The sequence below is a fragment of the Amycolatopsis regifaucium genome, assembly GCF_001613935.1.
GTDB lineage: Bacteria > Actinomycetota > Actinomycetes > Mycobacteriales > Pseudonocardiaceae > Amycolatopsis > Amycolatopsis regifaucium.
Genome location: NZ_LQCI01000034.1, coordinates 1,024,252 through 1,078,667, shown reverse-complemented (window position 1 = coordinate 1,078,667; position 54,416 = coordinate 1,024,252). Strand labels below are relative to the sequence as shown.

Here is a 54,416-nt window from a genome sequence, read left to right as displayed (position 1 = left end):
GTCGTCGCCCTGTGACTGCACCCAAGCGAGCGCCAGCTGACCCGCCGTCACGCCCTTCTCCGCCGCCAGCGCGCGCAGCGCCTCGACGATCGCCATGTTCCGCTCGAAGTTGCCTTCGGCGAACCGCGGCAGATTGCGGCGCATGTCGTCTTCCGGCAGATCCTTCACCGACTTCACACTTCCGGTGAGGAATCCGCGACCGAGCGGCGAGAACGGCACGATGCCGATCCCCAGCTCGCGAGCGGTCGAAAGGATCTCGCCTTCGATGCCGCGAGTCCACAGTGACCATTCACTCTGCAGGGCCGTGACCGGGTGGACGGCGTGCGCGCGCCGGATCGTCTCGGCGCTCGCCTCGGAGATACCGGCGAACCGGATCTTTCCCTCGTCCACCAGTCCCGCGAGCGCGCCCCAGGTCTCCTCGACCGGCGTGTTCGGGTCGACCCGGTGCTGGTAGTACAGATCGATGTGGTCGACGTTGAGCCTGCGAAGGGATTCTTCGCAGCTCTTCTTGACGTAAGCGGCGTCCCCGCGGGCGGACATCCCGCCGTCCTTGTCCCAGATGATGCCGAACTTGGTCGCCAGCACCACCTGGTCCCGCTTGCCCTCGATCGCCCGGCCGACCAGTTCTTCGTTCGCGCCCGCCCCATAGACATCGGCGGTGTCGAGCAGGGTGACGCCCAGGTCGAGCGCGCGGTGGACGGTGGCGATCGACTCCGTGTCGTCGTCCCGGACGCCGTAGGCCTGGCTCATCCCCATGCAGCCGAGTCCTTGCGCCCCGACTTCCAGACCGCCGAGCCTCCTGGTGCTGATCACGCTGAAATTCCCTCCATGGTGGCTCCGGTGCCGAGCACCTTGCGCTCCACCTGGTCGTAGTGGTCGATCTTGTAGTCGAGGATGGCGAGGCAGGTCTGCAGCTCGGCGATCCGGTCGGCGACCGATTTGCGCTGGTCGACGAGGATCGCCTTGCGCCGTCCCGCGCTCGCCGCGCCGTGGTGGCGCAGTGAGGCGTACTCCCGCATGCGTTTGATGGGCATGCCCGTCAACCGCAGCTTGGTCAGGAACCCCAGCCACCCGAGATCCTCATCGGTGTAGGCGCGGCGCCCCGCGGCGTCCCGTGCCGGGGGCTCGACGAGTTTGATGCGCTCGTAGTACCTGAGGGTGTCGATGGACAACCCGCTACGTCGCGCGGCTTCCGCTATCGAGTAGCTCATGTCGTCGACAGTACGACCTGGAGTGCGCTCCAGGTCAACTCCGAATCCGAGCGATTGATAACAGCGTTGCGATACGCTCGGAGCATGCCACGCCCCAGGACGCACGACGAGAACCTCCGGCTGAAGCTACTGGACCGCGCCGGTGAGCTCATCTCGGCCGACGGCCCGAAGGCGCTCAGCCTCCGCAAGCTGGCCGCCGACGTCGGCACGTCCACCACCGCCGTCTATTCCCTCTTCGGCGGGAAGACCGATCTGGTCAGCGCCCTCTTTTCCGAGGGCTTCCGGCGCTTCGGCCTCCGGATGTCCGGCGTTTCGCGCACCGGCGACCCGGTCGAGGACCTCGTGCGGCTCGGCGTCGCCTATCGCGAAAGCGCACTGGCCGACCCGCATCTCTACGCGATCATGTTCACGAGGTCGGTCCCGGGTTTCGAGCCGGCGGAGGAGATGTCCGAGCAGGCGCGCGCCACGCTGGCGCCCCTGGAGGAGACGATCCGCGAGGCCGTCGCCGACGGCGTCTTCGCCGAAGTCCCGCCCGAGGTCGTCATCGTGAGCTGCTGGGGGCTCGTGCACGGCCTGGTGTCGCTGGAGCTGAACGGGAACCTGCCGGAGGAGTTCACCGTGAGCGAGGCCTACGAGACCGCGCTGCGGGCGAACGCCTCCGGCTGGCTGCGCCGCTGACGACTCGCGCTCAGCGGGCTAAACGCGACCCGGGGCGTCGAGCTGGGCCGCGTTCGCTCGGTTGACAGTCCGTGAAGGCCTCCTTGCTTACCTTCAGCGTAGGGAAGGAGGCCTTCACTACCGCGCGAACCGGCCGGATCGCGTTTAGCGGGCTAAACGCGATCCGGGGCGGTCAGACGGCGCCGTACTGCCGGTCACCAGCATCCCCGAGGCCGGGCACGATGAAGCCGGAGTCGTTGAGCCGCTCGTCGATGCTCGCGGTCACCACCCGCAGCGGCAGCCCGGTCTTCTCCAGGTGCTCGATGCCCTCGGGCGCCGCGAGCGCGCAGATCGCGGTGACGTCGGTGGCGCCCCGGTCGATGAGCAACCGGATCGTGTACTCCATCGAGCCGCCGGTCGCCAGCATCGGGTCGAGGACCATCACCGGCCGCTCGGCGAGCGATTCGGGCAGTGACTCCAGATACGGCGTCGGCTTGAGCGTCTCTTCGTCGCGGGCGAGGCCGACGAAACCCATCTGGGCGTCGGGGATCAGCTTGTGCGCCTGATCCGCCATCCCGAGCCCCGCCCGGAGCACCGGCACCAGCAGTGGCGGACTCGCCAGCGCGTAGCCGTCGGTGCGTGCCACCGGCGTATGGATGCGCTCGATCCGCACGGGCATGTCGCGCGTGGCTTCGTAGACCAGCATGACGGTCAGTTCGTGCAGCGCCGCGCGGAAGGCGGCGCTGTCGGTGCGCGCGTCGCGCATGGTGGAGAGCCTGGCCTTGGCCAGCGGGTGATCAACGACGTGCACATCCATGCCGGTCAATTTAGTCCGTCAGGTCTGCCGCGCGAACCAGCCGACCCAGCGGCGCTGCCACGGCATCTCCACCGAACGTTCGTGGTGGTTCGCCCGCGCCCACGCGACGGCCTCCTCGGCGGACAGCCCGGAAAGCGTGGCCAAGCAGGAGAGCACCGTCCCGGTCCGCCCCACCCCGCCGTAACAGGCGACCTCGACGTTCTCGCCCGCCGCGGCCCGGCCGTGCAGGGCCACGATCTGCCGCCGCGCCTCCGCCCGGTCCATCGGCAGCAGGAAGTCGGGCCAGCGGATCCACTCGTGGTCCCAGTCCAGCTTGTGGTCGTGTTTCCGGCGCAGCTTCGCGCCGCCCAAGTAAAGGCCGAAATCCGGCGTCGGCCCCTCCGGCCAGTGACGGCCCAGGCCCCGTCCGCGTACTTTGACGCCGTCCGGCAGTTCGATCGCACCGAGTAGTGAGTTCCCCATCACGGCAGAATCCCACTGTCGGCCAAAAGATGGACGCCCGGCCCTCTCGGCAGCGCTAGGCTCCTGCGCGTGAGCGAAGAGCCCTCCCTACCCGGACCCGATCAGATGCGCATTTCCGACGCCGACCGTGAGCAGGTCGCGCAGGTGCTGCACACGGCGATGTCCGAGGGGCGCATCACCATCAACGAACTGGAAGAACGGCTCACCACCGTCTACGCGGCCAAAACCGTCGGCGACCTCAAGCCGGTCACCGCGGATCTGCCTCGGCAGTCCAGGTCCGCGATCGAACCGTCGACCTCGCGCGCGCTCGGCCTGCCCGACGACCGCATCGGCGGGCACCCCGGCTCCGGCGCGTCGATCGCCGTCCTGTCCGGCGCGTCGCGCAAGGGCAGCTGGGTGGTCCCGCCGCAGCACAACAGCTTCGCGTTCTGGGGTGGCACCGAACTCGACCTGCGGCACGCGCGGTTCGCCGAGAAACATTCGACGATCACCGCGGTCGCGATCATGGGCGGGATCGACATCATCGTGCCCGACGACATCAACGTGGACGTCACCGGAATCGGCTTCATGGGCGCCTTCGAGCTGGAGGACCGCGCCGGGACGCCCGCGGCGCCGCCGACAGCGCCGACGGTGAAGATCACCGGCCTGGCGTTCTGGGGCGGCGTCGTCGTGAAGCGGAAACCGCGTAAGAAGGACACACCCGAACTGGAAGCCTGATCTGGACTGGGGGTTCACCGCATGCGCCGAAGTTTCGTCGCGATCGCTTGTGCCGCACTGCTTTCCGTCACCGCCATCCCGGCGGCCGCCGCCGAAAAGGCCGACCCGCGCCAGCGGGCGATGGACGCGGCCGTCGCCGCGGGTATCCCCGGCATGGTCGCCGTCGCCGACGATTTCCGCGGCGTCAGCGGCGTCGCGAACATCGACCGACCGGGCAAACCGAACGCCGCAGGCCGCTGGCGGGTCGCGAGTGTGTCCAAGGTGTTCGTCGCGACGCTGGTCCTTCAGCTCGTGGCCGAAAACCGCGTGGGACTGGACGAACCCGTCCAGCGCTACCTGCCGGGGCTCTTGCCGTACCCGGAGCCGGTCACCGTCCGCCAGCTGCTGCAGCACACCAGCGGACTCCCGCGTGACCTGCACCCCGAGGACACCTGGACGACGTGGCCGGAAGTCGACACCGAACGCTTCGAGCACTTCGGCAGTGAAGACCAGATCCGGCTGAGCACGTCGAAGCAGCCGCTGCAGTTCAAGCCCGGCACCAGCTGGGCGTACTCCAACACCGGCTACAACGTCCTCGGCCTGCTCGTCGAAAAGACCACCCGGAAACCGCTCGAACGGGTGCTGGCCGAGCGCGTCACCCGGCCGCTTCACCTGCTCGACACCTCGCTCCCCCGCGACTTCCCGTTCCTGCTCCGCCCGGCCGCCCACGGCTACGAGCAGCTGTACGACGCGCCGCGCGGCCTCACCGACGTCACCACCTACAACTACTCGCGCTACTTCGGCGCGGGCGGCATCGTGTCCTCGGGCAAGGACCTCAACCGCTTCTTCGAGGCGCTGTTCGGCGGCCGTCTGCTTCCCGCCGACCTGATGACGCAGATGAAGAAGACGGTCCCGGTCGGCGGCGGCATGGAGTACGGCCTCGGCTTGATGAAGCTGAACCTCAAGACCGCGGGCGCCTGCGCCGAGGACATCTCCATCTGGGGCCACGGCGGCGACCTGCCGGGCTTCCACACCCTCAGCTTCCACGACGACTCCGGCAAGAACATCTCCACGCTGGCCACGGTGGACCTCACCGCGTCACCGGACGCCGCGCTCAAGCGCCAGCTCCCGATGATCAGCGAGTTCTGCGCGCCGGTGGTGTCCGCCCGCGCCGCCGCCCAGGCCCCGGTGCCCAGCCTGTAGGCCGCCTACACTCACCTGTATGACAGCTACGACCAGCTCGTCAGCGGCGACGGCCACCCCGTCGCCGCTGGCGGACGCGACTCGCGACGAGGCGAGCCTGCGCCGGTTTCTGCACGGGCTGCCTGGTGTCGACCAGGTCGGCGTCGAGCAGCGGGCGGCGGGCCTCGGCACGCGCAGCATCAAGAAGGCCGCCAAGCTCTGGGCGATCGACACCGCCATCTCGATGGTCGACTTGACGACCCTCGAAGGCGCCGACACCCGCGGCAAGGTCCGCGCGCTCGCCGCGAAGGCCATGCGGCCGGACCCGGACCGGCCGGACACGCCGAAGGTCGCGGCCGTCTGCGTGTACCCGGACATGGTCGAGACGGCTGTCGAGGCACTGCGCGGCACCGGCATCCACGTCGCGAGTGTCGCCACCGGTTTCCCGGCGGGCCGCACGAGCCGCGAGATCAAGCTGGCCGATACCAAGATCGCCGTCGACGCCGGTGCCGCGGAGATCGACATGGTGATCGACCGCGGCGCCTTCCTGGAGGGCCGCTTCATGGCGGTCTTCGAGGAGATCCAGGCCATCAAGGCCGCCTGTGGCGACGCGCATCTGAAGGTCATCCTCGAGACCGGTGAGCTGGCCACCTACGACAACGTCCGCCGCGCGTCCTGGCTCGCGCTGCTGGCCGGTGGCGACTTCATCAAGACCTCCACCGGCAAGGTCTCGCCCGCCGCGACGCTGCCGGTCACGCACGTGATGCTGCAGGCTGTACGCGACTGGTTCGTCCAGACCGGTGAACTGCGCGGCGTCAAACCCGCCGGCGGCATCCGGACGACCAAGGACGCGATCAAGTACCTGGTCGCGGTGCACGAGGTCGCCGGCGAGCAGTGGCTGACCCCGGACCTGTTCCGGTTCGGCGCGTCCAGCCTGCTCAACGACCTCCTGCTGCAGCGCCGCACCCAGGCCGACGGCCACTACAGCGGTCCCGACTACGTGACGGTGGACTGATCCATGGGCATCTTCGAGTACGCGCCCGCGCCCGAATCGCGCGACCTCGCGAACCTCAAACCGCATTACCGGCCGTTCGTCGACGGCGAGTTCGTCGACGGCTCGGGTGAGCCGCTCAAGACGATCAACCCGGCCACCGAAGAGGTGCTCGCCGAGGTCGGCACCGCGTCGGTGTCCGATGTGGACACCGCGGTGAAGGCCGCGCGCAAGGCCTACAACGGCGTCTGGGCCAAGATGCCGGGCTCCGAACGCGCCAAGTACCTCTTCCGCATCGCCCGGCTGATCCAGGAACGGTCGCGGGAACTGGCCGTGCTGGAAAGCCTCGACAACGGCAAGCCGATCAAGGAATCGCGCGATTCCGACGTGCCGACGGCCGCCGCGCACTTCTTCTACCACGCGGGCTGGGCCGACAAGCTCGACTACGCGGGCTACGGCCCGAACCCGCGGCCGCTGGGGGTCGCCGGTCAGGTCATCCCGTGGAACTTCCCGCTGCTCATGCTCGCGTGGAAGATCGCGCCCGCGCTGGCCACCGGCAACACCGTGGTGCTCAAGCCGGCGGAGACCACGCCGCTGACCGCGCTCGTGTTCGCGGAGATCTGCCAGCAGGCCGACCTCCCGCCCGGCGTGGTCAACATCCTGCCCGGCGCCGGGGACATCGGCGCCGCGCTGGTGGGCCACGGCGACGTCGACAAGGTCGCGTTCACCGGATCGACCGAGGTCGGCAAGGCCATCCAGCGGCAGATCGCGGGCAGCGCGAAGAAGCTGACGCTCGAACTGGGCGGCAAGGCGGCGAACGTCGTCTTCGATGACGCCCCGCTGGACCAGGCCGTCGAGGGGATCGTCAACGGGATCTTCTTCAACCAGGGCCACGTCTGCTGCGCGGGCTCGCGGCTGCTGGTGCAGGAGTCCATCGCCGAGGAGGTGCTCGAAAAGCTCCGCTACCGCGTTTCGACGCTGCGGCTGGGCGACCCGCTGGACAAGAACACCGACATCGGCGCGATCAACTCCGCCGAGCAGCTCGCGAAGATCAAGGGCCTCGTGGAATCCGGCGACGCCGAAGGCGCGGAGCGCTGGACCAGCCCGTGCCCGGTTCCCGAACGCGGATTCTTCTTCGCTCCCACGGTGTTCTCGGACGTGCAGCAGTCGATGCGCATCGCCCGCGAGGAGATCTTCGGGCCGGTCCTGTCGGTGCTGACCTTCCGCACGCCGGAGGAGGCCGTCACCAAGGCGAACAACACGCCGTACGGGCTCTCCGCCGGAATCTGGACCGAGAAGGGCTCGCGCATCTTGTGGATGGCGAACCAGCTCCGCGCCGGCGTCGTCTGGGCCAACACGTTCAACCGCTTCGATCCCGCCGCGCCGTTCGGCGGCTACCAGGAGTCGGGTTTCGGCCGCGAAGGCGGACGCACCGGACTGGAGGCCTACCTCGATGTCTGACCGTATTTCGGTGGCGAAGACCTACAAGCTCTACCTCGGCGGCAAGTTCCCCCGCTCGGAGTCGGGCCGCGTGTACCCGGTCACCGACAGCAAGGGCAAGTTCCTCGCCAACGCCTCGCACGCTTCCCGCAAGGACGTCCGTGACGCGGTTTCCGCCGCGCGCAAGGCTTTCGGCGGCTGGTCGGCGGCGACCGCCTACAACCGCGGCCAGGTACTCTACCGGGTCGCGGAGATGCTGGAAGGTCGCCGCGAGCAGTTCATCGCGGAGGTCGCCGCGTCCGAAGGCATCGCGGCGAAGAAGGCACAGTCCCTTGTGGACGCTTCGATCGACCGCTGGGTCTGGTACGCGGGCTGGACGGACAAGATCGCGACCGTGCTCGGCGGGGCCAACCCGGTCGCGGGTCCGTACTTCTCCTTCACCGTGCCCGAGCCGACCGGTGTCGTCGGTGTGCTGGCGCCGCAGCAGTCGTCGTTGCTGGGTCTGGTGAGCGTGCTCGCCCCGGTGCTGGCGACGGGCTCGACGACGGTGGTCGTCTCCAGCGCGGAGCGGCCGCTGCCCGCGATCACCCTGTCGGAGGTCCTGGCGACGTCCGACCTGCCGGGCGGGGTGGCGAACATCCTGACGGGCCGGGCTTCGGAGCTGGGTCCGTGGCTGGCCTCGCACGGAGACGTCAACGCTCTCGACCCGACAGGCGCGGAGCCGTCCGCCCGGGCGGACCTGGCGCGTGACGCCGCGGGCACCGTGAAGCGTGTCCTGACCGTGCCGGACGCCGAGCCGGACTGGACGGCCGACGCCGACATCGCGCGACTGCGCCGGTACCTGGAGGCGAAGACCGTCTGGCACCCGCTGGGCGTCTAGCCACTTCCCGCATTTAGTCCTCTAAATGCGGTCTTGCCGTGAAGGCCTCCTTCCCTACTTTGAGGGTAGGGAAGGAGGCCTTCACGGACTTTCAGCCACTCGGGTCCAGGTCGGCGCTGGTCAGCGCCCGGCCCGGCAAGGCCTCGTTCCGCCCGGCCCGCAAGCCGTCGATCATGATCCCGATGCAGCGCCGGGTCGCCATCCGCGCGACTTCTTTGCCCTTACTGGGCATCTGCCGCAGCAACATCGCGAACAACATCGCGACATCGCCGGTGGCGACGTCCGTCCGCAGCTTGCCCTCCGCCTGCGCGCCCTGGACGAAGTCGCCCAGCACCACCAGCAGGTCGTCCCGCAAGGCCTTGATCGCGGGATCGCTCTTCAGGATCGCCAGCGCCCGCTGCGACACCATCGCGAGCTGGACGCTCAGCTGAAGTTCCATCGATTGGTGCAGCAGCCGGATCAGCGCGTCCCAATTCGAGGACTCCTGGTCTTTCGCCGCCTTCGCGTCCTTGAGGACCTTGTCGAAGTTGTCGACGGCGACCGCCCGGATCAGCGCGTCCCGATCGGGGAATCGCCGGTAAAGCGTGCCGACGCCGACGCCTGCCGCGCGCGCGATCTCTTCCATCGGGACCTCGGCGCCTTGGGCTGCGAAGATCTCCCTCGCGGCGGCCAGGATCTGATCCCGGTTCCGGCGCGCGTCGGCGCGCAAGCGGGTCTCGGGGTCGGCTGCCATGTCCTCCCCCTTTCAAGGGTGCTTCGGCGCCGTGATTCTCGCACGGACGAACGCGCGCTTCACGCTTCCCGACGGACCACCCCTTCGCGAGTGGACGACCCGCCTCCACTTGAGTACCTTGGGTGACATAAGCGGAATAAAACCATCCGCATATGTTTTGGGGCCCTCTGTCCGAAATAGCACCCGACTCACCCGACACCCGGGGAAGGACAAACCCGATGACCGACGTCGAGGAAACCACCGCAACTCTGCCGCTGGCGCGGAAGTGTCCGTTTTCGCCGCCTCCGGAGTATGAAAAGCTTCGCGAGGAAAGTCCGGTTTCGCGGGTCAGCCTGCCTTCCGGGCAGACGGCGTGGGCACTGACCAGGCTCGAAGACATCCGCGAAATGCTGAGCAGCCCGCATTTCAGCTCCGACCGGCAGAATCCGTCGTTCCCGTTGCTGGTGGCGCGGCAGATCCGGCGCGAGGACAAGCCTTTCCGGCCGTCCCTCATCGCGATGGACCCACCGGAACACGGCCGGGCCAGGCGGGACGTCGTCGGCGAATTCACCGTCAAGCGGATGAAGGCATTGCAGCCGCGCATCCAGCAGATCGTCGACGAACACATCGACGCCCTGCTCGCCGGTCCCAAACCCGCCGATCTCGTCACGGCGCTTTCGCTGCCGGTGCCGTCACTGGTCATCTGCGAACTGCTCGGCGTCCCCTATTCGGACCACGAGTTCTTCCAATCCTGCAGTTCCAGGATGCTCAGCCGGGAGGTCACCGCCGAAGAACGGATGACCGCGTTCGAGCAGCTCGAGAGCTATCTCGACGAACTCGTCACCAAGAAGGAAGCGAACGCCACCGAGGACGACCTCCTCGGCCGTCAGATCCTGAAGCAGCGGGAAACGGGCGAAGCCGACCACGTCGAACTCGTCGGATTGGCGTTCCTGCTGCTCATCGCCGGGCACGAGACGACGGCGAACATGATCTCGCTCGGCACGGTGACGTTGCTGGAGAACCCCGATCAGCTCGCCAAGATCAAGGCCGACCCCGGCAAGACGCTCCCCGCGATCGAGGAGCTCCTTCGCGTCTTCACGATCGCGGAGACGGCCACCTCGCGCTTCGCCACGGCCGACGTCGAGATCGGCGGCACGCTCATCCGCGCCGGTGAGGGCGTGGTCGGGCTGAGCAACGCCGGCAACCACGACCCGGCGGGTTTCGAGAACCCCGACGCCTTCGACATCGAACGCGGCGCACGGCACCATGTGGCGTTCGGCTTCGGGGCGCACCAGTGTCTCGGCCAGAATCTGGCGCGGATGGAACTTCAGATCGTGTTCGATACGTTGTTCCGGCGTATCCCGGACATCCGGGTCGCCGTTCCGGTCGACGATCTGCCGTTCAAGCACGATTCGTCGATCTACGGCCTCCACGCGCTTCCGGTCACCTGGTAGGAGGAGCCATGAAGATCATCGCGGACGCCGGTAGGTGTGTGGGCGCGGGCCAGTGCGTACTCACCGATCCCGATCTGTTCGATCAGAGCGAGGACGACGGGACGGTCATCGTGCTGGTCCCGGAACCTCAGGGGGGCGACGCGGAGCAGAACGCGCGCACCGCCGCGCACATCTGCCCGAGCCAGGCGATCTCGCTCGCCGAGTAGGCACGGAAAGGGCCGGTCCTGCGCGGACCGGCCCTTTCCGTTGTCCCGGGCTACTTGACCGCGCCCATGGACAGGCCGCGGACGAGGTGGTTCTGCGCGATCCACCCGACGATCATCACCGGCAGCGACGCGAGCAGGGCGGCGGCGGACAGCTGCGCCCAGTACAGCCCTTCGCTGGTGATGAACCCGACCAGGAACACCGGAACGGTCCCCGCCCTCGCGGCGGTGAGGTTGACCGAGTAGAAGAATTCGGTCCACGAGAAGATCACGCAGATCAGCGCGGTCGCGGCCACCCCCGGCGCGACGACCGGCATGATGATCTTCCGCAGCAGCACCGGCAGGGTCGCGCCGTCGATCCGGGCGGCTTCGATCATCTCGTGCGGCACTTCGAGGAAGAACGACCGCATCATCCAGATGGCCAGCGGCAGGTTCATCGAGGTGTACAGGATGATCAGCGCCCAGACGTTGTCGAGCAGCCGCGTGTTCTGCGAGATCACGTAGAGCGGGATGATCGCCGCCACGATCGGCAGCATCTTCGTCGACAGGAAGAAGCCGAGCGCGTTGCTCGTCCCCTTCACCGGCGCCAGCGAGAGCGCGTACGCCGCCGGGATGCCCAGCAGCAGCACGAACACCGTCGACACGATGGTCACGAACGCGGAGTTCGAGAGGTACGGCAGAAATCCGCGTTCGAGGACGCCGGCGAACTGGTCGAGCGTCGGGGTGAAGAACAGGCGTGGCGGATCGGTGTAGGCGTCGGCCTCCTGTTTGAAGGCCGTGAGGATCATCCACAGCAGCGGGAACACGAACAGGATCGCGATCACCCACGTCGTGACCGTCAGCGCGCCCGGGCCGAAGCGGCTTTTCATTTCACGCCTCCCTGGACCGAGAACGTGCGGAACATCAGCCGCAGCGCGAAGGTCGCGACGATCATCGTCAGGATCACGACGATGACGCCCATCGCGGACGACTGCCCGATGTCGAAACCTTGGAACGCGCGCTGATAGATGTAGAAGGGCAGGTTCGTGCTCGCCGTGCCCGGACCGCCCTGTGTCATCAGGAAGATCGCGTCGAAGCTGTTCACGATGTAGATCGCCCCCAGCAGGGTCGCCAGCTGCAGGAACCGGCTCAGATGCGGCAACGTGATCGAGGTGAACGTCCGCCAGCGGCCCGCCCCGTCGACGGCCGCGGCCTCCAGCACGTCCTTGGGCTGGCTCTGCAGCCCGGCCAGGATCAGCAGCATCATGAACGGCGTCCACTGCCAGACCACCTGTGCCATCACCGCCGCGAGCGGGAACTCCGAAAGCCAGTCGACGTCCGTGCCGAACACGAAATGCAGCAGGCCGTACGTCGGGTCGAACATGGTCGTCTTCCACAGCAGCGCGCCCGCCGCGGGCAGGATGAGGAACGGCGTGATCAGCAACGTCCGGACCACCCCTCGGCCGAGGAACTTGCGGTCCAGCAGGATCGCCAGCCCCAGACCGAGCAGCAGCGAGAAGAAGACACAGACGACCGTGAGCACGACGGTGTTCAGCAACGCCCCGAGGAACGTCGAATCGGCGAAGACGTCGATGTAGTTCCGCAATCCGACGAAATGCCGTGAGCCGGGCCGCACCAGGTTCCACGACTGGAACGAGTAGAACACCGTCAGCAGGAACGGCAACTGAGTCACCGCGACGACGAACAGCAAGGCGGGCAACAGCGGCAGCCGTCGTTTGAACGGCGTATCGGTACCGCGCTTCGGAGCCGCCGTCTTGGCGTGGGCGGGCTCGGTGCGGGCAGGAGCGGAGAGCGTGGCCATCACCGCACCTCCTGATACGACTTGCCGACGGTCTGCGCGTACTCCTGCGCCTGCTTCAAGGCTTCGTCCACGGTGATCTGTCCCGCGATCGCCGCCGAAAGCTGCTGGCTCACGCGAGTACCGAGATCCTGGAACTCCGGGATGCCGACGAACTGGATTCCGGGGTAGGGCACCGGATTCGCCATCGCCTTCCGCTGGTCGGCGTCCGCGATCCCGTCCAGCGTCGGCTGCGCGTACGCCTTGGCGGCTTCGCGGTACTGCGGGATGTCGTAGGTCGACTTCCGCACACCCGGCGGGACGCGGTTCCAGTCGCCGAACTCCTGGGCGACCCGCCGCACGTAGGCCTTGTCCGTCATCCAGGACATGAACTTGAAGGCGGCGTCCTTGTCTTTGGCGACCTTGGGGATCGCCAGCGCCCAGGTGTAGAGCCAGCCGCTCGCCTGCGTCTTCTCCACCGGGGCCGGGGCGTAACCGGACTTCCCGACGACCTTGCTGGCCGACGGGTCCTCGTTCGTACCCGCCATGACCGTCGCGTCGTACCACATCGCGGCCTGGCCCTGGGTGTACCGCGTGCCGCATTCGGAGAAGCCCGCGCTGGACGCGCCGACCTCACCGTGCTGCCGTACCAGGTTCACGTAGAACTCCGCGGCGGCCTTGAACTCCGGACTGTCCAGCTTCGCGTTCCAGTCCTCGTCGAACCATTGAGCGCCGAAGGTGTTGGCGACCGTGGTGAACGGCGCGAGGCTCTCGCCCCAACCCGGCTTGCCGCGCAGGCAGATCCCCGCGACCCCCTTCGCCTTGTCGTCGAGTTTCGCCGCGAACTCCGCGATCTGCGACCACGTCGGCCTGGCGGGCATCGTGAGGCCGGCCTGTTCGAACAGATCCTTGCGGTAGGCCAGGAACGACGATTCGCCGTAGAACGGCAGCGCGTAAAGGGAACCGTTGTGCGACAGGGATTCCTTGATACTGGGGATGAAGTCGGCCGAGTCGTACGAGGGATTCGCCGCGATATGCGGTTCGAGATTTTCGAGCCAGCCGTTCGCGGCCCACTGCGGCGCCTCGTAGTTGCTGATCATGACGACGTCGAACTCGCCGCCTTCGGTGGCCGTCGACGCGGTGATCTTCGCGCGGGCCTGGTTTTCCGGCAGTGACACGAATTTGAGGGTGATGCCGGGATTCGCCTTCTCGAACTCCCCGGAGAGGGCGATGGCGTCCTTCATCTGCGGGTTCGCGACGATCGCGACGACGAGCGTCCGGTCACCGTTCCCGAGCGCGCCCGCCCCGGCGCATGCGGTCAGGGTCAGCAAAAGAACCGCGAGCAGAGCGGCTGCTTTACGCACTTTCGCCTCCCGGTAGCACCTGGACCTTCAGTCCGGCACCGCTGCGCATGAGGGCGAGCGCGTCGGGGTACCGCTCCAGCGGCAGGGTGTCGGTCAGGAGCGCGCCGGTGTCGATGGCGCCGTCGGCGACGAGGTCGAGCGCGGCGCCGTAGCTGTTCATGACGGCCATCGAGCCGACGACGGTGATCTCGTCGTTGTAGATTCTGAACGGCGAAAGCGCGACGCGTGCTTCGGCGGGCGCGACCCCGAAGACCAGTAGACGGCCTCCGCGCTGAAGCGAGTCGAAAGCGGCTTCGATGGCGGGCGCGGCGCCGGTGCAGTCCGCCGCGGCGTCGAACTTCTCGTCGTCCAGGTCCTTCACGTCACCCGCGACGGCGACCGCGCCGAGGTCCATGGCCCGGCCGAGCCGTGAGGTGTTGCGATCGACCACCGTGACGTGGGCACCCGCCCGCTGCAGCAATTGCTGCATGATCAGCCCCATCGTGCCCGCGCCGACGACGAGGAACCGCTCCCCCGCCTCCACACCGATCCGGCGCACCCCGTGGACGGCGCAGGAAACCGGTTCGACCAACGCGCCCTGTTCCCAGGTCATCGTGTCCGGCATCCGGTAGCAGTTGGCGGAGGGAACGGCGACGTATTCGGCGAAAGCGCCGTTCACGGTGTCCCCGGTCGCGTTCCAGTTCTCGCAGAGGTTGCCGCGACCGGACCGGCAAGGCTTGCAGTAACCGCAGAACAGTGACGGATCGACGGCGACCCGGTCGCCGATCCGCCAGCCACCAGGCACGTCCGCGCCGAGTTCGACGATTTCGCCGGCGAACTCGTGGCCGGGGACGATCGGATACGGCGTGGGCGGGAAGTGCCCGTCGGCGATGTGGAGGTCGGTACCGCAGATCCCGCAGGCACCGACCTTGACGACGACCTGGCGATCCCCCGGTTTCGGATCGGGTACCTCGCCGACCCTGATCTCCCCGGGCTTGTCCACGATCGCGGCACGCATGCCAGCTCCTCTTCTCCGCTCAGATGAGCGGGATGGGCCTATGCTTCAGACTGCATGTTCAGGCATGGTGAACTTTTCCCTGGTGTTACGTCAACCTTTCGCTGAGATTTCGCGTTATAGTGCTCATATGAGCGGTAAGAAGCAGGATCCCGGCCTGGTGGAGTCGTTGCGCCTGGCCGCGGTGGCCCGGCGGTTCTACGACCAGGGCGCGTCGAAACTCGAGATCGCCGACGAGTTCGGCATCAGCCGCTTCAAGGTCGCCCGGATGCTCGACGCGGCCAGGGAAAGCGGCATCGTCAAGTTCGAGTACCACCTGCCCGCGCCGGTGGATCTGGTGTTGTCCGAGAAGATCCGCACCGCGTACCGGCTGGACCGGGTACTCGTGCTCGAACGAGCGCCGGAGCCGGAGTCTCGCGAAGTGGCCCGGCGGAAGATCGGAACCCTCGCCGCCCGGCTCCTGACCGAAATCATCACTCCGGGCGACGTCCTCGGCCTGTCCTGGGCGCGTTCCGTGAACGCGATGACCGACGCCATCAAGTCGCTGCCGCGCTGTCCGGTCGTGCAACTGTGCGGGGTCCAGGCGGGGATGGACATGCGGGACCGGTCGGTGGAGACGGTCAGCCGGGTCGCCTCCGTCTCCGGCGGACAGGCGTACCCGATCTTCGGCCCGCTCGTCCTCCCCGACCGCCGCACCACCGAGACGTTGCGACGCCAGCCAGGGATCGCGGAGACCTTCGGGCAGTTCAAGAACCTGACCAAGGCGGTCGTCAGCATCGGCGCGTGGAAACCCGAGGAGTCGACGGTCTACGACGCGCTCGACGAAGCCGAGCGCGGTGCCATAGCGAAACGCGGCGCCAAAGCCGAAGTGTCCGCGCGGCTCTTCGACGCCGACGGCACCCCGATGTCCACCGGACTGGCCCACCACGTCCTGGCCATCAGCGCCGAGGAGCTACTGGCCGTTCCCGAGGTGATCGCGCTGGGCTACACCGAACCGAAGGCCGAAGCGATAGACGCCGTGCTCCGCTCCGGCATGGTCTCGACGCTGATCACCGATGCCGCCGCCGCGCTCCCGCTGCTCAAGCTGGCGGAGGCCCGCCCGCCCGCTTAGCCCTTGAGGGACTCGTCTTCGGTTACCACCACCCTCGCGCAAGTCCGAGCAAGGCCGCAGGCCACGAGTAGGTACCTGAAAGAAGTCCCGCACTAACCCTTATCGCCACTCACGGGACCCACGGCTTTGTCCTGCGCCGCCAGGACGTCGTCACCGTGCCGGTACGCCCACTCCCCGAAGGCCTCGATCGGCCCCAGGAGGCTGGCCCCGAGGTCCGTAAGCGAGTACTCGACCTTCGCCGTCCGCCCGCAGTCACGCCTGCTGACCAGGCCGTTGAACTCCAGCCGCCGGACCGTTTCGGTGAGCACCTTCGTCGAGATCCCGCCCAGCCGTCGTCGCAACTCGGCGGGCCGCAGGGCGCCGTCCCGCAAGGCCCAGAGCACGACCGGGTTCCACGTGTTCGCCATCAGGTCGAAGGCGAGCCGGGCGCGGCAGTCCGCGAGGAAGACGTCGTTCATGGGACCTCCGGTAACCACTTGGTATCCGCGCCGTTTTCTACGGTCGTGCTTGTCCTCGATCTTAAGGAGCAAGACATGCGTATCGGCATTTTCGGCGCGGGCGGGATGGCGGCGGCACTCGGTGGCCAGTGGGCCGCCGCCGGGCACGAGGTGATGGTCGCCGCCCGCGACCAGGCCAAGGCGGCCGAGATCTCCCCGAAAGTGGGAACCTGGTCCGAAATCGCTCGCACGAGTGAGGTGATCCTCCTCGCCGTCCCCGCCGCGTCGGTAGCCGAAGTCGTGGCCGCGGCGGGGGATCTCAGCGGGAAGGTACTGATCGACTGCACCAACGCGGTCGGTCCCGGCGCCCGGCTCACGGTCCCCGACCAAGCCGCCGGGATCGCGCTCTCGGCGAAGGACGCGCACGTGGTCAAGGCGTTCAACCTGTGCGCCGTGGACGTCTGGCGGATGACTCCGCCGGTGTTCGGCGGCCGTCCGCTCGCCGTGCCGATCTGCGGCTCGCCGGAAGCGGTCGCCACGGTGAGTTCACTGGTCCGCGACCTCGGGTGCACGCCACTGAACGCCGGCGGGCTCGACCGGGCGAAGCTCATGGAGGCGACGATGGCGTTCATGGTCGGGCTGTGGTTCGACGGCCACGACGCCCAAGCCTGCTTCCCGCCCCTTCCGGTGTGATTTCAGGGTCGTCCCCGATGCGCCGGGGTGGGTGCGCGGGCGAACCTGTGCGGCGTGAGAAAGCAACGATGGCGCCGGATGACCGTGTGGCTGCACGTCGTCACGTCGGTGGGCTGGATGGGACAGGCCTTGGCCCTGTTCACCCTGTTGGCGATCAGCCGGGCGACCGAAGACGGCGAGATCCGCGTCGCCGCGACGTCGATGGCGCACGAGATCGACACCCTCCTGCTGGCCCCGCTCGCCAACGCGTCGGCCTTCACCGGCTTCATGCTCGCCGCGGGGACGGCCTGGGGGTTCACCCGGCATTGGTGGGTGCTGGCGAAGTTCGTGATCACGCTCGTCCAGCTCTACGCCGGGATCTTCCTGCTGTCCGGCGCTTTGCAGGACTCCGTGGCGGCGGCGCGGACCGGCGAGCAGGCTCCGGTGGCGCTGGTGGCCGGGACCGCGTTGATGGCGAGCGCGATCGCGTTCCAGGCGTGGCTCTCGATCGCGAAACCGTGGGGCAAGGCCCGCTCCGGCGGGAAGTTGCCGACGGCGCCGACGTGGGTGTTCGTCGCCGCCGTCGCCGCTCCGCTCGCCGACATCACGGCCGGCCTGCTCCTCGGTTTCCCGTTGCCCGCGCTCTCGCTGATCGTGCTGATCGTTCAGCTGGTCCGGCGCCGTCGTCAGCTTCGCCCCACCCCGGCCGAGGTCCCGGCACCGGCGCTATGAAAGGTCCTTTCCTGGCGAATTTCGCAAGGAAAGAGCCTTTCCTTGCGCCGGCCGGACCTCAGAGCCGGTCGACAGCGGTGATCCGGATGACCGCGAACCCCGCCTCGTCCGACGCCGCCAGGTCGACCTCGGCGCTGATGCCCCAGTCGTGATCACCCGCCGGATCGTCGAAGATCTGCCGCACCCGCCAAATCTCCGCCTCCTTCTCGATGATCAGCAGCTGGGGACCACGCGCGTCCGGGCCGATGCCGAGGGTTTCGTGCTCGTCGAAGTAGTCCTCGATGGCGTCTTCCCACGCGTCCGCGTCCCAGCCCGACGCGGCGTCGAGTTCCCCGAGCGTCCCGTAGGCACGCCGGGAAGCGAGCTCGACCCGGCGGAACAGCTCGTTCCGCACGAGTACCCGGAAGGCGCGCTCGTTCCGCGTGACCGCGGGCGGCTCCGACGGCGGCCGGGTCGAAACCGGACCGCCCTCTTCGGGATGCCGCAAGGCTTCCCACTCGTCGAGGAGGCTGGAGTCGACCTGGCGCACCAGCTCCCCCAGCCATTCGATGAGGTCCTGCAACCCCTCGGTCTTGGCCTCGTCGGGGACCGTGTGCCGGAGTGAGTCGTAGGTGTCGGTGAGGTACCGCAGCACCAGCCCTTCCGAACGGGCGAGCTGGTAGAAACCGATGTACTCCACGAAGTTCATCGCGCGCTCGTACATGTCGCGCACGACGGACTTGGGCTTCAGTTCGTAGTCGTCGACCCACGGATGCCCTTGCCGATAGCGGGAATACGCCGCCTCCAGCAGCTCCTCCAGCGGCTTCGGATAGGTGACGTTTTCGAGCAGTTCCATCCGCTCGTCGTATTCGATGCCCTCGGCCTTCATCGCCTGCACGGCCTCGCCGCGCGCCTTGAACTGCTGCTGCGAAAGGACCGGCCTCGGGTTGTCCACTGTGGATTCTACAATAGACACGACGTCGAGCGGATAGGACGGCGACTCGACGTCGAGCAGTTCGATCGCGGCCAGCGCGAACGGCGAAAGCGGCTGGTTCAGCGCGAAATCGAACTGCAGGTCGACGGTGAGCCGCACGATCCGGCCCTGCTCGTCGGGTTCGTCGAGCCGCTCCACGACCCCCGCCGCGAGCAGGGCGCGGTAGATCGCGATGGCGCGCAGGATCAGCTTCCGCTGGGTCGCACGGTCGGAATGGTTGTCCTCCAGCAGATGCCGCATCGAGTCGAACGCGTTGCCCGGCCGGGAAATGACGTTCAGCAGCATCGAGTGGCTGACCTGGAAACTCGATGTGAGTGGTTCGGGCTCGGCCGCGATCAGCCGGTCGAAGGTGCTCTCCGTCCAGTTGACGAAGCCCTCCGGCGCCTTCTTGCGGACGATCTTCTTTTTCTTCTTGGGATCGTCGCCCGCCTTCTCCAGCGCTTTGGCGTTTTCGACGACGTGGTCCGGCGCCTGCACGACGACGTAGCCGTCGGTGTCGTAGCCCGCGCGGCCCGCGCGACCGGCGATCTGGTGGAACTCACGCGCCTTGAGATGCCGCTGCCGCACACCGTCGTACTTCGTCAGCGCGGAAAAGACCACCGTGCGGATTGGTACGTTGATGCCGACGCCCAGGGTGTCGGTCCCGCAGATCACTTTCAGCAGTCCGGCTTGCGCGAGCTGCTCGACCAGGCGCCGGTACTTCGGCAGCATGCCGGCGTGGTGCACGCCGATGCCGTGCCGGACCAGCCGCGAGAGGGTCTTCCCGAACCCGGCGGCGAAGCGGAAGTCGCCGAGCATCTCGGCGATGGCCTCCTTCTCCGCCTTGGTGGTGACGTTGATGCTCATCAGCGTCTGCGCGCGCTCGATCGCGGCGGCCTGCGAGAAGTGCACGACGTAGACCGGCGACTGGCCACCGTGGAGCAGCTCGGACATCGTCTCGTGCAACGGCGTCAGCGCGTAGCGGAAGGTGAGCGGCACCGGCCGCTGCGCCGAGGTGACCACCGCGGTCGGACGACCGGTCCGGCGGGTGAGATCTTTTTCGAAGAACGAGACGTCGCCGAGCGTCGCCGACATCAGCACGAACTGCGCGCCTCCCAGTTCCAGCAGCGGCACCTGCCACGCCCAGCCGCGATCCGGCTCCGAGTAGAAGTGGAATTCGTCGGCGACGACCTGGCCGACCGGCGCGTCGGCACCGAACCGCAACGCCATGTTCGCCAGGATTTCCGCCGTGCAGCAGATGATCGGCGCCTCGGCGTTGACGCTCGAATCGCCGGTCATCATGCCGACGTTTTCCGCGCCGAAGATCTCGATGAGCTGGAAGAACTTCTCCGAGACCAGCGCCTTGATCGGCGCCGTGTAGTAGCTGCGGCGGCCGTGCGCGAGCGCGGTGAAGTGGGCGCCGACGGCGACCAGGCTCTTTCCCGAACCCGTCGGTGTCGACAGGATCAGGTTCGCGCCGGAGACCACTTCGATGATGGCCTCCTCCTGCGCCGGGTACAGCTCGAGCCCGCGCTCGGCCGTCCAGGTGGAGAAGGCTTCGAACAGCGAGTCGGGGTCGGGATCCGCGGGCAGGAGGTCTGTAAGAGTCATCAGAGGACCTATCGTGCCATCCGTTGGTCGCTTCTTGCCCAGGGGTGATCGCGCCCTCCGCCGGAAACCCGTAGGCTTCGCGGTACCGCGCATCCAATCGGGCAAGCATCGCCCGGTCGCGCGCACACAGGCGGTAATCCGAGAGGGCTTAGGAATGGCACAGGACATCATCCCGATCGAACTCGGCCTGCCTCAGGGTGACGTCGTCACTCTCTGGGCGCCGCGCTGGCGGGAAGACGGCGAGGAGTGGGAAGCCTTCCTCGGCGACGAGGAAGACCTGTACGCCTTCCCCGACGCCGCGCATCTCGCCGCGTTCGTGCGGACTTCGGAGCAGCACGACCTGCTCGACCACCCCGCGTGGGAGGTCGTGCCGGCGCTGAACGTGCCTGAGCTGATCCCGGACGACGACCACACCTTCGACCTGGTCGGTGTCCCGGAGCTGGTGGCCGAGAAGCCGGACCAGTGGACGATCGGCGAGCTGGCCGAGATCATCGGCATCGTGCGTTCGCTCGCGGACGTGTGCGAACTCGAAGAGGTCCACGAGGTCCTCGACGCGCACGAGAGCTTCTCGCTGCTGGACCAGGGCACGCTGCCCTTCACCGGCCGCGACGGCGAGCGGCTGTGGGCGGACCTGTCGGAGGCGGTCTCCGAGAAGTGGGACACCGTGCTCGACGCGATCGACGGTCTGGTGACCGCTCCCGACGTCGACGAGAAGGTGCTGGAGCAGACGGCGGAGGAACTCGCGACCTTCCTCGCGGAGTCCGCCGAGGCCGAAGCCGCCGCCGGTGACGACGAGGATCTCGAAGCCGTCGACGAGGACGAGGACGAGGAAGACGACGAGCCCGTCGGTTTCTGGGGCGAGGTCGGCATCGACCCGATCAAGATCATCACCTCCGGCGCGGAGTACTACACGCTGCGCTGCTACCTCGACGACAAGCCGATCTTCTTCGGCAGCGAAGGCGAGATCGACGTCTTCACCTCCGAGAAGGCGCTCATCCGCGCGATCGCGGACGGCAAGGACCTGGCAGGCAACGACCTCGCCCAAGTGTCCACTTGGGACGAGGTGGCCACGAAGGCCGTCGCGGGCGAGCTCGAAATCGATGTCGACACCGAGAACACCTACGTGCTGACCGGTATCGCCGACGACATCGCCGAGGGCCCGGAGGCGATCGACCCGACCCAGCTGGAGCTGGCCGTCGAGCTGATCACCGACGCCGCCGAGTGGGCCGAAGACGACAGCGTCGAAACCGCGCTGGCCACCAACGAGAGCCTCGGCTGGCTGGTGTCGTTCGTGCTGCGGCCGGACCCCTCGCGCCTCGAGCCGAGTGCCCCGTTCGACGCGGAGCAGTCCGAGTGGCGCAAGCTCGTCGAGACCTTCGAGAACCGCCTGACGGTCGCCTGACCCTCCCCGCGGGACGCTATGAAAGGCCCCTTCATTGCAAATTTTGCAATGAAGGGGCCTTTCATAGCACTTGGGGCTTCTCCTGCTTGACAGGCACGAGGGCGATCGCGAGGGCCGGGAAGACCGCCGCCACGCAGAAGGCCAGCGCGTACCGCGAGTCGCCGATCACGAGGCCGAGCATCGGCGGGGTCAGCGCGGCGGCGATGTTCTGGCCGGTGTTCTGGGTGCCCATCGCCCGCCCGGCCCACGCGAGCCCCGCCATCTCCGCCGAAGCGGTGAACCCGAGCCCGTTGTCGGACACGGTGATCACGGCGGCCAGTACGAGCGCGAGCAGCACCAGCCACGGCCACGTCGCGTCCCCGAGCGCGACCAGCAGCATCACCGCGGCGCTCGAAACGGCCAGCTGCCGCATCGGCCGCAGCCTGCTGCCGACACGGTCGGACCAGTAGCCCGACGCGAGCCTGCCCAGCGCGCCGAGGATCTGGACGCCACCGACGAACAAGCCTGCCGACGCGGCCGTCCAGTGGTGCATGGTCACCAGGTACACGGGCGTGAACGCGGAGACCGTGAATTGCGGGACGACGAGCAGCGCGCTCGCGCCGTGGACCCGCCACAACGCCGGCTTCCGGTACGGCGACGACGGCTTCTCGCCGGGCGCCGATCCGGTCTCCGGGCGCGGCGGATCGACCAGGAGCCAGGCGACGAGCAGCGCGACCACGATCGCGGCCAGCGCGGGTAGCAGAAGGGAAACCTGGAAACCCCAGCGGTCCGCGAGCGGCGGGAGGCCGAACGCGGCGACTCCCACACCGAGCGGCTGGGCCGTCTGGCGGACGCCCATCGCGAAGCCGCGTTCGGCCGGGCCGAACCAGCCGAGGACGGCCCGGCCGCTCGCGGCGTTCACTGACGCGGTGCACGCGCCGGCGAGCAGGAAGACCCCAAAGAGCAACCCGAGCGAGTGATCGCCGATGGCCGCGTATACGAGGAGTAATCCCGATGCGCCCAGCCCTAGCGCGATGACCAAACGCTCTCCGTAACGGTCCGCGGCCCCACCCCACAGGATCAAGGTGAACAGCAGGCCAAGACTCGGTGCCGCCACCACCGTTCCCGCCTCGGCCAGCGTGAGCCCCTCCGCACGCTGCATGGACGGCACCAGGAACGGGATCCCGTAGAGGAACGAACAGCTCGCGGTCTGTGCGGCGAGACCGAGCGCGAGAATGAGCCAGCGTCGTTTTCCGCCGATCCCCACGTTCGCGACCTGCGTCATCTCCGCCACCGTTCCACCATTTGGGAAATCTCTCCTATATAGTGGAATATAGTTGGCTATGCTAACGAACGCAAGGCGGCATACCCGGGCTTGATGACCGTGTTGATGACGTCGAGCCGGTGGTCGAAATCGAGGAACGCGGATTTCATCGCATTGATGGTGAACCACTCCAGATCGGCCAGGCCGAAGCCGAACGCCTCGGCCAGCGCGGCGAATTCGCTGGTCATCGAGCAGCCGCTCATCAGCCGGTTGTCGGTGTTGACCGTGACCCGGAACCGCAGCCGGGCGAGCAGGCCGATGGGATGCTCGCCGATCGAGCGCGCCGCTCCCGTCTGGACATTGGACGTGGGGCAGATCTCCAGCGGGATCCGGCGATCGCGGACGTAGGCGGCCAACCGTCCCAAATGGACCGTGCCGTCACCGTCGATCTTGATGTCCTCGACGATGCGCACACCGTGACCGAGGCGCTCGGCGCCGCAATGCTGAATCGCCTCCCAAATGGACGGAAGCCCGAACGCCTCCCCGGCATGAATGGTGAAATGCGCATTATTCGTCCGAAGAAACTCGAATGCGTCGAGATTTCTGGTAGGCGGAAATCCGTCTTCCGGTCCGGCGATGTCGAAGCCGACGACGCCGGCGTCGCGGTAGCGGACGGCGAGGCCCGCGATCTCGAGCGCGCGGGCGTGCTGGCGCATCGCGCAGAGCAACGTCCCGATCCGGATCCGACCGCCTCCGGCGGCCACTCTCCGTTCACCTTCCTCAAAACCGGCCTGCACGGCCTCGACCACCGCATCGAGTGAAAGCCCTCGTTCGACGAAGAGTTCGGGGGCATACCGCACCTCGGCGTAGACGACCCCGTCGGCGGCGAGGTCTTCCACCGCCTCGGCGGCCACTCTGACCAGCGCTTCCTCGGTCTGCATCACGCCACAGGTATGCGCGAACGTCTCAAGGTACGAGACGAGCGAGCCGGAGTCGGCGGCTTCGCGGAACCATCGGCCGAGCTCGACGGGATCCTTGACGGGCAAGGCGGTGTACCCCGTCCGGTCGGCGAGTTCGGCCACCGTGGCAGGCCGCAGGCCGCCGTCCAGATGGTCGTGCAGGAGGACCTTCGGAGCACGGCTCAGTACCGCCGCCGGGATGCGGGAACTGCTGCTTTCAGAGGACATACGTAACGGTAACCAGGCTGTCATTCCCCTACATGGCGGTAAGTCTCATGCTCGACTTAACCCTCAGCTTTGTCGATCACCGGCTGAATCGGCCATCAGGGGCAGCGGGTGGCATTGTCCGATACCCGGGGGCCATACGCACAGCAATTTCGCAATGGATAAGCTTCAGGCCACGTCCCTCCCATTTCCCCGCCCACGAAGGACACCGCAGTGACCACTGACAACAACATTGCAGCCCCGTCCTTCGACCGGATGCGCAACATGCTGGTGCGCGCGGCCGAAGTGCGTGAGAGCGAACAGCAGCAGATCTTCGACGCGCTCGACGACATCTACGCCCGGCTGGCCCCGGTCGACTCGCTCGGCGCCGTCCGCAAGCGGCTCTCGGAGATGCCCGACCGCACCGAGGTCAGCGTGCTCGCCGAGCGCCTCGACGAGACCATGTCTCGGCTCGAAGCGCAGGACAACGCGCTCGCCGCGCTGACCCGCGCCGTCGAAAGCATCGTCGACAAGCTCGCCAAGCCGTTCGCCCAGCTCGACGGCCGCCTCGACGGCATGGCCGCGAAGTTCGAAGGTGTCGCTGGCCGGATGGACGGCCTCGAAGACAAGCTCCAGAACATCCACCGCCGTCTCGACGAGCTCGGCGCGCACCTGGACAAGCAGGACGTGAAGACCGACTCGCTGCCGCAGTCGGTGATCGGACCGGTGCGTGAGCGCGTCGAGCAGGCCGAGTCGGTCCTGCGCGACCGCGTCGACACCGTCGACCGCGAGCTGCGCACCCGCGTCGAGAACCTCGACAAGGCCACCAAGGAAAGCCTCGCCGCGAACGCCGACGCGCTCAAGACCGCGCTGACGGAGACCGGCGAGATGATCGACGCCTCGGAGCGGCTCGACGGCCTCGGCGACCGGCTCGAGAAGGTCACCTCGCGCCTCGACGACCTGGCCGAGCGGCTCGACAAGGTCGAGGACGGCTTCACCGGACGGCTCGGTGATCTCGACGGGTCGATCCGCAGCGGCCTGTCGAAGGTCGAGAGCACGCTGTCGAAGCAGCCGGACACCGACTCGGTGGACACGCTGGTGCGCAGGAGCAACGACGAGTCCGTGCGCCGCATCGGCGGCCAGCTGGACGAGGCCATGGCGACCTTCGCGGAGCTGATGCTCGGCGGTGGCCCGGCCCTGCAGCAGATCTCCCCGCCGCCGCCCGCGCCGCGTCAGCCGCGCCGCAGCTCCCGCAACGGCCGGGCGCCCAAGGCGGCCGACGCCAAGGCCAAGGCCGATGGCACCGACGAGACCTCCGACTGAGGCTCCGAAGTACGTGAAGGCCCCCTTCATTGCGCCTAGCGCAATGAAGGGCCTTCACGTACTCACGCGACCTGCGTTTAGCGGGCTGAACGCGATCAGGGGCGGACGGTCTCCAGGACCAGGGGCGTGAACGCCGGGGCCTCGGAAGCGACCGAGTAGGCGTCCGTGAGCGCAGCGAGAGCCGCAGGAACAGCCTCCGGCGTATCGGTGTGCAGTTCCAGCAGGGGCTGCCCGGCCTTGACCTCGTCACCCGGCTTCGCCAGGCACAGCACCCCCGCCGCGGCCTGCACCGGATCCTCCTTGCGCGCCCGCCCGGCCCCGAGCCGCCAAGCCGCGACCCCGACCGAATAGGCGTCCAGCGACGACAAGACGCCGTCCTCTGGCGCCTCCACGACGTGCACGTGTTCAGGCCGCGGCAAAGCGCCCTCCGGATCCCCGCCCTGCGCGGCGATCATCCGGCACCACGTCTCGTAAGCCCGCCCCGAAGCGAGCACCTCGGCCGGGTCCACTTCGGACAGACCGGCCAGTGCCAGCATCTCCCTGGCCAAAGCCACGGTCAGCTCGACGACGTCGGCCGGACCGCCGCCGCGCAGCACCTCGACCGACTCCGCGACCTCGATCGCGTTGCCGACGGCATATCCCAACGGCACGTTCATGTCCGTGATCAGGGCCGTCGTGGCGACGCCGTGCGCGGTGCCGATCTCCACCAGCGTCCGCGCGAGTTCACGAGCCTGCGGAAGCGTCTTCATGAACGCGCCGGACCCGGTCTTCACATCGAGGACGAGCCCCGCCGAGCCCTCGGCGATCTTCTTGCTCATGATCGAGCTCGCGATCAGTGGGATCGACTCCACCGTCGAAGTCACGTCCCGCAGCGCGTACAGCTTCTTGTCCGCGGGAGCCAGCCCGGACGTCGCCGCGCAGACCACCGCGCCGACGTCGTCGAGCTGCCGCATGATCTCCGAAGTCGACAAAGCGGCACGCCAGCCCGGAATCGACTCCAGTTTGTCCAGCGTCCCGCCGGTGTGCCCGAGCCCGCGCCCGGACAGCTGCGGCACGGCCGCCCCGCACGCCGCCACGAGCGGCGCCAGCGGAAGCGTGATCTTGTCGCCGACCCCGCCCGTCGAATGCTTGTCGATCGTCGGACGGCTGACCTTCAAATCCAGCCGCTCGCCCGAGGCGATCATCGCGCCGGTCCAGCGCGCGATCTCGCCGGAGTCCATGCCCCGCAGGAAGATGGCCATCGCGAGCGCGGCCATCTGTTCCTCGGCGATGTCGCCGCGCGTGTACGCGTCGATCGTCCAGTCGATCTGTTCGTCGGAGAGTCGTCCGCCGTCCCGCTTCGCGCGGATGACGTCGACTGCGGCGAACGCGCTCATGGCAGATCGTCCGGCCCGAAAGCGTCCGGCAGCACCGCGGACATCGGCAGGATCCCGCTGGGGGTGTCCACGAGGCAGTCGGCGCCGCCGTGCTCGAACAGGATCTGACGACAGCGCCCGCACGGCATCAGCAGATCACCGGCGCCACTGCGGCAGGCGACCGCGACGAGCTTGCCGCCGCCGGTCAGCCGCAGCTGCCCCGCCATCGTGCATTCCGCGCACATGCCCAGACCGTAGGACGCGTTCTCGACGTTGCAGCCGACGACGACCCGGCCGTCGTCCACCACACCCGCGACACCGACGTGTAGCCCCGAGTAGGGCGCATACGCCGACTTCGCCGCCTCGACGGCTTGAGCCCGCAGGGCTTCCCAGTCGTACTCCGCCATGTCAGTCCTCACCTCGCCGATAGAGAGCGCCATCCGCCTTGGGCGGCCGCAACCGCTGCGAAGCGACCGCGAGCACGATCAGCGTCACGAAGTGCGCGGTGTACGGGATGAGGTCGCTGGGCAGGTCGTCGTTGGTCCAGTAGATCGCGTACAGCAGAGCCGCGCCGAAGACACCGAGCGCGGCAGCGATCCACTGACGGCGGAACAACTGCACCGCCACGATCACGGCCAGCAAGATCACCGCGCCGTACAGCAGCGCGAGCACCGCGGTCCCGCCACCGGCGAGCTGGAGCCCGTCCGCGTAACCGAACAGCGCCGCGCCGCCGAGCAGGCCACCCGGCCGCCAGTTGCCGAAGATCATCGCCGCGAGGCCGATGTACCCGCGGTTGTTCGTCTGGTTTTCCAGGTAGTCCGCCCCGCCCGCGAGCAGCACGAGCGACGCGCCACCCATCCCGGCGAGCCCGCCGGAGATGATCATGGCGATGTACTTGTGCACGTAGACGTTGACGCCGAGCGACTCGGCCGCGACCGGGTTCTCGCCGCAGGAGCGCAACCGCAGGCCGAACCGGGTCCGCCACAGCACCAGGTAACTGATCGGCACGAGCGCGATCGCGATCATCGTCAGCGGCGCGACCTCGGTGACGAGGCCGTTGAGGATCCCGGCGAGGTCGGAGATGAAGACGCGCTGCATCTTCTCCAGATCCGAAAGCCAGTCCGAGAGGAACGTAGCCGAGTAGGTGTCGAACTTCGGGACCGGCGGCGACTGGCGCGGGTTCCCCGAAAGCGGGGTGAACACCAGGTTCGCGAGGTACTTCGCGACGCCGAGACCGAGCAGGTTGATCGCCACACCGGAGACGATGTGGTTGACGTTGAAGGTCACCGTCGCGACGGCGTGCAGCAGCCCGCCGAGCGCGCCGAACACGACCGCCGCGATCAGCCCGGCCCAGACCCCGCCGTGGTACGCGCCCCAGGCGGCACCCCAGGTACCGAGGATCATCATGCCTTCGAGGCCGATGTTGATCACGCCCGCGCGTTCGGCCCAGAGCCCGCCGAGCGCGCACAGCAGGATCGGCAACGCCAGCCGCAGCGCGGTGTGCGCGGTGTTGGTCGAGGTCAGCGTGTTGACGCCGGTGGCGTACGACGCGATCGCGAGCACGCCGACCGCCAGCAGACCCCAGATGGCGCCCTTGACCCAGCCCGGAATACGGCGCTTCTGCCGCTTCACCGGCATGGTGGTCCCGCCCGTGTCGGGCGAACGAACGTCCGCGGTGGTCACACCGCACCTCCCTCGGAAACGCTCGACCCCTTGCGGCCGTTGCCTGCCAGCGCGCGACCCACGCGACGCTGTTCGGCGGCCAGATCGGCGCGGCGCACGACCTCGTACGCGATGACGACCGACAACACGATCACGCCCTGCATGATCGTGGCGATCTCCTTGGACACGTTGATCTGCTCGAGCGACACCGCGGACCGGTCGAGGAACGCCCACAGCAGGGCGCCCAGCGCGATCCCGGCCGGATGGTTGCGGCCGAGCAGGGCGACCGCGATTCCGGTGAAGCCGTACATCTGGGTGGAGGTGATGCCGTAGCTGAAGTCGCGGCCGAGCAGTTCCGGCATCGCGACCAGACCGGCGACACCACCGGAAAGCAGCATCGCGATCAGCGTCATCTTCTTGGCGTTCACCCCACCGGCGGCGGCGGCCGTCGTCGATTCACCGGAGGCCTTCAGCTCGAACCCGAACCGGGTCCGGTTGAGCATGAACCAGTAGGCGGCGCCGATCAGCGCGGCGATGAGCACGAAGCCGAACAGCTCACCGGACCCGATCGGGATGCCGGGGATCCGGCCGGTCTCGGCGATCTCGCGGGTGGCGATGTTGTTGCCGGTCTGCACGCCGAACTGATCCGCGTTGACCAGGAACGCCACGATGCCGCCGACGATCGCGTTCAGCATGATCGTCGAGATGACCTCGGAAACACCGCGAGTCACCTTCAGCACGGCCGGGATGGCCGCGTACAGCATGCCGCTGGCCACCGCGACGACCAGGATCGCGAGCACGTGGATCACCGGCGGCAACTTCAGCGCCCCGCCGATGATGGCGGTGACGATGGCGGCGAACCGATACTGGCCTTCGACACCGATGTTGAAGAGGTTCATCTGGAAGCCGATGGCCACCGCGAGCCCGGACAGGTAATAGACCGTCGCGAGGTTGACCGTGTCGACGGCCGTCGAGCCCTTGAAGAGCTGACCGATCATCGTGCCGTAGGCCTGCAGCGGATCGGCACCCGAGATGATGAGCGCGATGGCCGTCAGGATGACGGCGAAAACGATCGCGAGCAGAGGCGGCAGCAGCCTCGTACGCCAGGAACTCACGCCGCACCTCCAGTTTCGTCAGTGTCTTCGGAGGCACCCGTCATCGCGGAGCCCAGTTCCTGCGGGGTCACGGTCGCGGGGTCGGCCGCGCCGACCAGCCGTCCGCGCAGCATGACCTGAATGGTGTCGGAAAGCCCGATCAGTTCGTCGAGGTCGGCCGAAATCAGGAGCACGGCCAGTCCGGCCGCCCGGGCCTGGCGGATCTGTTCCCAGATCAACGCCTGCGCGCCGACGTCGACACCGCGCGTGGGATGCGACGCGATCAGCAGCACCGGCTCCCCGGAAAGCTCACGGCCGACGATCAGCTTCTGCTGGTTCCCGCCGGAAAGCGCGGCGGCCGGGACGTCGATGCCCGGGGTGCGGACGTCGTACTGCTCGACGATGCGGCGGGTGTCCTCACGCGCGCCCGCGATGTCGAGCAGTTGCCCCTTGGCCACCGGCTTGCGTGTCTGGTAGCCGAGAATCCTGTTGACCCACAACGGCTGCGTGAGCAGGAGGCTGTGCCTCGTGCGGTCTTCGGCGATGTACCCGATCCCGGCCTCGCGGCGGGCGAGCGTCCCCAGTTTGTGCAGTTCGACGACCTGCTCGCCGGCTTCGGTCAGTTCGATCCGGCCGCCGCCCTTGCGCATGCCCATGATCGTCTCGACGAGCTCGGTCTGGCCGTTGCCCTCGACGCCGGCGATCCCGAGCACCTCGCCCGCGTGCACGGTGAAGGAGATGTGGTCGAGCACGTTCCGCTCGGAACCCTCGACGCTCAGGCACACATCGTCCAGACGGAGGACGGCCCGATCGGTCACGGTGGACTCGCGGGTCTCCGGGCTGGGCAGCTCCGAGCCGACCATCATCTCGGCCAGCTGGCGCGAGGTGATCGTCTTCGGGTCCGCCGTGCCGACGGTGGTGCCGCGCCGGATCACGGTGACCGTGTCGGCGATCGCGCGCACCTCGTCGAGCTTGTGCGAGATGAAGAGGAAGGTGAAGCCGTCCTTCTGCATGGTGCGGACGGTCTCGAACAGCGCGTCGACCTCCTGCGGCACGAGCACCGCGGTGGGCTCGTCCAGGATGATGATCCGGGCGCCGCGGTAAAGCACCTTGACGATCTCCACGCGCTGGCGGTCGGCGACGCCGAGTTCTTCGAGCAGCGCGTCCGGCCGGACGTGGAGGCCGACCCGTTCGGCGAACTCGGCCAGTTTCGCCCTGGCGGCGCGGCCGATGCCGTGCAGGTTCTCCGCGCCGAGGAAGACGTTCTCCCCGACGGTCAGGTTGTCGGCCAGCATGAAGTGCTGGTGGACCATCCCGATCCCGGCCTTGATGGCGTCCTGCGGGTTGCGCAGTTTCACCGGTTCGCCGTTGATCGCGATGTCGCCCTCGTCCGGCTGCTGCATGCCGTAGAGGATCTTCATCAGGGTCGATTTGCCCGCGCCGTTCTCGCCGCAGACGGCGTGCACCTCGCCCTTGGCGACGGTGAGGTTGACGTCGGAGTTGGCGACGACACCGGGGAACCGCTTCGTGATCCCGGTCAGCTGCACGGCCGGTTCACCCCGGTCGGGGGCGTCGGTGACCTCGGCCTGGGGAGCGCTCATGAAAAAGCCATCCAGTTCTGGGAGTTAAACAGGTGAGGGCTCGGAAGGGGTCGTCCTTCCGAGCCCTGCTGCCTGGTGAAGCTTACTTCTGCGGCTTGTCCGAGACGGTGATCGCCCCGGAGACGATCTGCGCCTTGTAGCCCTCGAGGACGTCCTTGATGTCGTCGATCTTGCCGCCGGAGGTGGCGTAGCCGATGCCGTCGACCTTGAGGTCGAACCGCTTCGGCAGCGACGTCAGGTCGCCCTTCGCGAGCGCGCGCAGGTAGTCGAACACCGCCACGTCGACGCGCTTGAGCATCGAGGTGATGATGACGTCCTTCGACGCCTCGACCGTCTTCTGGTTGTACTGGTCGGAGTCGACGCCGATGGCCATGGCGTTGTTCGACTTCGCGGCCTCGAACACGCCCTTACCGGAGGCACCGGCGGCGTGGTAGATCACGTCCGCGCCCTTGGCGATCTGGGCGGCGGCCTTCACGTTGCCCTTCGCCGGGTCCTGGAACCCGGAGAAGTCACCGGCCGGGGTGAGGTACTCGTCCTCGATCTTGGCCTTGCTCGAAGCGGCCTTGACCCCCTGGAGGAAGCCGGCCTCGAACTTCTGGATCAGCGGCGTGTTGACGCCACCGACGAAGCCGACGTGGCACTTCTTCGACTTGTACGCGGCGGCGACACCGGCCAGGAACGAGCCCTGCTCCTCGGCGAACACCAGCGGGGTGACGTTCGGCGCCTTGACGGAGTCGTCGTCGACGATCGCGAACTGGGTGTTCGGGTACTTCGGCGCGATGGCGCCGACGGCCTTGGCGTAGGCGAAGCCGACCGCGATGACCGGGCTGAAGCCCTGCGAGGCGAGCTGGTCGAGACGCTGCGACTTCGCGGCCTCGTCCTCGGTCGCGGCGGCGGTGCTTTCGGTGACCGACGTGACCCCCAGCTCGGTCTTCGCCTTGTCGGTACCGGCGGCGGCGGAGTCGTTGAACGACGCGTCACCACGACCGCCGACGTCGAAGGCCAGCGCGACCTTGAGCTTGCTGCCGTCGACCTTTTCGCCGGCCTGGCTGGTGCTCGTCGAGGCGGCGGCCGCGGCGGGCGGCTTCGGCGCGGTCACGCAGCTGGCGGACTGATCCCCCGTGCTCGCGTTGTTGTTGTTCCCCGCACCAGAATCCTTCGCGCACCCAGCCAGTACCAGAGCACCGGCCATGGCAGCGGCGGCCAGCGCGGTTCCACGCATGCGACGCAACGTGTGTCTCCCTCCCCGCTGATCCAGCGGATGGTCCGAAGAAACGGCCCGACGTCGAATGCCGGGTCGACCGAGGAACGGTACCTAACGGCCGCTTAGCCGCCATAGGAACGGCACGCTACGTAACACAAACGTTTACTCATGAGTCGTACGCGCGACGAATGGAGTACTTACGGTGATCGGAACGGAGTAGTCGTGTGAAGGACGCCTGGTCACGCACGGGGGCTTCGCCACCGTCGGTGAGCACGCGCCCGGGCCTCCCTCGCGGTCGGCTCGGTGGGCCGACGGTGCCGAGCGCGGTCGAGGAGGGTTACCGACACCAACTCACGCGCTGGATCGAGCGGAACACGCTGATGAAGATCGCGAGCTCAGGGGCACCTCGGCCGATCCGTCCACATAGGACACCGCGAATCGCCCACTTCGGGCCGCGAGGATCGTTGATACGCAAGGCCTTCGCCGCGCCGGGCAGGGTTCGGCAGAGGCAGGCGGCCGTCGGCTCCGGCCAATGCCCGGTGTTCGCCATGATCGGCGCTTCGACACGGGCCGCGGACGCCAGTTCGGGCAACTGGATCCAGTGGAAACCCCGCGGCTTCGCGTCCGGAATGGACAGGAAGCTCCATCGATGGAAGGGGCGCCACCAGCGCCGATGGGTCCCGCTCAATGCGTCCACCATGGACACTCCACCGGTGTGAGCAGGACCTTCCCGGGAGCCGCGCCCGCCTTCGGCAACGAATGGGGTGTCGCGCCGACGGTCCTGCGATTCGCTGTGGCGACCGCTCCCAGCGCCGACCTGACCGGCGAGGACCGCGACCATTCCGCGTCCGTGCTCATCCCGTGGCAGCCGGACCGCGCTTCGTCGACGTCCGGCGGCGTCGCGGGAAGACGGCAGGCTGGGCCATGGTCACCCCATCGTGAACTCAGCGGAATGATCGGATGTCTGCCCGGCTTGAACGTACGGGACGCCTCAATCGGCCGATCCTGAGGAAAGGCCCGGCGAGATACCGCTGAGAGAGATCTGACGTCCTGCCTGTGGAAGGAGCGGACTCAGGGCGTAAGCGACGAATCGGAACGACCTCACCACCGGCACGCGCGACAGGGCGTGATGTCTGGTCCATCACACAGACGAACCCGGAGGTGAGCCCACCGTGAGGTCCGGGTCTAGCATCTTTTTCATCCACGCTCGATGACCATGATCTCGGCACCGTCGCCGGAGCCGTCCCCAGTGGACGTCCCGGCGGCAGGCGCGGAAACCAGCGGTCAGCGGGCCCAAGCCATGACGTTGGAGGCCGTTCACCGATGTCCACCACGGCTAGCGCCGCCACTGAGGCGGCAGCGAGCGATCGGGCGGGTGCCTCACGCCGGCAAGGGACGTTCTACCGGGGCGACCCCGGTATGTGGTCCTGGGTGCTGCACCGCATCACCGGCGTGCTGACATTCTTCTTCCTCTTCGTGCACGTCCTCGACACCGCGCTCGTGCGCGTGTCACCCGACACGTACAACGAGGTCATCGAGACCTACAAGACCCCGCTGGTCAACCTCCTCGAGGTCGGCCTGGTCGGGGCGGTGCTGTTCCACGCGCTCAACGGCATCCGGGTCATGCTGGTCGACTTCTGGGAGAAGGGACCGAAGTTCCAGAAGCCGATGCTCTGGACCATCCTCGCCATCTGGATCGTGGTGATGATTCCCGGTGCCTTCTTCATGATGAAGCGCACCGTCGAGACGCTCTTCGGGGGGAACTGACCATGGCATCCGAAGTCCTCGCACTCGACAAGCCGCGCTCCCCGAAGCGCCCCGCCGCCCGCCGGAGCAACTTCGAGCTCTACAGCTGGCTGTTCATGCGCATCTCGGGCCTCGCCCTGATCGTGCTGGTGCTCGGCCACCTGTTCATCATGAACATCCTCGACGGCGGCGTGCACCGCATCAACTGGGGCTTCGTCGCCGGCCGCTGGGCCTCGCCGTTCTGGCAGTTCTGGGACCTGGCGATGCTGTGGCTCGCCGAAATCCACGGCGGCAACGGGCTGCGGACGATCATCGACGACTACGCCCGCAAGGACAGCACCCGGTTCTGGCTGAAGATCGTGCTCTACGTCTCGATGGTGCTGATCCTCGCCGTCGGCACGATGGTGATCTTCACCTTCGATCCCGGTATCTCGGCCAACTGACGCCCACCACACGTTAAGCGGAGTCCTCATGCAGTTCCACAAGTACGACGTGGTGATCGTCGGCGCCGGTGGCGCCGGCATGCGCGCGGCCATCGAGTCCGGCCAGCGTGCCCGCACCGCGGTCCTCACCAAGCTCTACCCGACGCGTTCGCACACCGGCGCCGCCCAGGGCGGCATGTGCGCCGCGCTGGCGAACGTCGAAGAGGACAACTGGGAGTGGCACACCTTCGACACGATCAAGGGTGGCGACTACCTGGTCGACCAGGACGCCGCCGAGATCATGGCGAAGGAAGCCATCGACGCGGTCCTCGACCTCGAAAAGATGGGCCTGCCGTTCAACCGGACGCCCGAGGGCAAGATCGACCAGCGCCGTTTCGGCGGGCACACCCGTGACCACGGCAAGGCCGCGGTGCGTCGCGCCTGCTACGCCGCGGACCGCACCGGGCACATGATCCTGCAGACGCTGTACCAGAACTGCGTCAAGCACGGCACCGAGTTCTTCAACGAGTTCTACGTGCTGGACCTCATCCTGACCCCGGACGAGGACGGCAACCCGGCCGCCTCGGGCGTCGTCGCCTACGAGCTGGCGACCGGCGAGCTGCACGTCTTCCAGGCGAAGTCGATCGTGTTCGCCACCGGCGGCGCGGGCAAGATCTTCAAGACGACGTCGAACGCGCACACCCTCACCGGTGACGGTCTCGGCATCATCTTCCGCAAGGGCCTGCCGCTGGAGGACATGGAGTTCTTCCAGTTCCACCCGACAGGTCTCGCCGGCCTCGGCATCCTCATCTCCGAAGCCGTGCGCGGGGAAGGCGGCATCCTCCGCAACGCCGACGGCGAGCGGTTCATGGAGCGCTACGCCCCCACCATCAAGGACCTCGCGCCGCGTGACATCGTCGCCCGGTCGATGGTGCAGGAAGTGCTGCAGGGCCGCGGCTGCGGGCCGAACAAGGACTACGTCGTCCTCGACGTCACGCACATCCCCGAGGAGACGCTGAACGCGAAACTCCCGGACATCATGGAGTTCTCGCGGACGTACCTGGGTGTCGACCCGGTCACCGAACCGGTGCCGGTGTTCCCGACCTGTCACTACGTGATGGGCGGCATCCCGACCAACGTCCACGGCGAGGCCTTGCGGGACAACGAAAACGTCATCCCCGGCCTGTACGCCGCGGGTGAGGTGGCGTGCGTGTCCGTGCACGGTTCGAACCGGCTGGGCACCAACTCGCTGCTCGACATCAACGTCTTCGGCCGTCGCGCCGGCATCGCCGCCGCCGAGTACGCGCTGGCGCACGACCACATCGAGCTGCCGGAGAACCCGACCAAGATCGTCGAGGACCAGCTGTCGCTGCTGCTCTCGGAGCACGGTGACGAACGCGTCGCCGACATCCGCACCGAGCTGCAGCGGACGATGGACTCGCACGCTTCGGTGTACCGCACCGAGGACACGCTGAAGCAGGCGCTGACCGACGTGCAGGCACTGAAGGAGCGGTACAGCCGGATCACCGTGTCGGACAAGGGGAAGCGGTACAACACCGACGTCCTCGAGGCCGTCGAGCTGGGCTTCCTGCTCGAACTCGCCGAAGTCCTGGTCGTCGGCGCCCTGGCGCGCAAGGAATCCCGCGGCGGACACGCGCGCGAGGACTACCCGAACCGCGACGACACGAACTTCATGCGGCACACCATGGCCTACAAGGAGGGCGAAGGTCTCACCGCCGACGTCCGCCTGGACTACAAGCCGGTGACCTTCACCCGCTACGAACCGATGGAGCGGAAGTACTGATGACCACGGCCACCCCCGAGAAGTCGGAGGCCGTGTCCTCCGACCACACGCCGATCACCGTCACACTGAAGATCCTGCGGTTCAACCCCGAGGTCGACACCGAGCCGCACTGGGAGTCCTACGACGTCCCGGCGCAGCGTACCGACCGACTGCTGAACCTGCTCTTCTACGTGAAGGACTACATCGACGGGACGTTCTCGTTCCGGCGCTCGTGCGCGCACGGCGTCTGCGGTTCCGACGCGATGCAGATCAACGGCATCAACCGGCTGGCGTGCAAGGTCCTGATGAAGGACCTGCTGGAGACCGGCGGCAAGAAGACCGTCATCACCATCGCGCCGATCAAGGGCCTGACCACGCTCAAGGACCTTTACGTCGACATGGACCCGTTCTTCGAGGCGTACCGTGCGGTCAAGCCGTACCTCATCGCCTACGGGAACGAGCCCACGCGCGAGCGGATCCAGTCGCAGGCCGACCGCGACCGGTTCGACGACACGACCAAGTGCATCCTGTGCGCCTGCTGCACGTCCTCGTGCCCGGTGTACTGGAACGACGGCTCGTACTTCGGCCCGGCCGCGATCGTCAACGCGCACCGGTTCATCTTCGACTCGCGTGACGAAGGCGCCGAAGAGCGGCTCGACATCCTGAACGACTCCGAAGGCGTGTGGCGCTGCCGGACGACGTTCAACTGCACCGACGCCTGCCCGCGCGGCATCCAGGTCACGAAGGCCATTCAGGAAGTCAAACGCGCTTTGCTCTTCAAGCGCGTCTGACACTTTTGGCAAGTACATGATGGCCCCCTTCCTTGCGCTAGGCGCAAGGAAGGGGGCCATCATGTACTTCTGGACGACTTATCCACAACAGGGCAGTTATCCACAGGTCCGCGAAGCAACGCTGGTGAGTGGATCGACCCCGCACCCATGCTGACTGCATGACCAAGAGGGGGAGATGGGCTCAGCATCCCGAACTGCTGCTGGAGCGAAGCCGCAACGGCGTCGTCCGGGCTTCCGACCTGGAAAGCCTGGAGATGAGCAGCAGGACGATCTACACCCGCTGCCTGCCGGGTGGACCTTGGCAACGCTTGCTGCCCGGCATCATCCTGTTGCACAGCAACGAACCGACGACCGAGCAACTCGTGACCGCCGGCCTCCTGCACGGCGGAGCAAACGCAATTCTCACCGGAACGGCGGCCTGTCTGCGACATGGTCTTCGACAGGCCGCGATGCCTCCGGATACCGGACTGCACCTGCTGATCCCGCATGATCGAAAGATTCGTAGCACGGGCTTTGTGACAATGGAGCGGACGATTCGATTGCCGTCACCGATCGTCCGCCACGAGGTTCCCTTGGCCCCGCTGGTCCGGGCCACGACGGACGCGGTGCGCCGGCTCGGGAATGCCGACCATGTGGAGGCGATCCTGATCGAAGCGATCCAAAAAGGTGGATGCCATCCGAACGCCTTGCTTCACGAACTCGATCAAGGCTCGCTAAGAGGAACCGCCGTGCCGAGACGACTCTTGACGGGCTGGGTGGATCTTCGTTCCATGGCGGAGGCACGGGCCAAGACCCTCGGGCAGCGTCTTCCCATGCCACCGAGCCATTGGAACGCGGCGATCTACGACCGTCAAGGCCGCTACATCGGGCGTCCCGACGCGTTGTGGGAGGACGTGGGTCTCATCTGGGAAATCGATTCTTTCGAATTCCATTTCCGGAAAGCGGACTATGCTCGAACCATCGACCGCAACACGCGTTATGCCGCGGCGGGCCTCGTCGTCGTACAAACGCTGCCTTCACGGCTACGAGACGACCCAGGCGGGGTCCTCGCGGACCTCATTGCCGCCCACAGCGTGGCCGCGGCCAGGCCTCGACCCGACATCCACCTCGCGTCTGCCGCCTGAAGTACATGATGGCCCCCTTCCTTGCGCTAGGCGCAAGGAAGGGGGCCATCATGTACTTCAGCAGAAAACGACCTACTTCACCGCGTCCAGAGCGTTGACGCGGCCGTGCCCGTAGAACGAGTTGTTCTTCTCCGGGCCTTCACAGACCGGCGCCGCGCTGCCGCACGCGACCGGGTCGGCCTGGTGCTCCAGCAGCCAGGTCAGCAGCTGCGGCGGAGCGTGGCGGTAGCGGGACGCGAGCAGCGCGGCGACACCGGCGGCGTGCGGGGACGCCATCGAGGTACCGCACTTGGTGCCGTAGCCGCCGTTGAAGATGGTCGACAGCGGGCAGCCGGCGCCCTGTCCGGTGGGCGGCAGCTGGGCGCGGTCACCGCCGGGAGCGGTCACCTCGACCTGGCCGGCGCCGTAGTTGCTGTAGGACGATTTCGTGCCCGCGTAGCCGATGGCCGAGACGGTCACGACGCCTTCGATCGCCTTCGGCAGGATGCCGCAGCTCGAGTCGACGGGGTGCGGGCGGTTCGGGTCGGTGGTCTGCTTCGTGACATCGAAGCCGCTGTTCCCGGCGGCGGCGACGTTCAGCACGCCCCGGCCGGTCGAGTAGACCACGGCGCGGCGGACGGCCTCGTACGCGGCCGCGTCACCCGGCTCCTTCGAGCAGTAGAACATGCCCGGGTCGATGTAGTAGCTGTTGTTCGTGACCGGGAAGCGGTGCTTCGCCGCCCACATGAACCCGCAGACGGCGGCTTCGGGAAGGATCAGGCCGTCGTCGTTCACGACCTTGACCGACGCCAGCTTGACGCCGGGCGCGACGCCGGTGAAGCCGCGCGCGGCGTCCTTGCCCGCGATGGTGCCGGCGACGTGCGTACCGTGGTCGGAGTTCGTGGGCGCCCAGGCGGCGGGCGAGGTGTCGGGCGCGCCCGAGTTGCAGCCGGCGGACGTCTTCGGGTCCAAGGCCGCCTTCAGCGCCGGGTGCGTGGGCTCGATGCCCGAGTCCAGCACGCCGACGGTCACCGAGCTGCTGCCACCGGAGACCTTGTTCGCCTCGGGAGCCTGGATCGCGCGCATGTCCCACTGCTGGGCCGACAGGTCCTCGTCGACGGCGACGCTGGTGGTCTCTTCGGTTTCCTTGGTGTCGACCACCGCGGAGCGGGTCGACCTGGCCGACGGCGCCGGCGGGAACGCGACGTCACGGCCGCCGGAGTAGGCGCGGAAGACACCGATCTTCGCCTGGAAGTCGGCGTTGCGCGAAGTCGCCACCGCGACGCCGATCTCCGGGTAGTACGCCACCTTCTCGCCGCACTTCGCGCGCAGCTCGGTGTCGACCTTCCGTTCCGGGGTACGTGGGTTGTACAGCACCACGTAGTTGAACGGCGCGCTCACGGTGTCGCACTCAGGTGCGGGCGCGGCGCTCGCCGACGGGGCCGCGAACACGGTTCCCGCCGCCGCCGCGACGAGCGCGGGGACGAGCAGACGTCTGATCCGGGACATTCAACCTCCATGATTCGGTGGAGTGAACGTTAAGGAGCCGACGCCGGGCCCGCCACCGTCAAAAGGACGACAAACCTGATCAGGCGTCGGCCTTTTCCGCGTCCCGTGACTTGGCGCCACGAAGCGTGCGCAGACCGATCAGGCCGATGATGGTGCCGAGCACGAACGAGACGACCGTCAGCACCGCGTGCACGATGAAGTAGGCGGTGGGTGAGCCGTCGGCGGCCCAGGCGCGGTCGCTGTCCCAGAGATTCTTGGCGAAGGTGATCCAGATGATCCACGACCACACGCCGAAACCCAGCAGGAACATCGAAGTACCTCGCGAAATGCGCATGCCCCTGAGTATGCAGCGGGCGCGGCGACGCTACATTGCTCGGGTGCACAGCGCTATCTCCCGGTCGCTCATGGTCCTCGTCTCCGGTGTGCTCGCCCTCGCGGTGACGCCGGTGGCCACAGCCGCCCCGAAGCCGCCAGACCAGGCACAGCCGTGCGCGAACAAGACGGTGCCACCGCCGCCCGTCGACACCTCCGAGAAGCCGCGCCCCGGTGAAGCCGCTCCGGCGCCGCTGCCGGTCCCGCCCGCTCCGGTGGGCGGCGAGCGGATGGCCGAATGCGGGCTCGTGCTCCCCAAACGGGCGCTGAACCCGCCCGAGGGGACCACCGCCGCGTCGTGGGTGCTGCAGGACCTCGAGACCGGTGACGTCATCGCGGCGAAGGATCCGCACGCCCGCCAGCGGCCCGCTTCCCTGATCAAGACCCTGCTCGCGCTGGTCGTGGTCACCGAACTGCCGCCGCGCAAGGTCATCGTCCCGACCAAGGAGGACGCCGAGCAGGAGTGCACCTGTGTCGGCATCGTTGCCGGCGGCCAGTACACAGTGGACCAACTGCTGCACGGGCTGCTGATGCACTCCGGCAACGACGCGGCGCACGCGCTCGCCACCGCGCTGGGCGGTGTCGACGTCACCGTCGGGAAGATGAACGCGCTCGCCGCCCGCATCGGCGCCACGGACACGCGGGCCGCGACGCCGTCAGGGCTCGACGGGCCGGGTATGACGACCTCGGCCTATGACATGAGCCTGATCTTCCACTACGGGATGAAGCAGCCCGAATTCGCGCAGGTGGTCAAGACCAAGTCCTTCGAAATCCCGCCGACCGCGGGGAAACCGGCCGTCACGATCTACAACGACAACAAGCTGCTCGGGTCCTATCCCGGGTTCCTCGGCGGGAAGACCGGCTTCACGGACGACGCGCGCCACACCTACGTCGGCGGCGCGCTCCAGAACGGTCATCGCGTCGCCGTCGTGATGCTTCGCGCCGAGCAGCGCCCCACCCGGGTCACCGAGCAGGCCGCGAAGCTCCTCGACTACGGCATCGCGTTGCGCCAGGACAAGGCCGAATCGGTCGGGCGGATCGACTACAAGCCGGCGGAGAGCGTGGACACGGGCGTGGCCAAGCCCGCGCCGAACGCCGACAGCAAGTCGAACAGCGGTGCCGCGGTCGCGGCCGAGGACCCGTTCGGGACGGTCGGCTGGATCATCACGCTGATCGTCTTCCTGATCATCGTGGCGTCGTTCGTCCTCGGTCACCAGCGCAAGAAGGCCATGGCGAGCAAGTAGCCGGCCCGGTCAGGACTTCCGGCGGCCCAGCCAGCCCAACAGCGCACCGGTGGCGAAAGCGCCGCCGACGGCGCCGAGACCCGGTCCCTGCTGCACGGTCACCCTCGGGTGAATGAGCACGGGCGCCGGTGGCTCGATGACCGTCGACATGTTCTCCTTCGCGGTCGCCGTCCACGCGGTGACGAACAGCAGGAACCGCGAAACCAGGTTCGCGAACACGAGCAGACCGATCACCGGGCCGAACAACGCGAACGCCGGCGATTTGGTGACACTGCCGAGGTAGAAGGTCGCGGCCTGCTGAAGCACGATGAAGCCGACGGCGGCGAACACCGCGCCCTTGACGGCACTGCGCAGCGCGACGTGCTCACGCGGCAACCTCGCGATGACCCACAGGAACACCAGCGTGTTCGCGAGCAGGCCGAGCAGAATCGTCGCGACCTTCAGCAGGAACACGGCCCAGCCCTGGTTTTCCAGGCCGACGAGTTCGAGCAGGAACCGGCCGACCCCGCTGCCCGCCGCGGTGAGACCGAACGAGACCACCAGCGCGACGCCGAGGCCGATCAGTGACAGCAGATCCTTGATCGTCGTCGAGACCAGCGGCAGCTTCTGTTTTTCCTGACCCCATTGGGCGGTCAGCGCGTCGCGCAGGTTGGACATCCAGCCGACGCCGGAGTACAGCGCGAGCAGCAGACCGAAAACGCCGATGCCGCCGCCGGAGTCCAGCGCCGCCTTGATGATGCTGCCGACCAGATCGCTGAGCCCCGGCGGGACCGACTTCTTGATGCCGTCGACGAGCTGATTCGTCACCGTCTGGTCGCCGGCGAGCACGATCTTGATGACCGCGAAGGCGACCATCAGGATCGGGATCACCGAAAGCACGCTGAAGTAGGTGATGGCGGCGGCATAGTGGTTGCCGTAGCGCTCGGTGAAGGCGTCGTTCGCCCGGATGAGGTGATCGAGCCAGCCGTACTTTCGCCGGAGTCGGGGTAACAGCTTGTCCTCTTCCGGCTTCGCGCCGTCATCTTTCGCCACCAGTAGACGCTAACCACGCCCGGAGCGGCCCGCAACGCGAGCTAGCCCGCCGGAGGCAGGAACCCGATGTTCGCGTAGACGTTCCGCAACGTCACCGAAGCGACTTCCCTGGCCCGTTGCGCACCGAGGGCCAGCACCTTGTCGAGCTCGGCGACGTCGTCCAGATAGGACTGGACGCGAGACTGCACGGGCGTGACCCATTCGACGAACGCCTCGGCGACGCCCTTCTTGAGGTCACCGTAGCCCTTGCCCTCGTACGAGGTCTGGAGTTCGGCGACCGGCTGGTCGGTCAACGCGGAGAGGATCGTCAGCAGGTTCGAGACGCCCGGCTTGTTCTCGGCGTCGAAGACGATCTCGCGGCCGGTGTCGGTGACCGCCGAGCGCACCTTCTTCGCCGACTTCTTGGGGTCTTCGAGCAGCTCGATGAGACCGTTGCCGGTCGACGAGGACTTGCTCATCTTCGCGGTCGGGTCCTGCAGGTCGTAGATCTTCGCCGTGTCCTTGACGATATGCGGCTCCGGCACGGTGAAGGTCTTGCCGTAGCGGTTGTTGAACCGCTGCGCGAGATTGCGCGTCAGCTCCAGGTGCTGCCGCTGGTCCTCACCGACGGGGACCTCGTTCGCCTGGTACAGCAGGATGTCCGCGGCCTGCAGGACCGGGTAGGTGAACAGGCCGACACTGGCGCGATCCGTGCCCTGCTTCGCGGCCTTGTCCTTGAACTGCGTCATCCGGCTCGCTTCGCCGAACCCGGTCTGGCACTCCAGCACCCAGCCCAGCTGGGCGTGCTCGGGCACCTGGCTCTGGACGAACAGTGCGCTGCGGGCCGGGTCGACGCCGAGCGCGAGCAGCTGCGCGGCCGAGCGGCGGGTGCGATCGAGCAGCACCTTCGGGTCCTGCTCGACGGTGATCGCGTGCAGGTCGACGACCATGTAGAAGGTGTCGTGCGTGTCCTGCAGCCGCACCCACTGCCGCAGCGCACCCAGGTAGTTGCCCAGGTGGAACGAGTCGGCGGTCGGCTGGATACCGGAGAGCACACGCGGGCGCTTCAGTTCGTCGGACACGCCCGGATTCTCTCAGGCGGCGCCGTGGCGGGTCACCCGGCCTCGACACCGGCCAAAGGTCTAAACGGTTAACCGCCACATACTTCCGACGGTTCTGGGCGCGGTGTCCGATTCCTAGCGTTCTAGGCACCGGATGTTCCGGCCACACCGAAGGAGAACCAGATGAAGGCACGATCCCTGCTGATGGGCTTGGCCATGGCGGCTGCTGCCGTCTTCTCGCTTTCCGGCGTCGCGGCCGCGGCCGAGCCCACCGGCGGCGTCCAGCCGAACATCGTCGGCGGCGGCAACGCGACCCAGGTCTACTCGTTCATGGTGTCGCAGCAGTCGAGCTCCGGCGGTCACCAGTGTGGTGGCTCACTGATCAGCTCGACCTGGGTGGTCACCGCGAAGCACTGTGGCACGCCGTACCAGGTGCGCATCGGCACCACGAACCGCACCAGCGGCGGCACCGTGGCCCGCGTGGCCCAGCGGATCGCCCACCCGAGCGCCGACCTGGCGCTGCTGCGGCTCTCGACGGCGGTTTCGCAGGCGCCGGTCACGATCGCCGACACGTCCGGGGCCGTCGGCACCGCGACGCGGATCATCGGCTGGGGCCAGACCTGCGCCCCGCAGGGCGCCTGCGGTGCCCCGATCACCCTGCAGGAGCTGAACACCTCGATCGTCGCCGACAGCCGGTGCCTCGGCATCAACGCCGCCAGCGAGATCTGCACCAACAACCCCGGCGGGAACAAGGGCGCCTGCTACGGCGACTCCGGCGGCCCGCAGGTTAAGCAGGTCAACGGTGTCTGGCAGCTGATCGGTGCCACGAGCCGCGCCGGGAACAACAGCAGCACCTGCGCGACCGGGCCGTCCATCTACGTCGACGTCCCCTACTTCCGCAGCTGGATCCGCACCAACACCGGAGTCTGATCCGGTTCCCGCGTCGCCCCACCGTCCCCGGGGGCGACGCGGGCCCAGCCGGTTCAGCAAGGATCCGTGCGGAAGTCCGAAGAGCCGCTCCAGCAGCGCGACCGCCTTCAGGGAGTCGCACCGCTCGGGGCGGCTTCTTCCTGTCCGCCAGTAGCTCAAGGTCGCGACACTGACCCGGACACCCTGCTGGGCGAGCCGGTGGCGGATCCGGTCGAGACCGAGACCGCTGTCCGTGATCGCCTGGTCCAGGGCACGGGGGAAAGGATCACCGGGCCGGCTGCGACGCCGCGTCACCGTCATGGACCTGAGCGTGGCGATCAGCGCGCCACTAAACAATCCGGGCCGGACTAGGTGTACCTACCCAAGAAATCCGGCAAGTCGCCTTTAGCGGGCTAATCGCGCTCCGGCGGGTAGTCGCCTTTAGCGGGCTAAACGCGATCTGAGCCGAGAAGGTGCAGGTCAGGGGCGCTGGGGGCGGGCGAGGCCGTCGTCCTCGGCGAGTACGGCCTCGGCCATCGCGGTGACGTCCTGACCGGCGGGCTGGACCGGGACGACGGGGATGACGGCGGCGGCGCGCACCTTCCGGCGCTGACGGAGGACCCCGAAGGCCATACCGACGATGCCGAGGGCGACGGCGATCAGGCCGACCGGCCCCAACAAACCGAACGCCATCTCCGAGCGCGAGGTCGCCTCCGCCGCCGACGCCGGGACAGCGCCCGCGACGAGCAGCGCGACAGGGATCGCGACGACCGCCGCGGCCCTGGCCGCGGGCAGAGCCGACCGCATCAGGAGATGAACTGGGTTCCGCACCGGAGTGCCTCCCGTGATGTGACATTGCCGAACCGGAACGCTAACCCGAACGAGTGAGCATTTCCAGGTTGCTGGTCAAAAAACTACCGAGCGTGTCAAGACCTGTCGGTTCTGATCAACTCGGGGCACGAGAATAGCCCCTCACAGGGGGGATCCTTCGAGTACCCCTCTCCTCTAAGTGGGTCGAGAACAGAAGTGGTTTCTGACAAAACTGGACAGGTTGGACCGTTTTCCCATCGCCATGCGGCCGAACAGGGGCGATCCGCCTTTCCCCGGTTGGTTTCTTGCGCGCAATGGTCTATACCTGTTGGCCATACCTCTTAAAAGGTATAGACCATTATTCCCGCATGGTCCCCTCGTACGAAGGAGCCACCGATGTCTCTTCGACGTATTCTCGCGGCGGTCGCCGCCACCTTCGCCGCCACCACGGTCGCCGTGGTCGTCCCGGCCCAGTCCGCCGCCGCGGCGGACTGCGTGGCGCCGTGGAACGCGAGTTCGGTCTACTGGGGCGGCAACACCGCCTCGCACAACGGGCACAACTGGTCCGCGAAATGGTGGACACAGAACGAAACGCCGGGAACGGCGCAGGTATGGGCCGATCAGGGCGCCTGCGGCGGCGGCACGCCCAACCCGCCGAACCCGTCCGGCTTCGTGGTCAGCGAAGCCCAGTTCAACCAGATGTTCCCGAGCCGGAACTCGTTCTACACCTACAACGGCCTGGTCACCGCCCTGAGCGCGTACCCCGCCTTCGCGGGCACTGGCAGCGACACCGTCAAGAAGCAGGAAGCCGCGGCCTTCCTGGCGAACGTCAGCCACGAGACCGGCGGCCTGGTCCACGTCGTCGAACAGAACCAGGCCAACTACCCGCACTACTGCGACACGACCCAGCCCTACGGCTGCCCGGCGGGCAACGCCGCCTACTACGGTCGCGGTCCCATCCAGCTCAGCTGGAACTTCAACTACAAGGCCGCCGGCGACGCGCTGGGCCTGCCGCTGCTGACCAACCCGTGGCTCGTGCAGAACGACGCGGCGGTCGCCTGGAAGACCGGCATCTGGTACTGGATGACCCAGAACGGGCCGGGCACGATGACCCCGCACAACGCGATGGTCACCAGCCGCGGCTTCGGGGAGACCATCCGCAGCATCAACGGGAGCCTCGAGTGCAACGGCGGCAACCCCGGCCAGGTGCAGAGCCGGGTGAGCAAGTACCAGCAGTTCACCGGGATCCTCGGCGTCGATCCCGGTGGCAACCTGTACTGCTGATCCATCCAGGGAGCCGAAGGGCCCTTCGCCGCACGTGACGCGGCGAAGGGCCCTTCAGTTTTCGAGGGACGTCAGCAGCCGGCGCAGCGAAGCGTCCAGGACGTCGATGTCCTCGCCAAGGGGCGCGAGCAGCTTCGTGACATTCGCGGTGTGCTCGGTCATCGCGGCGTCGACGACTTCGAAGCCGCGCTCGGTCAGCGTGACCCGGAAGCTGCGCCGGTCCTCCGGGTCGAGCGCGCGTTCGACGAGCCCCGCCGACTCCAGCCTGTCGATCCGGCTGGTCATCCCGGCCCTGGACATCATCAGCGTCGCGGACAGCTCGGACGGGATCAGCGTGTACGGCTCACCGGATCGCCTGAGCGCCGCGAGCACGTCGAACTCTCCTTGCTTCAAGCCGTGCTTCGCGAACACGGCTTCCACCATCGGCGCCATCAGCAGCGCCACCCGGCCGAGGCGCCCGGCGACCCCGATGGCGGTCAGCTCCAGGTCCGGCCGTTCCCGCCGCCAAGCGCCGACCACCGCGTCGATCGCGTCCGCCTTCCGTTCTTCGCTCACCGCAGAAGTCTATTCGATCGAAGATAGTTTGACAGCGAACTATCAGTGGTGAAACTATCGAGGCATGATTGAGCACAGTGAACCCGTCCTTGTCCGCGCCGCCGACGCCGAGACCGTCGGCGCCGCCCCGAACCACGTCACCCTGCTCGCCGACGTCTCCACCACAGGTGGGGTCATGAGCAGTGCGAGAACACGGCTGGGCGTCGGCGCCGACGGTGCGGCACCGCACTACCACACCGGATCATCCGAGCTGTTCTTCATGCTCGGCGGAAAGCTGGAAGTCCTCGCAGGAGAAGAGATCGTCAACGTCTCCGAGGGCGACATGCTCGTCGTGCCGCCGCTGACGACGCACGCTTTCCGCGCGGCGGCGGACTCATCGGCGGACGTGCTGATCGTGTTCGTCCCGGGTGTCGAACGATTCGACTACTTCCGGCTGCTGGAGAAGGTCGGCCATGGCGAGGCGACCGTCCAGGATCTCTTGGACAGTCAGGAAAAGTTCGACAACCACTTCGTCGAGAGTCCAGTGTGGACGGAGAGCGCGAAGAACCGTCAGTAGCCGCGCGGCGGGTACCCCGGCGGCGGCCCGTAGGGGCCCGGCTGCGGTGGATAGCCGGGCTGCGGATACGGCTGCGGCGGGTACTGGGGTGGCGGATATCCCGGCGGCTGGCCGTACTGCGGCGGGGGCGGGTAGGGCTGCGGGTAGCCGGGATTCTGCGGCGGATACGGCTGGGCCGGATAAGGCTGTGCTGGATACGGCTGGGCCGGATACTGCTGCGGCGCTTGGGGCTGGGGCTGGTACTGGGGCTGCGGTTGCGGCGCGGCGGGCTGCCCGCCACCGATGTGGAAAGGCAGCAACGGCACCAGCTGCGCGAGCCTGCCCAACGTCGAAAGCACGTCTTCCGGTTTGGTCCGGCCGAACGTCGGATTCTCGACGTAGACCAGTTCCGATCCCACCAGTGACCACGTGTGCAGCTTCAACGACCGCATCGTGGCGGCGACCTGCGGTGTCAGTATCTGGACCGCGATGTGCGGATCGGTGTCGATCAGCTTGTACCAGCGGTTGAACTTCCGGTCCGCGGTGGCGGGTTCGGGATACTGCTCGACGTCCCAAGCGGATTCGATGCTCGACACGATCTGGAAGTTCGGCATCGGCGCGGGCAGGGTGAGCACCCAGACCGTGTCGATCGAGATCGTTTCGAGCTCGTTGACCTTCTTGTTGGTCCACCGCGTGTGCACGCTCGTGACCGTCGGGCGGCGGTGGTAGTCGAAAACGCTGAACCGAAGCCCGTTGTACGCGCCGCTCAGCGCGCCGAACGCCATCCGCTTGTCCCCGCGCTGGGTGAACGGCAGCACCGGCCAGCGTTCGAGCAGGTTCGGCGCGTCCGGGCTGAACTCCCACCCGTACTGGCCGGACATCTGGTACCGCTCGGCGTTCGTCGCCTCGACACGCCTGGCTTCGCTCGTTTCCATCGCGACCCCCGGTTCTCCCGGCGTGCAGCCTAACCGGAGTAGGTCGGAGTCACCGGCGCGTGGTCGGACCTACGCGTCTTGCAACCGCCGCAGGACGCCGATCAACCCGGGAAGCCGCTCGGTGAGCACCTGCCACACCAAGGCATCGTCGACCGTCGCGCAGCCATGGATGAGGATGTTACGAAATGCGACGATACGCGCGGCGCACTGAGTGTGCCTGGCACAAGTGCTCGATCTCGCGCTTCTTGAGTTCGATCGACTCGTGCATGACCGCCACCTCCTGTTCCTGATTGTGCCTGACCGGATCCCGGAGGTCACGGCGAATGGCCGTGATGCGGCATCGCCGACCGACCGCCCCTGATCAGTCGGCGTAGGTCGCCGTGACGGGCGCGTGATCGGACCACCGCTGGTCGTAGGACACGGCACGCTCGACGACGACCGAGGTGCACCGCTCGGCGAGGCCGGGAGTGGCGAGCTGGCAGTCGATGCGCCAGCCCGAGTCGTTGTCGAACGCCTTCCCGCGGTACGACCACCAGGTGTACGGACCAGGGCCTTCCGGGTCGAGTTTGCGCTGGACGTCGACATAACCGGCCTCGCCGAACACGCGGCCGAGCCACTCCCGCTCCTCCGGGAGGAAGCCCGAGCTCTTCTGGTTCCCGCGCCAGTTCTTCAGGTCGATGTTCTCGTAGGCGATGTTCCAGTCGCCCACGACGACGACCTCACGGCCGTCGGCCTCGGACTTGGCGCGCAGGTCGACGAGGTACGGCAGGAACGCCGCCATGAAGCGCTCCTTCTCGTCCTGGCGCGGGGTTCCGACGTCGCCGCTGGGCAGGTACAGGCTCGCGACCACCACGTTCGGCAGGTGGATCTCGGCGTAGCGGCCGCTGTCCTCGAATTCGGGCTCGCCGAAACCGATGCGGACCTCGTCCGGCTCGGTCCGGCTGAAGAGCATGACGCCGTTGCGTCCCTTCTGCGCAGACGGGGCGTGCACCACGTGCCAGCCTTCGGGCGCGGCGGCACCGGCCGGGAGCTCCTTGAGCTCGGCCCGGACCTCCTGGCAGGCGACGACATCGGCCTTGGTGGCGCCGAGCCATTCGACGAAGCCCTTTTTCGCGGCGGCACGGAGGCCGTTGACATTCACAGTGGAGACGGTCAGCACCCTTCGCACGCTACCCGGAGGGTCCGACAGAACCGGCGGGGTGTTCGTTCTGCGAGACTGCGCGCATGAGCGTGCTGACCGTGCTGGGCAGCTGCGGCGCCTGGCCGGAACCGGGCCGTGCCTGCGCCGGTTTCCTCCTGGTCCACGAAGGGTTCCGGCTCGTGCTGGACCTCGGCTACGGCGCCGCGTCGAGGCTGTTCGAACACTGTCCCGAAGGCCGGGTCGACGCGGTGGTGGTGACGCACGAGCATCCCGATCATTGCGCGGACGTGAGCGCGCTCGGCCGGGCACGGGCGTATGGGTCGCCTGATGAGCCGAGGATCCCGTTGCACTGCACGCCGGGTACGGTCCGGCGGCTGGAGGCGCTGGAGCCCCGACCGCATCCGACGACGATCTTCGACGTGTTCGACCTCGGCCCGCCGCGCGAGATCGGGCCGTTCCGGATGACCACGTTCCTGCTGCCGCACCACGTGCCGAACTACGGCGTCCGGCTCACGGCGCCCGGACTCACCGTCGCCTACACCGGCGACAGCGGGCCGAGTCCGGTTTTGGCGGAGCTGGGGCGCGACGCCGACCTGCTCATCGCCGACGCCACCCTCCAGGGCCCGTCTCCCACGGAGACGCGGCGGCTGGTGTCGACAGCGGGCGAGGCCGGGCACTGGGCTGAACGCGGAGGCGCCCGGAGACTGCTGCTGACCCACTTCTGGCCCGGCTCCGACCGCGAAGTCTCGGTGGCCGAGGCGCGGAAGGAGTTCAGTGGCGAGGTGCTGGCGGCCGAGGAGGGCACCCACCTGCGTTTAGCGGGCTGAACGCGACCTGCGGGCGACCGCGACCCAGTCGCCTTTAGCGGGCTAAACGCGATCCGGGCGGGTCACGGGCCGCACTTGGAGCCTTCGACCGGGGTCGCGTACTGGGCGGAGACCCACTTGCCCTCGGCGATCTTGCGGAAGCCGTTCTCGACCACCGGCTGGGCGTCGATCTTCGCGTCCTTGACGTACTTGCCGACGATCTTCTGCCCGCCGGGGGTGTCGCGGGCGTTGAGCACGTCGGCCGTCACCACGACCTGGCAACCGGTCGGGCTCGAAGCGCTCGACTCCCTGTCCTGACCCGAGATGGCGACGATGACGATCAACGCCAGTCCGCCGCCGGCGAACAAGACCGGTTTCGAGATGGCCATGGTGGTCACTCCTCGAACAAGGGAATCGTTTTCTTCCTCGACCAGAGTGGCAGAAGCCGGGGCGGTCGCCCAGATCCCGGAATGCCAACCACCCGGAGGCGCCAACCGGACCGCGCGCGTACTACCCACCGTCACAGGCCCGGCCGGAGTACGTGAAGGCCCCCTTCATTGCGTCTAGCGCAATGAAGGGGGCCTTCACGTACTTAGCGAGAGACTCAGCCCTGGCTGATCTTCTTGGCCAGGTTCTCGTCCAGCGTCGCGAGGAACTCCTCGGTGGTCTGGAACGGCTGGTCCTTGCTGATCAGCAGCGCGAGGTCCTTGGTCATCTTGCCGCTCTCGACGGTCTCGACGACGACCTGCTCCAGCTTGTTCGCGAACCCGATCAGCTCCGGGTTCGAGTCCAGCTTGCCGCGGTGCTCGAGACCCCGGGTCCAGGCGTAGATGGACGCGATCGGGTTGGTCGAGGTCGGCTTGCCCTGCTGGTGCTGGCGGTAGTGCCGGGTCACCGTGCCGTGCGCGGCCTCGGCCTCGACGGTCTTGCCGTCCGGCGTGCGCAGCACCGACGTCATCAGGCCCAGCGAGCCGAAGCCCTGCGCGACCGTGTCGGACTGCACGTCACCGTCGTAGTTCTTGCAGGCCCAGACGTAGCCGCCCTCCCACTTCATCGCCGCGGCGACCATGTCGTCGATCAGGCGGTGCTCGTAAGAGATGCCCTTGGCGTCGAAGTCGGCCTTGAACTCGGCCTGGTAGATCTCCTCGAACACGTCCTTGAACATGCCGTCGTAGGCCTTGAGGATGGTGTTCTTGGTCGACATGTAGACCGGGTACTCCCGGTCGAGACCGTACTGCAGCGAGGCGCGCGCGAAGTCCTCGATGGACTTGCGGTAGTTGTACATGCCCATGGCGACGCCGCCGCCCTCGGGGAACTTCGCGACCTCGAACTCCATCGGCTCGGAGCCGTCGTCCGGGGTGTAGCTGATGGTCAGCGTGCCGGGACCCGGGACCTTGAAGTTGGTCGCCTTGTACTGGTCACCGTGCGCGTGACGGCCGATGATGATCGGCTTGGTCCAGCCGGGCACCAGGCGCGGGATGTTCTGGATGACGATCGGCTCGCGGAAGATCACCCCGCCGAGGATGTTGCGGATCGTGCCGTTGGGCGAGAGCCACATCTTCTTCAGGCCGAACTCTTCGACCCGCGCCTCGTCCGGTGTGATCGTGGCGCACTTGACGCCGACGCCGTGCTTCTTGATCGCGTTGGCGGAGTCGACGGTGACCTGGTCGTCGGTGCGGTCCCGCTCCTCGATGCCCAGGTCGTAGTACTCCAGGTTCACGTCCAGGTACGGGTGGATCAGCCTGTCCTTGATGAACTGCCAAATGATGCGGGTCATCTCATCACCGTCGAGCTCGACGACGGTGCCCTGGACCTTGATCTTGGCCATGAGCAGCGGTGCTCCTTCCGCGGATCTTCGCGTTCTTCTTCTAAATCTCCGGTAGCGGTACAAGCGTACTGCTTAACGGTCCTGGATGGTTCCAGTAGTGGTCGGCATCAAGTCTCCACGAGGCCGATGTGGTCGACGTCACCCGGTCGGACGTCGGTCATCCGGCCGTCACGGGAACCGCGGAATCCGCGACATCATCGGACCGCACTCCTCTGCCGGCCACCGGAAAGGGCGGTCTCGATGTCCACCAACCCCTACGCCGTGCCGCCCAACGAGCAGCAACCGGCCCCGGAGCCCTACCTCCAGCCTAGGCAAAGCAGCCGCGCGGTGCCCCGGGTGCTCAGCGCGCTCGGCGGCGTACTGCTCACGCCGGTCGCGCTCGGCATGGTGATCTACGGCGGTTCGCGCCTGCAACGCGTGTTCGCGCAGGCCTACAGCGTCGGCGAGGACCCCATGGGACTGATCCTGCTGCTCTTCGGCGCCCTTCTGCTGCTCGGTGTCGCGCTCCTCGGCGCGGTGTCCGGGCTGGGCCCGGTGATCGGCGGCCTGATCTGGGGTGTGTTGCCCGGGCTGGCCGCCCTCGCCGGCTCGTCGGATCTCGTGGGCCTCATGTACGACATCGGCGGCCGGGAACTCGGCGTCGGCCTGGTGACCTGGCTGGTCATGGGCGCCCTGCTCGGAAGCGGGGCCCTTCTCGTCGGGGCGGGCCTGGTCGGCACCCTCACCCGCCGCCGCCCCACGTCGCGTTCAGCGGGCTGAACGCGATCCGGGGCGAGATCGATGTGAACCGAGCGGGCCTGGCAGCCGTAGTCCGGTTAAGGGAGGTGGCCCGCCCATGTCATCGCACCGGTACGTCGCGGAGTACGACGACGAGGACTACCAGGAGTACGGCGAGTACGACCAGCAGCCCAAGGACCCTCGCCGGCCTTACGAGGACGTCGAGTCGTACGAACCGTACGAGCCCTTCGACGACGACGTGGTCCCCGAAGACAGCCGTGCCGGCCGGGGCGTGCGCCGGGTGCTCAGCGGCGCCGGCGGCCTGATCCTGACTCCGGTCGCCCTCGGCCTGCTGGCCTGGGGCGGCCTGCGGCAGCAGATGCTGGTCCAGGCGACCCTCAGCACCCAGCGTGACGTCTTCGGCATCGGCCTGCTGGTGGGTGGCGGGATCCTGCTGCTCGCGGTCGGTTTACTCGGCGCGCTTTCGGCGACCGGCCCGATCGTCGGCGGCCTGGTCTGGGGCGTCGCACCCGGCGTGGCCGCCGCCGCGGTGCCCGAATGGGGCTTCCGCCTGGTGAAGTACCTGCCACAGAACGATGTCACCTACGGCGTCACGAGCTGGCTGTTCATCGGCGGACTGCTCGGAACGGGGCTCCTCCTGATCGGCGCGGGCCTCGCGGCGAGACTCGCCCGGCGGCGCCGCTGAGCGGACTGGGACCATCGGCGCATGGGATTGTTCACCGTTCCTGAAGCCCGCGCCGAACTCGCCCGGCTACGCCCCGTGCTCGACGAGCTCGTCCGCCTGCGCGCCGACGCGGCCGAACTCGCCGCGTCTCTGCGCCCGGGCGGCCGCGAGACCGCGCTCGGCGGGATGCCGGAATGGAAGGCCGCGCAGGCCCGGCTGGACGATCTGATGACCACCGTCCAGCGGACCGGCGCGGAGCTGAAGGGGTTCGCTCCGCTCCTGATCGACTTCCCCGCCGACCTCGACGGCGTCGACGTCCTGCTCTGCTGGCTCGAAGGCGACCCGGAACTGTGCTGGTATCACCGCGCCGACCTGGGTTTCGCCGGACGCCGCCGGTTGCCCGCTAAGGTCGAGGCCGTGAGCGAGGAAATCGCGGCCGATCTCTTCGACGGCATCGCCGCGCACTACGACGAGGACACCTATCACGGCCTAGTCGCCGACGCGCTCGTCGACGGCCTCGGCCGTACAGCCCCTGAACGCGTTCTCGACGTCGCCACCGGCACCGGCGTGGCCGCGTTCGCCGCGCTGCGCCTGGAGCCGGGCGAGGTACTCGCGATCGACATCTCGCCGGGCATGATCGCCCAGGCCGAGGCGAAGGCGGCATCGCGGGATCCCGGCAAGCGCGTCACCTGGCAGGTCGCGTCGGCGGTCCCCGCACCGGTGGAGGACGACGGCGCGGACGCCGTGCTCTGCGCGTCCTCACTGCA

At 67.7% G+C, this 54,416-nt stretch carries 58 protein-coding genes (2 of these 58 only partly in view); 27 read left to right on the top strand and 31 right to left on the bottom strand.

The genetic code is table 11. The features are described from left to right. Positions 1-813 carry the 5' portion of an aldo/keto reductase gene (locus AVL48_RS29080; protein ID WP_061983488.1) on the bottom strand. Its footprint begins 171 nt before the window's first position, so only the first 813 of its 984 coding nucleotides appear in the window; its start codon is at positions 811-813; the stop codon falls past the left edge of the window. Then, positions 810-1,211: a MerR family transcriptional regulator gene (locus AVL48_RS29075; protein WP_061983487.1), complete on the bottom strand. Its 402-nt coding sequence runs from the start codon at positions 1,209-1,211 to the stop codon at positions 810-812. The genes AVL48_RS29080 and AVL48_RS29075 overlap by 4 nt, the downstream gene beginning before the upstream one ends. 84 nt (positions 1,212-1,295) lie before the next feature. Here AVL48_RS29075 and AVL48_RS29070 point away from each other — a divergent pair, with 84 nt between their 5' ends. Further along, positions 1,296-1,889 (top strand): TetR/AcrR family transcriptional regulator, encoded by a 594-nt coding sequence (locus AVL48_RS29070; RefSeq protein WP_061983486.1) that lies wholly within the window; start codon positions 1,296-1,298, stop codon positions 1,887-1,889. Between the two features lie 172 nt (positions 1,890-2,061). Here AVL48_RS29070 and upp read toward each other — a convergent pair whose 3' ends face one another. Then, the gene (gene upp, locus AVL48_RS29065) at positions 2,062-2,685 is read right to left on the bottom strand and encodes a uracil phosphoribosyltransferase (RefSeq protein ID WP_061983485.1); all 624 of its coding nucleotides are present in this window, start codon (positions 2,683-2,685) and stop codon (positions 2,062-2,064) included. An 18-nt stretch (positions 2,686-2,703) separates the two neighbouring features. Beyond that, positions 2,704-3,147, bottom strand: a complete 444-nt coding sequence (locus AVL48_RS29060; protein ID WP_061983484.1) for a protein-tyrosine phosphatase family protein — start codon at positions 3,145-3,147, stop codon at positions 2,704-2,706. 105 nt (positions 3,148-3,252) lie between these two features. On the opposite strand from AVL48_RS29060, the gene AVL48_RS29055 reads away from it, so the two are divergent. The 5 genes from AVL48_RS29055 to AVL48_RS29035 are packed head-to-tail and all read left to right on the top strand — an operon-like array spanning position 3,253 to position 8,336. Beyond that, a complete protein-coding gene (locus AVL48_RS29055; RefSeq protein ID WP_061983483.1) occupies positions 3,253-3,864 on the top strand; it encodes a DUF1707 SHOCT-like domain-containing protein in 612 nt (203 codons plus the stop codon). Between the two features lie 21 nt (positions 3,865-3,885). Then, complete coding sequence (locus tag AVL48_RS29050; protein ID WP_061983482.1) at positions 3,886-5,046, top strand: serine hydrolase domain-containing protein; 1,161 nt, start codon at positions 3,886-3,888, stop codon at positions 5,044-5,046. A gap of 19 nt (positions 5,047-5,065) precedes the next feature. Then, positions 5,066-6,040 carry a deoxyribose-phosphate aldolase gene (gene deoC, locus AVL48_RS29045; protein ID WP_061983481.1) on the top strand — a complete coding sequence of 325 codons (975 nt, stop codon included), beginning with the start codon at positions 5,066-5,068 and terminating at the stop codon, positions 6,038-6,040. A 3-nt stretch (positions 6,041-6,043) separates the two neighbouring features. Then, the gene (locus AVL48_RS29040) at positions 6,044-7,477 is read left to right on the top strand and encodes an aldehyde dehydrogenase family protein (RefSeq protein ID WP_061983480.1); all 1,434 of its coding nucleotides are present in this window, start codon (positions 6,044-6,046) and stop codon (positions 7,475-7,477) included. Next, positions 7,470-8,336: an aldehyde dehydrogenase family protein gene (locus AVL48_RS29035; RefSeq protein ID WP_061983479.1), complete on the top strand. Its 867-nt coding sequence runs from the start codon at positions 7,470-7,472 to the stop codon at positions 8,334-8,336. The genes AVL48_RS29040 and AVL48_RS29035 overlap by 8 nt, the downstream gene beginning before the upstream one ends. 91 nt (positions 8,337-8,427) lie before the next feature. On the opposite strand, the gene AVL48_RS29030 is transcribed toward AVL48_RS29035, so the two are convergent. Continuing rightward, complete coding sequence (locus AVL48_RS29030) at positions 8,428-9,069, bottom strand: TetR/AcrR family transcriptional regulator (RefSeq protein WP_061983478.1); 642 nt, start codon at positions 9,067-9,069, stop codon at positions 8,428-8,430. Between the two features lie 218 nt (positions 9,070-9,287). Here AVL48_RS29030 and AVL48_RS29025 point away from each other — a divergent pair, with 218 nt between their 5' ends. Beyond that, entirely contained in the window at positions 9,288-10,502 is a 1,215-nt protein-coding gene (locus AVL48_RS29025) for a cytochrome P450 (protein ID WP_061983477.1), read from the top strand. Between the two features lie 8 nt (positions 10,503-10,510). Continuing rightward, positions 10,511-10,708, top strand: coding sequence for a ferredoxin (locus AVL48_RS29020; RefSeq protein WP_061983476.1), 198 nt, complete (start codon positions 10,511-10,513; stop codon positions 10,706-10,708). 50 nt (positions 10,709-10,758) lie between these two features. Here AVL48_RS29020 and AVL48_RS29015 read toward each other — a convergent pair whose 3' ends face one another. Genes AVL48_RS29015 through AVL48_RS29000 form a run of 4 tightly spaced genes read right to left on the bottom strand, consistent with a single transcriptional unit; the run spans position 10,759 to position 14,843 of the window. Beyond that, positions 10,759-11,574, bottom strand: a complete 816-nt coding sequence (locus AVL48_RS29015; RefSeq protein WP_061983475.1) for a carbohydrate ABC transporter permease — start codon at positions 11,572-11,574, stop codon at positions 10,759-10,761. Further along, on the bottom strand, positions 11,571-12,506 hold the full coding sequence (locus AVL48_RS29010) for a carbohydrate ABC transporter permease (RefSeq protein WP_061983474.1): 936 nt from the start codon (positions 12,504-12,506) through the stop codon (positions 11,571-11,573). The genes AVL48_RS29015 and AVL48_RS29010 overlap by 4 nt, the downstream gene beginning before the upstream one ends. After that, the gene (locus AVL48_RS29005) at positions 12,506-13,846 is read right to left on the bottom strand and encodes an ABC transporter substrate-binding protein (RefSeq protein WP_061983473.1); all 1,341 of its coding nucleotides are present in this window, start codon (positions 13,844-13,846) and stop codon (positions 12,506-12,508) included. Before AVL48_RS29005 ends, AVL48_RS29010 begins: the two co-directional genes overlap by 1 nt. Then, the gene (locus tag AVL48_RS29000; protein ID WP_061983472.1) at positions 13,839-14,843 is read right to left on the bottom strand and encodes a zinc-dependent alcohol dehydrogenase family protein; all 1,005 of its coding nucleotides are present in this window, start codon (positions 14,841-14,843) and stop codon (positions 13,839-13,841) included. Before AVL48_RS29000 ends, AVL48_RS29005 begins: the two co-directional genes overlap by 8 nt. A gap of 127 nt (positions 14,844-14,970) precedes the next feature. On the opposite strand from AVL48_RS29000, the gene AVL48_RS28995 reads away from it, so the two are divergent. Next, entirely contained in the window at positions 14,971-15,951 is a 981-nt protein-coding gene (locus AVL48_RS28995; protein ID WP_061983471.1) for a sugar-binding transcriptional regulator, read from the top strand. Between the two features lie 92 nt (positions 15,952-16,043). Here AVL48_RS28995 and AVL48_RS28990 read toward each other — a convergent pair whose 3' ends face one another. Continuing rightward, positions 16,044-16,409, bottom strand: coding sequence for a winged helix-turn-helix transcriptional regulator (locus tag AVL48_RS28990; protein ID WP_061983470.1), 366 nt, complete (start codon positions 16,407-16,409; stop codon positions 16,044-16,046). Between the two features lie 45 nt (positions 16,410-16,454). Between AVL48_RS28990 and AVL48_RS28985 the strand changes: the two genes are divergently transcribed. Both AVL48_RS28985 and AVL48_RS28980 read left to right on the top strand, forming a co-directional pair. Further along, positions 16,455-17,081, top strand: a complete 627-nt coding sequence (locus AVL48_RS28985; protein WP_425266113.1) for an NADPH-dependent F420 reductase — start codon at positions 16,455-16,457, stop codon at positions 17,079-17,081. 54 nt (positions 17,082-17,135) lie between these two features. Beyond that, positions 17,136-17,792, top strand: coding sequence for a hypothetical protein (locus AVL48_RS28980; RefSeq protein ID WP_143104645.1), 657 nt, complete (start codon positions 17,136-17,138; stop codon positions 17,790-17,792). A 58-nt stretch (positions 17,793-17,850) separates the two neighbouring features. Here AVL48_RS28980 and AVL48_RS28975 read toward each other — a convergent pair whose 3' ends face one another. Beyond that, positions 17,851-20,355, bottom strand: coding sequence for a DEAD/DEAH box helicase (locus AVL48_RS28975; RefSeq protein WP_061983467.1), 2,505 nt, complete (start codon positions 20,353-20,355; stop codon positions 17,851-17,853). Between the two features lie 154 nt (positions 20,356-20,509). Here AVL48_RS28975 and AVL48_RS28970 point away from each other — a divergent pair, with 154 nt between their 5' ends. After that, positions 20,510-21,757, top strand: coding sequence for a hypothetical protein (locus tag AVL48_RS28970; protein WP_061983466.1), 1,248 nt, complete (start codon positions 20,510-20,512; stop codon positions 21,755-21,757). Positions 21,758-21,818: 61 nt separating this feature from the next. Here AVL48_RS28970 and AVL48_RS28965 read toward each other — a convergent pair whose 3' ends face one another. Further along, positions 21,819-23,021, bottom strand: coding sequence for an MFS transporter (locus AVL48_RS28965; protein WP_061983465.1), 1,203 nt, complete (start codon positions 23,019-23,021; stop codon positions 21,819-21,821). Positions 23,022-23,077: 56 nt separating this feature from the next. Then, positions 23,078-24,187, bottom strand: a complete 1,110-nt coding sequence (locus AVL48_RS28960) for an adenosine deaminase (protein ID WP_061983464.1) — start codon at positions 24,185-24,187, stop codon at positions 23,078-23,080. A 210-nt stretch (positions 24,188-24,397) separates the two neighbouring features. Here AVL48_RS28960 and AVL48_RS28955 point away from each other — a divergent pair, with 210 nt between their 5' ends. Continuing rightward, positions 24,398-25,486: a hypothetical protein gene (locus AVL48_RS28955; protein ID WP_061983463.1), complete on the top strand. Its 1,089-nt coding sequence runs from the start codon at positions 24,398-24,400 to the stop codon at positions 25,484-25,486. Between the two features lie 95 nt (positions 25,487-25,581). On the opposite strand, the gene AVL48_RS28950 is transcribed toward AVL48_RS28955, so the two are convergent. From AVL48_RS28950 to AVL48_RS39870, 7 genes are all read right to left on the bottom strand, one after another. Continuing rightward, entirely contained in the window at positions 25,582-26,862 is a 1,281-nt protein-coding gene (locus AVL48_RS28950) for a thymidine phosphorylase (protein ID WP_061983462.1), read from the bottom strand. Next, a complete protein-coding gene (locus AVL48_RS28945) occupies positions 26,859-27,248 on the bottom strand; it encodes a cytidine deaminase (protein ID WP_061983461.1) in 390 nt (129 codons plus the stop codon). Before AVL48_RS28945 ends, AVL48_RS28950 begins: the two co-directional genes overlap by 4 nt. A gap of 1 nt (position 27,249) precedes the next feature. Beyond that, positions 27,250-28,524, bottom strand: a complete 1,275-nt coding sequence (locus AVL48_RS28940; RefSeq protein ID WP_061983460.1) for an ABC transporter permease — start codon at positions 28,522-28,524, stop codon at positions 27,250-27,252. Further along, positions 28,521-29,618: an ABC transporter permease gene (locus AVL48_RS28935; protein WP_061983459.1), complete on the bottom strand. Its 1,098-nt coding sequence runs from the start codon at positions 29,616-29,618 to the stop codon at positions 28,521-28,523. Before AVL48_RS28935 ends, AVL48_RS28940 begins: the two co-directional genes overlap by 4 nt. Next, positions 29,615-31,198: an ABC transporter ATP-binding protein gene (locus AVL48_RS28930; protein WP_061983458.1), complete on the bottom strand. Its 1,584-nt coding sequence runs from the start codon at positions 31,196-31,198 to the stop codon at positions 29,615-29,617. The genes AVL48_RS28935 and AVL48_RS28930 overlap by 4 nt, the downstream gene beginning before the upstream one ends. Positions 31,199-31,280: 82 nt before the next feature. Continuing rightward, complete coding sequence (locus AVL48_RS28925) at positions 31,281-32,420, bottom strand: BMP family lipoprotein (RefSeq protein ID WP_061983457.1); 1,140 nt, start codon at positions 32,418-32,420, stop codon at positions 31,281-31,283. Between the two features lie 319 nt (positions 32,421-32,739). Next, positions 32,740-33,102, bottom strand: coding sequence for a hypothetical protein (locus AVL48_RS39870; RefSeq protein WP_061983456.1), 363 nt, complete (start codon positions 33,100-33,102; stop codon positions 32,740-32,742). A 15-nt stretch (positions 33,103-33,117) separates the two neighbouring features. Between AVL48_RS39870 and AVL48_RS39700 the strand changes: the two genes are divergently transcribed. The 6 genes from AVL48_RS39700 (at position 33,118) to AVL48_RS28890 (ending at position 38,268) form a co-directional block, all read left to right on the top strand. Next, entirely contained in the window at positions 33,118-33,411 is a 294-nt protein-coding gene (locus AVL48_RS39700) for a hypothetical protein (protein ID WP_061983455.1), read from the top strand. Between the two features lie 314 nt (positions 33,412-33,725). Further along, entirely contained in the window at positions 33,726-34,169 is a 444-nt protein-coding gene (gene sdhC / locus AVL48_RS28910) for a succinate dehydrogenase, cytochrome b556 subunit (RefSeq protein ID WP_074038204.1), read from the top strand. Positions 34,170-34,171: 2 nt separating this feature from the next. After that, entirely contained in the window at positions 34,172-34,591 is a 420-nt protein-coding gene (locus AVL48_RS28905) for a succinate dehydrogenase hydrophobic membrane anchor subunit (protein ID WP_061983453.1), read from the top strand. A 28-nt stretch (positions 34,592-34,619) separates the two neighbouring features. Next, complete coding sequence (sdhA, locus tag AVL48_RS28900; RefSeq protein WP_061983452.1) at positions 34,620-36,374, top strand: succinate dehydrogenase flavoprotein subunit; 1,755 nt, start codon at positions 34,620-34,622, stop codon at positions 36,372-36,374. Then, positions 36,374-37,144 carry a succinate dehydrogenase iron-sulfur subunit gene (locus AVL48_RS28895; RefSeq protein WP_037315745.1) on the top strand — a complete coding sequence of 257 codons (771 nt, stop codon included), beginning with the start codon at positions 36,374-36,376 and terminating at the stop codon, positions 37,142-37,144. The genes sdhA and AVL48_RS28895 overlap by 1 nt, the downstream gene beginning before the upstream one ends. 158 nt (positions 37,145-37,302) lie before the next feature. Next, entirely contained in the window at positions 37,303-38,268 is a 966-nt protein-coding gene (locus AVL48_RS28890) for a hypothetical protein (protein ID WP_061983451.1), read from the top strand. Positions 38,269-38,340: 72 nt separating this feature from the next. Here the strand turns inward: AVL48_RS28890 and AVL48_RS28885 are convergent, their stop codons facing one another. Next, a complete protein-coding gene (locus tag AVL48_RS28885; protein WP_061983450.1) occupies positions 38,341-39,756 on the bottom strand; it encodes a S8 family peptidase in 1,416 nt (471 codons plus the stop codon). A gap of 79 nt (positions 39,757-39,835) precedes the next feature. Next, positions 39,836-40,090 (bottom strand): SCO4848 family membrane protein, encoded by a 255-nt coding sequence (locus AVL48_RS28880; RefSeq protein WP_026467335.1) that lies wholly within the window; start codon positions 40,088-40,090, stop codon positions 39,836-39,838. Between the two features lie 43 nt (positions 40,091-40,133). On the opposite strand from AVL48_RS28880, the gene AVL48_RS28875 reads away from it, so the two are divergent. After that, entirely contained in the window at positions 40,134-41,372 is a 1,239-nt protein-coding gene (locus AVL48_RS28875; RefSeq protein WP_061983449.1) for a D-alanyl-D-alanine carboxypeptidase family protein, read from the top strand. 9 nt (positions 41,373-41,381) lie between these two features. Here AVL48_RS28875 and AVL48_RS28870 read toward each other — a convergent pair whose 3' ends face one another. Next, positions 41,382-42,404 carry a YhjD/YihY/BrkB family envelope integrity protein gene (locus tag AVL48_RS28870; protein ID WP_061983448.1) on the bottom strand — a complete coding sequence of 341 codons (1,023 nt, stop codon included), beginning with the start codon at positions 42,402-42,404 and terminating at the stop codon, positions 41,382-41,384. Between the two features lie 41 nt (positions 42,405-42,445). Then, positions 42,446-43,465, bottom strand: coding sequence for a tryptophan--tRNA ligase (gene trpS, locus AVL48_RS28865; protein WP_061983447.1), 1,020 nt, complete (start codon positions 43,463-43,465; stop codon positions 42,446-42,448). 162 nt (positions 43,466-43,627) lie between these two features. Between trpS and AVL48_RS28860 the strand changes: the two genes are divergently transcribed. Continuing rightward, entirely contained in the window at positions 43,628-44,374 is a 747-nt protein-coding gene (locus AVL48_RS28860; RefSeq protein ID WP_061983446.1) for a S1 family peptidase, read from the top strand. 459 nt (positions 44,375-44,833) lie between these two features. Here AVL48_RS28860 and AVL48_RS28855 read toward each other — a convergent pair whose 3' ends face one another. Continuing rightward, complete coding sequence (locus AVL48_RS28855) at positions 44,834-45,160, bottom strand: hypothetical protein (RefSeq protein ID WP_061983445.1); 327 nt, start codon at positions 45,158-45,160, stop codon at positions 44,834-44,836. Between the two features lie 399 nt (positions 45,161-45,559). Here AVL48_RS28855 and AVL48_RS28850 point away from each other — a divergent pair, with 399 nt between their 5' ends. Beyond that, positions 45,560-46,447, top strand: a complete 888-nt coding sequence (locus tag AVL48_RS28850) for a glycoside hydrolase family 19 protein (RefSeq protein ID WP_061983444.1) — start codon at positions 45,560-45,562, stop codon at positions 46,445-46,447. Between the two features lie 54 nt (positions 46,448-46,501). Here the strand turns inward: AVL48_RS28850 and AVL48_RS28845 are convergent, their stop codons facing one another. Beyond that, positions 46,502-47,002: a MarR family winged helix-turn-helix transcriptional regulator gene (locus AVL48_RS28845; protein ID WP_061983443.1), complete on the bottom strand. Its 501-nt coding sequence runs from the start codon at positions 47,000-47,002 to the stop codon at positions 46,502-46,504. Positions 47,003-47,066: 64 nt separating this feature from the next. Here AVL48_RS28845 and AVL48_RS28840 point away from each other — a divergent pair, with 64 nt between their 5' ends. After that, a complete protein-coding gene (locus AVL48_RS28840; protein ID WP_061983442.1) occupies positions 47,067-47,558 on the top strand; it encodes a cupin domain-containing protein in 492 nt (163 codons plus the stop codon). Here AVL48_RS28840 and AVL48_RS28835 read toward each other — a convergent pair. The 3 genes from AVL48_RS28835 to AVL48_RS28830 all read right to left on the bottom strand — a co-directional run bounded on the left by AVL48_RS28835 (position 47,552) and on the right by AVL48_RS28830 (position 49,640). Beyond that, positions 47,552-48,472, bottom strand: a complete 921-nt coding sequence (locus AVL48_RS28835) for a hypothetical protein (protein WP_061983441.1) — start codon at positions 48,470-48,472, stop codon at positions 47,552-47,554. The genes AVL48_RS28840 and AVL48_RS28835 overlap by 7 nt on opposite strands. Positions 48,473-48,541: 69 nt before the next feature. Next, the gene (locus tag AVL48_RS40320; protein ID WP_244896119.1) at positions 48,542-48,790 is read right to left on the bottom strand and encodes a HepT-like ribonuclease domain-containing protein; all 249 of its coding nucleotides are present in this window, start codon (positions 48,788-48,790) and stop codon (positions 48,542-48,544) included. Positions 48,791-48,833: 43 nt separating this feature from the next. After that, on the bottom strand, positions 48,834-49,640 hold the full coding sequence (locus AVL48_RS28830; RefSeq protein WP_143104644.1) for an exodeoxyribonuclease III: 807 nt from the start codon (positions 49,638-49,640) through the stop codon (positions 48,834-48,836). Between the two features lie 56 nt (positions 49,641-49,696). Here AVL48_RS28830 and AVL48_RS28825 point away from each other — a divergent pair, with 56 nt between their 5' ends. Next, positions 49,697-50,440 (top strand): MBL fold metallo-hydrolase, encoded by a 744-nt coding sequence (locus AVL48_RS28825; protein ID WP_061983439.1) that lies wholly within the window; start codon positions 49,697-49,699, stop codon positions 50,438-50,440. A 62-nt stretch (positions 50,441-50,502) separates the two neighbouring features. On the opposite strand, the gene AVL48_RS28820 is transcribed toward AVL48_RS28825, so the two are convergent. Together AVL48_RS28820 and AVL48_RS28815 are read right to left on the bottom strand one after the other, a co-directional pair. After that, positions 50,503-50,808 (bottom strand): hypothetical protein, encoded by a 306-nt coding sequence (locus AVL48_RS28820; protein ID WP_082857811.1) that lies wholly within the window; start codon positions 50,806-50,808, stop codon positions 50,503-50,505. Positions 50,809-51,023: 215 nt separating this feature from the next. Continuing rightward, on the bottom strand, positions 51,024-52,247 hold the full coding sequence (locus AVL48_RS28815) for an NADP-dependent isocitrate dehydrogenase (protein WP_061983438.1): 1,224 nt from the start codon (positions 52,245-52,247) through the stop codon (positions 51,024-51,026). 240 nt (positions 52,248-52,487) lie between these two features. On the opposite strand from AVL48_RS28815, the gene AVL48_RS28810 reads away from it, so the two are divergent. The 3 genes from AVL48_RS28810 to AVL48_RS28800 all read left to right on the top strand — a co-directional run. Next, a complete protein-coding gene (locus AVL48_RS28810) occupies positions 52,488-53,006 on the top strand; it encodes a hypothetical protein (RefSeq protein WP_244162496.1) in 519 nt (172 codons plus the stop codon). 76 nt (positions 53,007-53,082) lie between these two features. Further along, the gene (locus AVL48_RS28805; RefSeq protein ID WP_061983437.1) at positions 53,083-53,670 is read left to right on the top strand and encodes a hypothetical protein; all 588 of its coding nucleotides are present in this window, start codon (positions 53,083-53,085) and stop codon (positions 53,668-53,670) included. Between the two features lie 21 nt (positions 53,671-53,691). Next, positions 53,692-54,416, top strand: partial view of a DUF2203 family protein gene (locus tag AVL48_RS28800; RefSeq protein WP_061983436.1) — the 5' portion only. 277 nt of this gene lie beyond the right edge of the window; 725 of the gene's 1,002 nt are visible here — the first part of the coding sequence; it begins with the start codon at positions 53,692-53,694; its stop codon lies off the right edge, out of view.

Bases quoted from the DNA above. Each gene is read 5' to 3' on its own strand.
- AVL48_RS29075 (WP_061983487.1), bottom strand. From the start codon at position 1,211: ATGAGCTACTCGATAGCGGAAGCCGCGCGACGTAGCGGGTTGTCCATC.
- AVL48_RS29070 (WP_061983486.1), top strand. From the start codon at position 1,296: ATGCCACGCCCCAGGACGCACGACGAGAACCTCCGGCTGAAGCTACTG.
- upp (WP_061983485.1), bottom strand. From the start codon at position 2,685: ATGGATGTGCACGTCGTTGATCACCCGCTGGCCAAGGCCAGGCTCTCC.
- AVL48_RS29060 (WP_061983484.1), bottom strand. From the start codon at position 3,147: ATGGGGAACTCACTACTCGGTGCGATCGAACTGCCGGACGGCGTCAAA.
- AVL48_RS29055 (WP_061983483.1), top strand. From the start codon at position 3,253: ATGCGCATTTCCGACGCCGACCGTGAGCAGGTCGCGCAGGTGCTGCAC.
- AVL48_RS29050 (WP_061983482.1), top strand. From the start codon at position 3,886: ATGCGCCGAAGTTTCGTCGCGATCGCTTGTGCCGCACTGCTTTCCGTC.
- deoC (WP_061983481.1), top strand. From the start codon at position 5,066: ATGACAGCTACGACCAGCTCGTCAGCGGCGACGGCCACCCCGTCGCCG.
- AVL48_RS29040 (WP_061983480.1), top strand. From the start codon at position 6,044: ATGGGCATCTTCGAGTACGCGCCCGCGCCCGAATCGCGCGACCTCGCG.
- AVL48_RS29035 (WP_061983479.1), top strand. From the start codon at position 7,470: ATGTCTGACCGTATTTCGGTGGCGAAGACCTACAAGCTCTACCTCGGC.
- AVL48_RS29030 (WP_061983478.1), bottom strand. From the start codon at position 9,069: ATGGCAGCCGACCCCGAGACCCGCTTGCGCGCCGACGCGCGCCGGAAC.
- AVL48_RS29025 (WP_061983477.1), top strand. From the start codon at position 9,288: ATGACCGACGTCGAGGAAACCACCGCAACTCTGCCGCTGGCGCGGAAG.
- AVL48_RS29020 (WP_061983476.1), top strand. From the start codon at position 10,511: ATGAAGATCATCGCGGACGCCGGTAGGTGTGTGGGCGCGGGCCAGTGC.
- AVL48_RS29015 (WP_061983475.1), bottom strand. From the start codon at position 11,574: ATGAAAAGCCGCTTCGGCCCGGGCGCGCTGACGGTCACGACGTGGGTG.
- AVL48_RS29010 (WP_061983474.1), bottom strand. From the start codon at position 12,506: ATGGCCACGCTCTCCGCTCCTGCCCGCACCGAGCCCGCCCACGCCAAG.
- AVL48_RS29000 (WP_061983472.1), bottom strand. From the start codon at position 14,843: ATGCGTGCCGCGATCGTGGACAAGCCCGGGGAGATCAGGGTCGGCGAG.
- AVL48_RS28995 (WP_061983471.1), top strand. From the start codon at position 14,971: ATGAGCGGTAAGAAGCAGGATCCCGGCCTGGTGGAGTCGTTGCGCCTG.
- AVL48_RS28990 (WP_061983470.1), bottom strand. From the start codon at position 16,409: ATGAACGACGTCTTCCTCGCGGACTGCCGCGCCCGGCTCGCCTTCGAC.
- AVL48_RS28975 (WP_061983467.1), bottom strand. From the start codon at position 20,355: ATGACTCTTACAGACCTCCTGCCCGCGGATCCCGACCCCGACTCGCTG.
- AVL48_RS28970 (WP_061983466.1), top strand. From the start codon at position 20,510: ATGGCACAGGACATCATCCCGATCGAACTCGGCCTGCCTCAGGGTGAC.
- AVL48_RS28965 (WP_061983465.1), bottom strand. From the start codon at position 23,021: ATGACGCAGGTCGCGAACGTGGGGATCGGCGGAAAACGACGCTGGCTC.
- AVL48_RS28960 (WP_061983464.1), bottom strand. From the start codon at position 24,187: ATGTCCTCTGAAAGCAGCAGTTCCCGCATCCCGGCGGCGGTACTGAGC.
- AVL48_RS28950 (WP_061983462.1), bottom strand. From the start codon at position 26,862: ATGAGCGCGTTCGCCGCAGTCGACGTCATCCGCGCGAAGCGGGACGGC.
- AVL48_RS28945 (WP_061983461.1), bottom strand. From the start codon at position 27,248: ATGGCGGAGTACGACTGGGAAGCCCTGCGGGCTCAAGCCGTCGAGGCG.
- AVL48_RS28930 (WP_061983458.1), bottom strand. From the start codon at position 31,198: ATGAGCGCTCCCCAGGCCGAGGTCACCGACGCCCCCGACCGGGGTGAA.
- AVL48_RS28925 (WP_061983457.1), bottom strand. From the start codon at position 32,420: ATGCGTGGAACCGCGCTGGCCGCCGCTGCCATGGCCGGTGCTCTGGTA.
- AVL48_RS39870 (WP_061983456.1), bottom strand. From the start codon at position 33,102: ATGGTGGACGCATTGAGCGGGACCCATCGGCGCTGGTGGCGCCCCTTC.
- sdhC (WP_074038204.1), top strand. From the start codon at position 33,726: ATGTCCACCACGGCTAGCGCCGCCACTGAGGCGGCAGCGAGCGATCGG.
- AVL48_RS28905 (WP_061983453.1), top strand. From the start codon at position 34,172: ATGGCATCCGAAGTCCTCGCACTCGACAAGCCGCGCTCCCCGAAGCGC.
- sdhA (WP_061983452.1), top strand. From the start codon at position 34,620: ATGCAGTTCCACAAGTACGACGTGGTGATCGTCGGCGCCGGTGGCGCC.
- AVL48_RS28895 (WP_037315745.1), top strand. From the start codon at position 36,374: ATGACCACGGCCACCCCCGAGAAGTCGGAGGCCGTGTCCTCCGACCAC.
- AVL48_RS28890 (WP_061983451.1), top strand. From the start codon at position 37,303: ATGACCAAGAGGGGGAGATGGGCTCAGCATCCCGAACTGCTGCTGGAG.
- AVL48_RS28885 (WP_061983450.1), bottom strand. From the start codon at position 39,756: ATGTCCCGGATCAGACGTCTGCTCGTCCCCGCGCTCGTCGCGGCGGCG.
- AVL48_RS28880 (WP_026467335.1), bottom strand. From the start codon at position 40,090: ATGCGCATTTCGCGAGGTACTTCGATGTTCCTGCTGGGTTTCGGCGTG.
- AVL48_RS28860 (WP_061983446.1), top strand. From the start codon at position 43,628: ATGAAGGCACGATCCCTGCTGATGGGCTTGGCCATGGCGGCTGCTGCC.
- AVL48_RS28855 (WP_061983445.1), bottom strand. From the start codon at position 45,160: ATGCGGTCGGCTCTGCCCGCGGCCAGGGCCGCGGCGGTCGTCGCGATC.
- AVL48_RS28850 (WP_061983444.1), top strand. From the start codon at position 45,560: ATGTCTCTTCGACGTATTCTCGCGGCGGTCGCCGCCACCTTCGCCGCC.
- AVL48_RS28840 (WP_061983442.1), top strand. From the start codon at position 47,067: ATGATTGAGCACAGTGAACCCGTCCTTGTCCGCGCCGCCGACGCCGAG.
- AVL48_RS28835 (WP_061983441.1), bottom strand. From the start codon at position 48,472: ATGGAAACGAGCGAAGCCAGGCGTGTCGAGGCGACGAACGCCGAGCGG.
- AVL48_RS28825 (WP_061983439.1), top strand. From the start codon at position 49,697: ATGAGCGTGCTGACCGTGCTGGGCAGCTGCGGCGCCTGGCCGGAACCG.
- AVL48_RS28820 (WP_082857811.1), bottom strand. From the start codon at position 50,808: ATGGCCATCTCGAAACCGGTCTTGTTCGCCGGCGGCGGACTGGCGTTG.
- AVL48_RS28815 (WP_061983438.1), bottom strand. From the start codon at position 52,247: ATGGCCAAGATCAAGGTCCAGGGCACCGTCGTCGAGCTCGACGGTGAT.
- AVL48_RS28810 (WP_244162496.1), top strand. From the start codon at position 52,488: ATGTCCACCAACCCCTACGCCGTGCCGCCCAACGAGCAGCAACCGGCC.
- AVL48_RS28805 (WP_061983437.1), top strand. From the start codon at position 53,083: ATGTCATCGCACCGGTACGTCGCGGAGTACGACGACGAGGACTACCAG.